Genomic DNA, 54971 nt, shown 5'->3' on the forward strand with positions numbered 1-54971 from the left:
GTAGTGTTTCGGTGGTTTTAGCGTCAGGGAAACGCCCGGTCCCATTCCGAACCCGGAAGCTAAGCCTGACAGCGCCGATGGTACTGCAACCGAAGGGTTGTGGGAGAGTAGGACACCGCCGAACTTAACGATGGGAAAGGCCCCGGTCGAGAACTTCACGGTTCTCCCGGGGCCTTTTCTCATGCCCAGCCACGCGAGCCGACCCTCCAGGCACGCGAGCCGACCCTTCAATCACGTGTGATGCCCTTCCAGTCACAGGTGATGCCCCTCTGGTCACACGTGATGCCCGCTGAATCACGGGTGGTGCCCCGCTTGCACCGGCCGGCCGTGCGGCAACGCGGCACTGGTGTGATTGAAGCCGGAACTCGCGTGATCGAAGCCCGCACTCGCGTGATTGAAGGCGGATCTCGCGTGATTGGCCGGGCATCGCGTGTGATCAGAGGGGCATCACTCGTGATTGGAGGGGCTTCGCTTGGGGTTGGAGGGGGCACGGGTATGAAAAGGGGCCAGGCGCGAAGCGCCTGGCCCCTTGGGGTACAGAGAAGGGTTACTTCAGGGCGGAGCCGGCTTGCCAGTCGGCCCAGGACTTGGACCAGTCGCCGTACAGGTCCCAGACCGGGAGCTGGGGGCCGCCCGAGTTGGTCACCTCCACGACGTCACCCAAGCCCATGTTCTGGAAGAACCACTGGGCGTTCGCGCCGTTCAGGTTGATGCACCCGTGCGACACGTTCGAGCTGCCCTGCTGCCCGACGCTGTTCGGGTTCTCGTGGACGAACTCGCCGTCGTTCGAAATGCGCTCGGAGAACTTCTCGTTCGACCGGTATGCCTTCGGGTCCGGCGGGCAGACGCCGTACGTGCAGGAGTCCATCGTGTAGTTGGCCTGCTTGTCCGAAATGACGTGCGCACCCAAATGCGTCGGGGTCGCGTCCTTGCCCATCGAGATCGGCATCGACTTCACCATCGCGCCGTTGTGGAAGATCTGCATCTGCTCGGTGTTCCCGTCCGCCTTCGCGATCCAGGAATCGTGCACCTTGTACGTTTCCGTGCGGTCTTCCGCGCCGAACACGCCACCGCCGAAGTCGACGCCGTAGATCTTGGCCGTCACCTTCAGCGTGGTGCCGGCCTTCCAGTACTCCTTCGGCCGGTAGTGGACGTTCGAGTCGTCGATCCAGTACCAGCTGCCCTCCTGCTTCGGCGTCGACTCCACCGTGAGGGCCTTCTCCACCGCCGCCTTGTTCTTGACGGCGATCTTGCCGAAGCTGAACACGATCGGCTGGCCGACGCCGACGCCCGAGCTCGCCACCGCGGACGGCGCCGGGATCAGGTTGGCGTTCGCCTGCTTCTTCGGCGCCATCGTGGAGATCTGGTTGTCCTGCTCGATCGGCTTCCCGTCGGCGCCCTGGGCGTGCGCGACGATCTTGTACGTCGAGCCGTAGCCGAGGACCTCGGTCGAGGTCCAGCTCGAGCCGTCGTCGGCCAGCTTGCCGGCGACCGTCTTCCCCTTGGCGGTGTTGGTCACCGTCACGTCGAGGAGCTTCCCGTTGGCCGCCTTGACGACGATCGGTGTCGCGGGGTTGACGCCGGTGCCGTTCGCGGGCTCGAACGTCACCGCGACCGGCGTCGCGGACGCCGACGCCGAACCGGACGTGGGCGCCCCACCGGCGGGCGAACCGCCGTCGTCACCGGACGAGCAGGCGGAAAGCAGCAGTGCTCCGGCGAGGATTCCGGCCACCGAAAGTAAAATCTTCTTGGGGAGCATATTGTCTCTTTTTGAGGAATTGGGATCGGCGGGCATTCGTCATCAAAACTACGCGATAGCGATGACGTTCTTCCCGGCGGTTCGGTGCATCGGCGTGACGCGGATCACGTGACGACGAGCCCCGGAGCCCCGTAGAGTCCCGGCCCCCGCACGGAGATCCCCTCCAGGAACTCCCGCGCGGCCGTGTACGCCTCTTCCGCCAGTGCTTCGGTGTGCCCGAAATCGAGCGGGTTCACACGCACCGGCGCCGGCCCGGGCAGGTACACCACGGGCACGGAACCGGCTGCCAGCGGCGCTTCCAGCACCGCCTGGTTCCGCATGCTGATCATCGCGGTGAACATCATCACCTCGGCGAACGTCCGCGGCGCGCCCGGCAGCTTCCCGGGGAACGCGCAGTCCAGCACCACCAGCGACTTCGCGCCCATGGTCAGCGCCTGCCGCATCGGCACGTTCGCGACGAGCCCACCGTCGTAGAGCAGCTGCCCGTCGTGCTCCACCGGCGGGAAGATCCCGGGGATCGCGCAGCTCGCCAGCAGCGGCTCGAGCAGCCGGCCGGACCGGATCAGCAACGGCTCGGCCGTCTCGACCTGCGTCGTGACGACGCCGAGCGGCAGCGCCAGCTCCTCGAACCGCGTCGAACCGCCGAGGTGGTCGGCGATGATCCCCGCCAGCCCGGAGTTGGGGAACAGGTGCGTCTTGCTCTGCGTCAGCGTCCGGACGCGGCTCAGCACGCCGCCAGGGAAGGCCTCGGCCCGCGTCATGTGCGCCCAGATGCCGCGCAGCCGCTCGAGCACGTCGTCGGGGGCGGCGGTGGCGGCCAGGACCGCCGCGTTGAGCGAGCCGACCGACGTGCCGACGACGAGGTCCGGCGCGACACCCCGCTCGGTCAGCGCGCGCAACATGCCGACCTGCATCGCGCCGAGGCTGCCGCCACCGCCGAGGACGAAGCCGACCGGCCGGGGAAGATCCGCGAGACTCATACCGCCGAATGTAGTAAGCCCGACTTTCGCAGGTCGTGCCGGCCGTGAAGCCGGCGTTAACCTGCTGGGCGTGGCCGAGCTGGAGCTGCGCCATCTCAGGGCCGTCCGCGCCGTCGCGGACGGCGGCAGCGTGAGCCGCGCGGCCACCGTCCTCGGCGTCAGCCAGCCCGCGCTCACCGCGCAGCTCAAGCGCATCGAGCGGATCCTCGGCGGCGAGCTGTTCGTCCGCGGCCCCAGCGGCGTCCGCCCGACCGAGCTCGGCCGGTTCGTGCTCGCCCGCGCCGACGCGCTGCTGTCGGACATGCAGGCCCTCGTCGCCTCCGCCCGGCGGCACGGCGAGAGCGGGCCCGAGTCGCTGCGGATCGGGTACGTGCCGCTGCTCATCATCGGCCGCTTCATCGAGGAGCTGGGGGAGCGCGACCTCGACGTCCAGACCTACGCCGAGCCCGCGTCGCTGATGCTGCTCAAGCTGCTGTCCACCGGCCGCGTCGACGTCGCGCTGCTCGAACGCTTCGACGGCACCGAAACGCACCACTTCACCGGGCTGGCCGTGCGGACGCTCGCCACCGAACCCATCTTCGTCGGCATCGCCGAGGGGCACCCGGCGATCCGCGACGGCGTCGTCGACCTGGCGGACCTGGCCGGCTGCGACTGGATTCTCCCGCCACCACACGAAAACTGCGTGCGCGTGCGGTTCCTGCAGGCCTGCGCGGCCGCCGGGTTCACGCCGCGCGTGCGGCACTTCACGTCCGAGGCCGGCACCGCGGGGACGCTCATCGCCCAGGGCGCGGTCTGCCTCGCGCAGGCGGCTTCCGCGCCGCCGCCGGGTCTCGTCGCGCTGCCCCTGGCCGGCGACCCGCTGTGGACGACGTTGCTGTTCGCGACCCGCGAGGACGACGCCCGCACGTCGACGACGGACGAGGTGTTCCGGTGCGCGGAAGTCGCCTACACGGCGTCGCGGCAACGGAATCCGCACTTCGCGCGCTGGTGCGGGCTCACGCCCGCTCGATAGGCGGCATAACGCCGGTGTTATCCCCGCTGGGATTACTGCCCGGCGCGGCAACGGGAGAAGCTCACGAAGTCCCCACCTGTTGCCGACAAGGAGCAACGAATGCACCTCAGACGAGCAATGGCGCTCGGCGCGCTGTGCGTGGGCCTCACCGGCCTGCTCTCCCCGCCCGCGAGTGCGACGACCGAGGCGACCACGCTGTCGATCAGCCAGCTGGTCCAGGAGCAGAACCAGTGGTGCTGGGCCGCGAGCGGCCTGACCATCGCCCGGTTCCTCGGCTACGGAACGAACGTCAGCCAGAACACCTTCTGCGACTACTCGCGCGGCTACCCGGCCGGTTCGCAGTGCCCCAACCAGGCCGGCGAGCTGACCTACGTCCAGCGCGGCTACCAGGCGCTGGGGCTGCGGCCCGGCACGGTGACCGGCGCGCTGAGCCTGGCGTCGGTGCAGAGCGAGATCGGCGCGCGGCGCCCGATCGAGACCGGCATCTACTGGACGGCCGGCGGCGGGCACGCCCAGGTCATCTACGGCTACGACGCCAGCGGGCTGATCTACTACGGCGACCCGTGGCCGACCAGCCAGCGCTACAGCGCGATGGCGCACTCGAGCTATGTCCGCAATGGACAGTTCCAGTGGGCGCAGTCCCTCTACCGGATCGGGGCGTGAGATGAACCTCTTCCGTGGACTCGTGGTCCTGGTCGCGGGTGCGGCCCTCGTGCTCGGCTTCGGCGAGACGGCTTCCGCCGCGTCCCCCGACGACGTCGTGGCCGCGGTGAAGTCGGCCGACAAGCAGCTTTCGGCGTTCTACGGCCAGCTCGACCGGCGGGCCGGCGTCGCGCGTCTGGACGCCGTGCAGGCGCCGCGCGTGGACGGCGCGCCGGCTCAGGTGTTCTCGCTCGATCCCGCGTTCGTGGCCGGGACGCCGGGCGCGGCGCCGGCGTCGTTCGCCTACTACGCGGTGCGCACGACGGCGTCGACCGGCCGCCAGGCGACCGTGTGGGTGACCCGTGCGGCCGACGGCTGGGAAGCGACCAACTTCACCACCGGCACCGAGGAGCTGACGTACCCGGCGCAGGCCGGCAGCGACCTGGTGTTCACCGAGCCGCAGGTCAACGCGTGGTACCGGGTGCGCGACGGCCGCGTGCTGGCGTTGAACGACCCGGCCCGGCAGCGCGTCGGCGACGGCGTGACGCTGGCGGCGTACCAGCAGCTGGTGCACCGGCTGTACGGCGACAAGCTGCCCGGCTCGGCGTACCGCGCGCAGGGCAAGCTCGGTGGTTACGACCTCGCCGCGGCGCCGGCTCCGGCGCCGGGCACCGGATCCTGGCCGTTCGTCGCCGGTGGGGCGCTGTTGGCGCTCGGCTTGATCGGCTGGGCCACCGGCAAGGCGGCGCGCGCCCGCCGCTGACGCCGGGGGGTGCGGTCCGGGAGACCGGGCCGCACCCCGGGTTTCAAGCGCCCCAATGTGGCGTTCGGTGCGTCCAACGCACCGAACGCCACATTGGGTGCGTTGGACGCACCCAATGCCACATTGGGGCGCTTTGTCAGGGGACGCGCTCGGGCTCGGGCTCCGGGGGAGTGAGGGTCTTGCGCTTCTTCAGGCGGAGCAGGAAGAAGACTCCGGCCGCGGCCAGGATCGCGACCACGATCAGGCCGCCCGTGTTCAACGCGCCTTCGATGCGCTTCGCGGCCTCGCCCAGGGCCGCGCCGATGCTGATGTGGACCAGGGACCAGCAGAACGCGCCCGCCGCGGCCGCCGGGAGGAACTTGCGGAACGGCAGGCCCGACGTGCCCGCCGCGGCCGGGGTCAGGGTGCGGATCACCGGGAGGAAGCGGGCGAAGAACACCGCCCACGCGCCGCGGCGTTCCAGGACCGACGTCGCCTTGTCCCACGCCTCGAGGCCGTACTTGCGGATCAGCTTCGTCTCGCGCAGGCGGGGTCCGAAGCGGCGGCCGATCACGTAGCCGAGGGCGTCGCCCGCGGTGGCGCAGACCGTGACCACCAGCCACAGGACCACGAACCGCGCGACGGTGTTCGCGGTCGTCGCGGCGATCAGCAGGCCGGATTCGCCCGGGGCGAGGAACCCGAGCCCGATCGTGCACTCGGCGAACACCAGGCCGCCGGTGGCCGCGACGAGCCCCGGTTCCGGGAGTCCTTGCAACCAGCTGAGGAGGTCCGAAACCAGGGCCATGCCCGCCACTTTACCGATCCTTTAAGGACCGTGGGGTGACGTGCGTCACCGCGCCAGCAGCGACGCGGCTTCCTGCGCGGCGGGGCCTTCGGCGGCGAGGTGGGCCAGGTTCTCCGGCAGGTCCTCGCCGCGGTGGGCCTTCGTCTGGGCATAGAGGCGTCCGGCGCGGTACGACGACCGCACCAGCGGTCCGGCCATCACGCCGGCGAAGCCCATCGCTTCCGCCGCGTGAGAGTGCTCGACGAACTCCTCCGGCTTCACCCACCGGTCCACCGGGTGGTGCCGCGGGGAGGGGCGCAGGTACTGGGTGATCGTCAGGATCTCGCAACCCGCGTCGACCAGGTCCTGCATCGCCGGCGCGACCTCGTCGGGCGTCTCGCCCATGCCGAGGATCAGGTTCGACTTCGTCACCAGACCGGCTTCGCGCGCGGCGGTGATGACTTCCAGGGACCGGGCGTACCGGAAACCGGGCCGGATCCGCTTGAAGATGCGCGGCACCGTCTCCACGTTGTGGGCCAGCACCTCGGGCCGCGACCCGAACACCTCGGCCAGCTGCGCAGGGTCGGCGTTGAAGTCCGGGATCAGCAACTCCACACCCGTACCCGGATTCAAAGCATGAATCTGACGCACGGTCTCCGCGTACAGCCAAGCGCCACCATCGGGAAGATCATCCCGAGCCACACCAGTCACAGTGGAGTACCGCAAGCCCATCGCCTGCACCGACTCCGCAACCTTCCGCGGCTCGGTGCGATCGAGAGCAGCGGGCTTACCGGTGTCGATCTGACAGAAGTCACATCGGCGGGTGCATTGGTCACCGCCGATGAGGAACGTGGCCTCACGGTCTTCCCAGCACTCGTAGATGTTGGGACAACCGGCCTCTTCGCACACCGTGTGCAGACCCTCGCGACGCACGAGACCCTTGAGTTCGGTGAACTCCGGCCCCATCCGCACCCGCGTCTTGATCCACGGCGGCTTCTTCTCGATCGGCGTCTCACTGTTGCGGACTTCCAGACGCAGCAGCTTCCGGCCTTCAGGCGCAGCACTCACGCCTCAACCGTACGCCCGTCCGGGCTACGCGGGATCGGGGGTGATCCCCGTCAACTCGGCCGTGAGCTCCCACAACGCGGACCCCAGCTGCTCGATCCGCGCGGTGGCGAGCGTGGGCACTCGCACGGGGTAGCCGCGGAGGTTGCCGAGGCCGCGCGGAGCGAAATACGAACCCCCGGAGACGCCGTCCGCGGTGGCCGCGTAGAGCTGGGGGAGCGCGCCGAGGCGGGGGCCCTGGGCGAACAGGACCTCGCCGATGCGGTGGCCGCCGGCGATGACCGAGCGGACCACCGGGTTCGAATACGACCGGGCCATGCCGCTGCCGAGGCCGGTCGCGGTGTAGCCGGGGTGGGCGGCGACGCTGAGGATCTCCGAGCCGGCCGCACGCAGCCGGCGGTCCAGTTCGACGGCGAAGACCTGGTCGGCGAGCTTCGACTGCCCGTACGCCGCGCCCGGGTTGTAGCGGCGGTGCTCGTAGTTCGGGTCGTCGAGGTGGATGCGGGCGCCGGTGGCGGCCAGGCTCGACAGCGTGACGACCCGCGCGTGGGCACCGCCGCGCAGGGCCGGCATCAGCAGCCAGGTCAGCGCCGCGTGGCCGAGGTAGTTCGTGCCGAACTGCAGCTCGAAGCCGTCGGCCGTGCGGCCGCGGGCGGTCGCCATCACGCCGGCGTTGTTGACCAGGACGTCGAGGGTGTCGCCGGAGCGTTCCCGGGCCGACGCGGCGGCCGCGCGCACCGAGGCGAGCTCGCTCAGGTCCAGTGGGATGAGCTCGGGCTCGGCGCCCGCGGCGGCCGCTTTGACGACGTCGAGTGCCTTCGCCCCGCGTTCGGCGGAGCGGCAGGCGAGGAACACGCGGGCCCCCTTGGCCGCGAGCACCTCGGCGGTGCGCAGGCCGAGCCCCGAGTTCGCCCCGGTGACCAGCGCGGTGCGGCCGGTCTGGTCGGGGATGTCGGCGTCGGTCCAGCGCTCCGTCATGCGCTTACTTAACCCCGTTTACGCGCTGGGCGCGAGCAGGCGCCGCAGGTGTCCCATGACGGGACGGCGGCGGGCGGGCTGCGCGTGGCTCGTGCGCAGCAGCGCCTCGAGTGCGTGACCCACCTTGACGATCTCCTCGGCGGGCTCACGCGGGTCGGCCAGCCCGGCCGTGACGGCGAGCATGCGCAGCTCGCCCTCGTGCATCGTGCGCAGCGACGCGTGCCGCTCGTACGCGCCGTCGAGCACCGCGCGCAGCGTCTCGTGCTCTTCGACGGCCGAACGCCACGCGCGGGCGACGGCGTCGACGTGGTCGCCGAGGCCGTCGGCGTCGTCCGGGTCGGTGACCTCGGCGCGCAGGCGGCCGCTCAACGAGCGCGTCCACTGGTACTGCAGGGCGGTCAGGATGTTCTCTTCGGTCCCGAAGTGCGCTTCGGCGCCCGGGACCTCGGCCAGCGGCAGCGGCGCGGCCGGGTTCCGGCCCGCCAGGCGCACCGCGGCTTCGAGGATTTCCTGACGTCGGTAGAAGTCTGTCCAGCTCATCGTGTGGCTCCCCTTCCGTGGCCCGGGTCATACCGCGGGTCTGCGGCATACTCCCGGTACGGACCTGACACGGCGAACATACCATGAGTATGGAGAGATCCTCCGGGCGTAAAGTTGTGAAGGTGGCGACAATGAGGTCCAGACGACTCGACTACTCCGAGTCGACGCGGTCGGCGTTGGTCGACAGCGCGGTGGAACTGTTCACCAAACGCGGTTACGCGGGTACCTCGCTCGACGAGATCGCCAAACGCGCCCGCGTCACCAAGGGTGCGCTCTACCACCACTTCAGCGGCAAGCAGGCGTTGTTCGAGGCCGCGTTCGACCAGGTCGAGAGCCTGGTCTACGACCGGCTCGACAAGATCATGCACGGTGAGGGCACGCCGTGGGAGCGCGCGCTCGGCGGGCTCAACGCGTTCATCAAGGCCTGCCTGGACCCGTCCTACCAGCGCATCGCCATCCACGAAGCGCCGGTCGTGATGGGCTGGGAACGCTGGCGCGAAGCCGAGGAGCGGTGCAGCTTCGGGCTGGTGCGCACCGGCCTGCAGTCGCTGATCGACGCCGGTGAGGTCGAGCCGGTGCCGGTCGAGGTCACCGCGCGGCTGCTGTTCGGCGCGCTGTCCAGCGCGGCGACCGAAATCGCCAGCTCACCCGATCCGAAGAAGGTCGGCGCCGAGATCGAGGACGTCATCGTCCGCATGCTGGTACGGCTGCGGCGCACCGAACCGGACGTCTCTATAGGCTGACTTTCGTGGACTTGAGGATCTTCACCGAGCCCCAGCAAGGGGCCAGCTACGACGACCTGCTGCGCGTGGCCAAGGCGACCGAAGACGCCGGATACGACGCCTTCTTCCGCAGCGACCACTACCTGAAGATGGGCTCGGCCGACGGCCTGCCCGGCCCGACCGACGCGTGGATCACCCTCGCCGGCCTGGCCAGGGAGACCAGCCGGATCCGGCTCGGCACGCTCGTCACCGCGGCGACGTTCCGACACCCGGGCCCGCTGGCCATCTCGGTCGCCCAGGTCGACCAGATGTCCGGCGGCCGGGTCGAGTTCGGCCTCGGCTCCGGCTGGTACGACGCCGAGCACGAGGCGTACGGCCTGACGCTGCCGCCGCTGAAGGAGCGCTTCGACCGCTACGCTGAGCAGCTCGAGATCGTCACCGGCCTGTGGAAGACGCCGGTGGGTTCGACCTACTCCTTCAAGGGCGAGTACTACACGCTGTCGGAGTCGCCGGCCCTGCCGAAGCCGGCGCAGTCCCCGGCGCCGCCGGTGATCGTCGGCGGCCAGGGCAAGAAGCGCACCCCGGCACTGGCCGCGCGGTTCGCCGACGAGTTCAACCTGCCGTTCGTGGACGCCGAGAGCGCGGCCGCGCAGTTCGCCCGCGTCGACGCCGCCGCGCGGGAGATCGGCCGCGACCCCAAGGAGATCCTGCGGTCGGTCGCGCTGGTCATCGGTGTCGGCCGCGACGACGCCGAGGTGGCGACGCGGGCCGCGGCGATCGGCCGGGACGTCACGGAACTGAAGGCCGGTGGCCTGGCCGGCACGCCCGCCGAGGTCGTCGACCGGATCGGGCAGTGGCGGGAGAAGACCGGGATCACCCGCGTCTACCTGCAGCTGCTGGACCTGGCGGACCTGGACCAGGTCGAGCTGATCGCGGCCGAGGTCGCGCCGCAGCTGGACTGACCGGCGCGGGGCAGCGGGTCCGCCCGCTGCCCCGTGGCAGGATCGCCCCATGGAACGCGTGCTCGGCATCGGTGGTTACTTCCTCCGCGCGGCGGACCCGGCGGCGCTCGGCGCCTGGTACCGGGACTGCCTGGGCCTCGACCCCAGCGCGAACGACGTCTGGCAGCAGGAAGCCGGGCCGACCGTCTTCGCGCCGTTCGAGGCCGACACCGACTACTTCGGCGCCCGGACCCAGCAGACCATGCTCAACTTCCGGGTCCGCGACCTCGACGCCATGCTCGCGCAGCTGCGCGAGCAAGGCGCCGACGTGGCCGACGACGTCCAGGAGATGGCCGGCATCGGCCGCTTCGGCTGGGTCACCGATCCGGAGGGCAACCGGATCGAGCTCTGGCAGGCCGGCTAGGTCCGGCTAGTTCTGCAGGGCGAAGGTGACGCCCGCGGCCTTCGGGGCCTCGGGGCGCGGCAGCCAGCGGTCCTCGCTCACCGGCAGCTCGCCTTCCAGCGCGGCCAGGACGGCGTCGCGCGCCAGCGGCAGCACTGCTTCGACGCCGACGTCGCGCTGCAGCTCGTAGGACAGCGACGTCACACCGGCGTCGCGGATGCCGCACGGGACGATGTTGTCGAACGCCCCGAGGTCGGCGTTGCAGTTGAGCTCGAAGCCGTGCATCGTGACGCCGCGCTGGACGCGGATGCCGATCGCGGCGATCTTGCGCTCGATGCCGCGGTCGTCGGCGGGGATCCAGACGCCGCTGCGGCCCTCGACGCGGCCGCTGTGCACGCCCAGCTGGTCGCACACGTAGATCAGCGCCTCTTCCAGCCGCCGCACGTAGTGCACGACGTCGATCGGGTCGCCGAGCTTGATGATCGGGTACCCGACCAGCTGGCCGGGGCCGTGCCAGGTGATCTTGCCGCCGCGGTCGACGTCGATCACCGGCGTGCCGTCGGTGGGGCGGTCGGCTTCCTCGGTGCGCTTGCCCGCGGTGTACACCGACGGGTGCTGCAGCAGGAGCATCGTGTCCGGCCCGGCGCCGTCGGCCCGCGCGGTGAGGGTGCTCCGCTGGAGCTCCCAGGCCTCGGTGTAGTCGATCGTGCCGAGCTCCCGGACGTCGACGGGGTCGGTGCTGGCGCGGCAGGAAGTGCGGGAAGAACTCACTCGTCGAGGCTACGCCCGTCACCCGGGGGAAGCAGCCGCAAGGCGCAGGCTGAGAGCAGCCCGACACCGGTCACGGCCAGCACTGCGCCGATCGTGTCGGTGACCCAGTGCACGCCGAGCACGACCCGGCACGCGGCGCACAGCACGGTGGCCACGACGACCGCCACCGCGACGCGCTTCACCAGCCGCGGCCACAGCCACGCACACAGCAGGAGCAGCACGAACCCGGTGCTCGCCACTGACACGACGTGCCCGCTCGGGTAGCTCAGGTCGGGGTAGTCGCGCGGCCGTTCACGCAGGAAGACCGGCTTGAACACCAGGCTGGTGAGCCGGCACAGCACCAGCACGACCGCGAGCCGCACGCACAGGCCGAGGTGTGCGCGGCGGCGCAGCGCCAAGGCGAGCAACGCCGCGCCGAGGACGTAGGGGAGCACCGGGCCGAGGACGTCGCTGCCGGCCTGCGCCACCCGGCCGAGTGGTTCCGCGTACACGCCGTGCAGCGCGTTCGCGACTCCGACGTCGAGGGCCAGCGGCTGCCGCGCCACGCTCAGCCCGAGCACGACGAACGCGGCGGTCAGCGCCACGCCGACGACGAGCCAGCGCTGCAGCGGAACGCTCATGCCGCGGCGAGCGCGCTGTTCAGCGTCCGGTGCCGGAACTCGTAGCCGGAGCGCTGCAGCGCGGCGGGGACGGCCCGCTGCCCGAACAACGCCATCTCCTCGCCGGCCTGGCCGAGCACGGTCTTGAGCGCGATGCCGGGCACCCACCACGGCGCCGGCCGGTGCAACGCGCGCCCGACCGCGCGGGTGAACTCGGCGTTGGTCACCGGGGCCGGGCCGCTCAGGTTCACCGGGCCGGACAGGTCGTCGTGGGTGAGCACGTGGACGATCGCGCCGACCTCGTCTTCGAGGGCGATCCACGGCATGAACTGGCGCCCGTCGCCGAGCTTTCCGCCCAGGGCCAGCTGGAAGAGCGGGCGCAGCGTCTTGTAGAGACCGCCCTTCGTGGACAGCACCAGCCCGGTCCGGATGTTCACGACGCGCGCGTCACCCGCGCCCACCGTCGCCGCCTCCCAGGCTTCGCAGAGCTCGGCCAGGAACCCGGCGCCACGCGGCCCGGACTCGTCCACAGTGGACTCGTGCGTGTGGCCGTAGTACCCGACGGCGGAGGCGTTGACCAGGACGCCGACACCGTGTTCGGCGACGGCTTCGGCGAGCACCTCGGTGGGTTCGACCCGGCTGTCGGTGAGCTCCTGCTTGCGCATCGCGCTCCACCGACCGGGGAACAGCGGCTTCCCGCCCAGGTTCACGACGGCGTCCACGCCGTCGAAGGCGCCGTCGGTGATCGTGCCCGACGGTGGGTCCCAGCGGAACTCGGTGGTGGCGCGGGCTTCCCGGCGCACCAGGGTGCGGACTTCGTGCCCTTCGCGTCGCAGCGCCTCGCCCAGCGCCGACCCGATCAAGCCGCTCGCTCCGGCGATCAGTACTCGCATACCTCGATCGTTGCGCATCCGCTGCGTGCCCGCACGCCCGGCCCGGGAACGGCGAAGGCCGCCACGGGAGTTCCGTGGCGGCCTTCGTCAGGGGTGTCTCAGAGGCCGAGCTCGTCCTCGAAGTTGCCCTCTTCCAGGCGCTGCTTGACCGTCGTCAGGAAGCGGCCCGCGTCGGCCCCGTCCACCAGGCGGTGGTCGTAGGTCAGCGGCAGGTACACCATCGAGCGGACGGCGATCGTGTCGTTGCCGTCGGCGTCGGCGACGACCACCGGGCGCTTGACGACCGCGCCGGTGCCGAGCATGCCCGACTGCGGCTGCACGATGATCGGCGTGTCGAACAGCGCGCCGTTCGAGCCGATGTTCGTGATCGTGAACGTGCCGCCGGACAGCTCGTCGGGCTTGATCTGGTTGGCCCGCGCGCGGCCCGCCAGGTCGGCGATCCGGTGCGCGAGACCGGCCAGGCTCAGCTCACCCGCGTCGTGGATCACGACCGAGAGCAGGCCGCGCTCGGTGTCCACCGCGATGCCCAGGTGCACGGCGCCGTGGTAGGTGATCTCCTTCGTGTCCTCGTTGTAGGACGCGTTGACGTTCGGGTGCTGCTTGAGCGCCTCGACCGTGGCCTTCGCGAAGAACGGCAGGAACGTCAGGTTGACGCCCTCGCGCTCCTTGAAGGCCGCCTTCGCCCGCTGGCGCAGCTTGGCGATCTTCGTGACGTCGACCTCGTGGACCTGCGTGAGCTGCGCGGACTCCTGCAGCGACTCGCGGGTCTTGGTGGCCGTGATCTGGCGGATCCGGCTGGCCTTCTGCACGGTGCCGCGCAGGGCCTGGACCTCCGGGGAGACCGAAGCGGCACGCGGGGCCGGGGCCGACGGAGCGGCCGCGGCGGCGGGAGCCGACGGGGCGGCGGCCGGGGCCGGGGCCTGCTGCTTCTGCTTCTCCTCGGCCGCGGCCAGGACGTCCTGCTTGCGGATCCGGCCGCCGACGCCGCTGCCGGTCAGCGACGCGAGGTCGATGCCGTGCTCGGACGCGAGCTTGCGGACCAGCGGCGTGACGTACGGGCCGTCCGCCGAGCTCTCCTTCGCCGCGGCCGGCTCGGCCTTGGGCTCGGGCTTCGGTTCCGGCTTGGGCTCGGGCTTGGCCTGCTGGACCGGCTCGGGCTTCGGCTCCGGCTTGGGTTCCGGCTTCGGCTCGGGCTTGGGCTCCGGCTTGCTCTCGGCCTTCGGCGCCGCGTTCGCGTCACCGATCACGGCCAGGACGCCGCCGACCTCGACGGTCTCGTCCTCGCCCGCGCGGATCTCCAGCACCGTGCCGGCGACCGGCGACGGCACCTCGGTGTCGACCTTGTCGGTGGAGATCTCGAGCAGCGGCTCGTCGACCTCGACCGAGTCGCCGACCGCCTTCAGCCAGCGCGTGACGGTGCCTTCGGTGACGCTTTCGCCCAGCTCGGGCAGCTTCACCTCGGTGCCTTCACCACCGGCGGCCGGCGCGGTGTCCGGCTTGCTCGGCGCGCTGTCCTGGGCCTGCGGCTCGGGCTCGGACGACTGCTCCGGCTCGGGTGCGGACTCTTCCTGCGCGGGCTCTTCCTTCGCCGGGGCGGAGGCCTCGGGCGCGCCGCCGGACCCGTCGTCGATGACGGCGAGCTCGGCGCCGACCTCGACGGTCTCGTCTTCGGTGGCGCTGATCTTCACGACCGTGCCCGCGACCGGGGACGGCACCTCGGTGTCGACCTTGTCGGTCGAGATCTCGAGCAACGGCTCGTCGACCTCGACGGTGTCGCCCTCCTGCTTAAGCCACCGGGTGACGGTGCCTTCGGTGACGCTCTCCCCGAGCTCCGGCAGTGTGACGGAGTAGGCCATCGTTCGCTGACTCCTCTTTCAAGATTCTGCGTGGTCTGGATTCTGCTGGTGGGACGTCAGCTGTGCACGTGCAGCGGCTTGCCGGCCAGGGCAAGGAACGCTTCACCGAGGGCCTCGGTCTGGGTGGGGTGGGCGTGGATGAGCGGCGCGACGTCTTCGGGGAAAGCTTCCCAGCTGTAGATCAGCTGCGCTTCACCGATCAGCTCGCCGACGCGGTCGCCGACCATGTGGACCCCGACGACCGGGCCGTCCGGGGCCTTGACCAGCTTCACCCCGCCGGAGGTCTTGAGGATCTGGCTCTTGCCGTTGCCGCCGAGGTCGTAGGTGAACGTCGTGACGTCGGCGCCGTACTTGTCCTTCGCCTGCGACTCGGTCAGCCCGACCGACGCGACCTCCGGGTGCGAGTAGGTGACCCGCGGGATGCCGCTCTCGTCGATGACGCGCGGGCTCTGCCCGGCGATCTCTTCGGCGACGAAGATGCCCTGCTGGAAGCCGCGGTGCGCGAGCTGCAGGCCGGGGACGATGTCGCCGACGGCGTAGACGTTCGGCAGGTTCGTGCGCAGCCGCTCGTCGGTGAGGACGAAGCCGCGCTCGATCTTGACGCCGGCCTCCTCGTAGCCGTGGCCGGCCGAGTTCGGGCCGCGGCCGACGGCGACCAGCAGCAGGTCGGCGTCGATGGTCTCGCCGGACTCCAGCGAAACGCTCACGCCGTTGTCGTCCTGCTTCGCGCCGGTGAACTTCACGCCGGTCTTGAAGGCGATCTTGCGGCGGCGGAAAGCGCGCTCGAGCTGCTTGGACGCGAACTCGTCCTCGTTCGGGACCAGCCGCGGCAGCGCTTCCACGATGGTGACGTCGACGCCGAAGGAGGCCCAGACGCTGGCGAACTCGACACCGATGACACCGCCACCGAGGACGACGACCTTCTTGGGGACGTAGTCGAGGGCGAGGGCCTGCTCGCTGGCGATGATGCGGCCGCCGAGCTCCAGGCCGGGCAGCGTGCGCGAGTACGAGCCGGTGGCGAGGATGACGTTCTTGCCGGTGTAGCGGGTGCCGTCCACCTCGACGGTCGTGCCGCCGACGAACGTGCCGCTGCCCTCGACGAGGTTCACCTTGTGCGCCTTGGCCAGGCCCTGCAGGCCCTTGTACAGGCGGGCGACGATGCCGTCCTTGTACTTGTTGACGCCGGCGATGTCGATGCCCTCGAAGACGGCCTTCACGCCGACCGCCTCGGCTTCACGGGTCTCGTCGGCGACCTCGGCGGCGTGCAGCAGGGCCTTGGTCGGGATGCAGCCCCGGTGGAGGCACGTCCCGCCCAGCTTGTCCTTCTCGATCAACGTGACGGAAAGGCCCAGCTCGGCCGCGCGGAACGCCGCGGCGTAGCCGCCCGATCCGCCTCCCAGGATCACGAGGTCGGCGGAGGTGTCGGTCACTTGTATAACTCCTCGGCAAGCAGTGGGGTGATGCTCTGTCGTCGCCCTCGCGCGGTATAACCGCGCGCGCGACACCCGCCATCTTGTCACTACGCCGGACGGGGCTGCGACCTAGCCGGGTGTGCGACGCCGACCACACGCGGACATCGGGATAATGAGTGGCGAACGTCTCGGGAGGGAAGGTGGTCGTGGTGGGGCTGTTCGACTCGCTGCGCAGGCGCGCCAAAGGTGGTCAGCGGGCCGGCACGCTGCGGAAAGCCAGTTCCGAAGACACCCGGCACCTCGAGGAGTGGGCGGCCTCGCGCCGGGGTGTCGAGGCCTACGTGGAGCCGAAGACGAACGTCACGGAGACCACTGTGGTGTTGATCGCCCACGACGGTGAGTGGACCCGCCGCCGCATCGGCAGCCTCGACGCCGCCCAGCAGTTCGGCCACCGGCGTTCGATCCCCGTGTACGAGGTCGCGCGGGTCGGCTACCCGAAGCGCATGCGCGAGTACACCGAGCGCAAGAAGCGCGGCCAGGCCTAGAGCTCCAGCCGGCCGACGACCTCGCCGTTGAAGGTCTGGCCGGTCGGGCGGAAGCCCAGCTTGAGGTAGAAGTCCTCCGGGCCGCCCTCGGCCGGGATCCACAGCACGGTCGCGGTGGTGTTGCCGCGTCTTCGGGCCTCCTCGAGGACGGTTTCGACGGCGAACCGGCCGTGGCCGCGGCCCTGGACGCCGGCGCCGACGTTGAGCCGCCAGATCCCGCAGCGGAAGAAGTCGAGCTCCGCGTGCGGGTCGAAGCCGCCCATCACGAAGGCGACCGGTTCACCGTCGTCGAGGATCAGCCTCGGCCAGGCGACGTCCGGTTGCGTGTAGGCCTCGGCGAGCGAGACGGCGACCGGCGCGACGAAGTCCTTCTGGTGCGGTTCGACGGCCAGCTGGCACGCGGCGGCGACGTTTTCGCGGGTGATCTTCTCGACGGTGAGGGTGGTCACCGGCTTCAACCTAGCTGGCTTGGGCGAGCAGCGTGGCGTGCTTGACGAGCGCGGCGCGGAACGACGAGTGCACGCTCGTGCCGAGCACCGGGTCGACCTCGACCACGTGCCCCGCCGAGAGCAGCAGCACGGCCGGGTCGGCGAGGACGACCACGCCGTTCTCGGCCCGCAGGTCCGCCGTGCCGAGCAGGCGCGGGAAGACGACGTCGGCGGGCAGGCCGTCGCAGGTGCGCAGGAAGTCCCGGTGGTCCTCGGGGAGTTCGACGCCCAGGCGCAGTTCGGCCGAACGGATCGACGCCTCGGACGCCGGGGGCGGGAGGGCGCCGGTGCCGCGCAGCCGCAGGATGTGCCCGACCAGGTCGGGCCAGCTGCCCAGGTCCGCCGGGTAACGCTCGTGCAGCGCCGCGACCAGCGCGCCCGCGCAGGCCGGCGCCCAGTCGCGCAGGCCGAGCGGGTCCGCGCCCGCCACCAGCGCGGGAGCCAGCGCGCGGGTCGCGGCCAGCGTCGCGACGTCCGGGTGCGGCCCGGTCAGCGAGGCCCACGACTCGAGGTCGCCGTCGGCGAGGGCCGTGCGGACCCGGTCCGGGCGCGACGGCGCGACGTGCTGGACGACCTGGGCGATCGGCCCGGGCGGGAGCACCCCGTCGAGGTCGGAGACCGGCTTCCGCAACGACGCCGTGTGTGCGCGTTCCTCGGCGTCGAGGTCCAGCGGGGACAACCCCGACGCCCACTCCGGGCGGCCGCCGCGGGCTTCGAAGAGCATCGCCCACGCGCGGGCCCGGACCGGGTCGGGTGCCAGCGCCGTCACCGGCCGTTCCGTGCGCGACTGCCACTGCGTGACCAGCCGGTCGGCCTCCTCGAGCGCCCCGGTGACCGCGAGCAGCAGAGCCGCGTACCCGATCCGGTCGTCGAGCCGGGCCTCCGGCGCGGTCAGGACGTCGCGGACCGCCGTCTCCAGGTACTCGCCGGCGTCCACACCCCGACCCTAGCCGAGGGCTTGCTTCGCCCCCGGGTGCAGCGGGACCGGGTCGGTCTGCGTCGCCAGCTGCTTCGAGATCTCCTTCGCCGCCGGGTGGACCTTCGCCAGCTCGGCCTGCTTGTCGAAGATCAGCTTCGTGATCGCGCACGCGTTGCCCGCCGGGAAGTCCTCGCGCACCAGCAGCAAGTTGGGCACCACGATCGTCGGCACGTCCGAGGGCTGCGCGTACGTCTTCGCCGGGATCACGGCCTGGTCGTAGACCGGGTTGACCGCCTTCAGCTTCGGCAGCAGCGGCGTGATGTCGAGGAACTTGACCTTGTCCTTCAACGCCGTGGTGATATCGGTGATCTGCGCGGTCGGCAGGCCGCCGGACCAGACGAGCCCGTCGAGCGTGCCCGCCTTCATCCCGTCGGCGGTCTTGGCCAGGTCGAGGCGCTGCGCCTGGACGTCGGACTCCGGCTTGAGGCCCGCCGCCTGCAACAGCCGGTTCGCGATCACCTCGGTGCCCGACTTCGGCGATCCCGTCGAGATCCGCTTGCCCTTCATGTCGGCGACGGAGTTGATGCCCGAGTCGGTGCGGACCAGCACCTGTGTCGAGTTCGGGTAGATCCGGGACAGCGCCTGGACCTTCTGCGGCTTGCCGTCGAAGGAGCCCTTGCCGTTCACCGCGTCCGCCGCGGTGTCCGCGAGCGAGAACGCGACGTCGTAGTTGCCGGCGACCAGCTGCTGGATGTTCTGCACCGACGCGCCGGTCTCCGCGGCCGTCGCGCGCAGCTTGGTGTTGTTGCTGATCAGCTGGGCCAGGCCGCCGCCGAGCACGTAGTAGACGCCGCCGCTGTTGCCGGTGGCGATGGTGATCCGGCCTTCGCCGGCTTCGCAGGACTGGGTCCCGCTCGCGGCGGGGGAGTCCGTCTGCTGTTTCCCGCCGCAGCCCGTGACGGCCAGAGCGAGTACCGCGGCAGCGGCCAGTGCGCGTTTCATGCTGTCCTCCTCTTGAGCACGGCGTGGGCGAACATGGCGACGACACAGAACGCGGCGCCGACCGCGATCGGCACCGGTTCCAGGTAGAGCAGGCACAGGGCGGCCGGGACGAACAACAGCCGCACGCCGACGCTGACCGGCCCGAACAGCCAGCCGCCGGTGACCACCGCCAGCGCGGCCACCGCCACCGCGGAGACCGCCGCCACCCACAGCACGGTGAGCACGTCGGACTCCAGCAGCAGCGCGGCACCGTTGTCGGTGAGCACGAACGCGATCGGCACGAGGAACGCGGGCAGCGTGTACTTCCAGCACTGCCACATGGTTCCCAGCACCGACCCACCGGTGATGGCCGCGGACGCCACCGCGGCCAGCGCGGTCGGCGGCGTCACTTCCGAGAGCACCGCGTAGTAGAAGATGAACATCGCGCGCTCGGCGTCGGCGACCCCGAGCGTCTCGAGAGCCGGCCCGATCACCACCCACGCGATGATGAAGCTCGCGGTGACCGGCACCGCGAGCCCGAGCACGCCGACGGCGACCGCCGAGAGCAGCACGGTCAGGATCAGGATCACCGTGCCGTTGTCGGTCAGCGCGCCGGCCAGCTCGACCAGCGCGTCGGCGAGTTCGAGGCCGAGGCCGGTCTTGGTGATGGTCGAGGTGATCACGCCGGCCGCCGCGCACACCGCGATCACCGGCAGCGCCCCGCGCACCCCGGCCGAAAGCGCGTCGACCATGTCCTTGGCCCAGCCCCGTACGTCGCGGCGGCGGGCGATGAGCGCGAACAGCGCCGCGACGCCGGTGGCGTAGACGACCGCGGCGAACGGCGGGATGTCCAGCGCCAGGAACACGACGATGATCGCCAGCGACAGGAAGTGGTAACCACCGCGCAGCAACAGCTTCCACGGTTCGCCGTGCGGGACGTCGACCGCTTCGGCCTTGAAGCGGCGGGCGTCGGCCTCCATCGCGAACACGATGCCGAGGTAGTAGAGCAGTGTCGGCACGGTCGCCCAGATCAGCACCTTCAGGTACGACGTCTGCAGGTACTCGGCGATGATGAACGCGGCGGCGCCCAGCGTCGGCGGGGAGAGGATCGCGCCGATGCCGGACGCGGCGAGCAGCCCGCCAGCGTTTTCCTTGGGGTAGTTGGCTTTCTTCAGGATCGGCCAGGTGATCGAGCCGAGGCTGACCGCGGTCGCCGTGCCCGAACCCGAGACCGTGCCGAGCAGGAAGCCCGACAGCACGGTGGTCCGGCCCGGCGCGGTCCGCGACTTCCGGAACGCGGCGAAGGAGATGTCCACGAAGAACCGGCCGGCGCCGGAGGCGTTGAGCACGGCGCCGTAGAGGGTGAACAGCACGATGTAGCTGCCCGCGACGTCGAGCGGGGTGCCGTAGAACCCGCTCGCGTCGTTGTAGAGCGCGTTGATGATCTGGCTGAAGTCGATGCCCGCGTGCGCGATGCCCCACTTCTGCGGGAGGAAGCCGCCGTAATAGGCGTAGGCCAGGAAGAGCAGGCAGACGATCGGCAGCACCAGGCCGGTGGTGCGGCGGGTGGCTTCGAGGATCAGGACGAGCAGCAGCGCGCCGGCCACGATGTCCAGCGGGGACAGGATGCCTTGGCGGTCCAGGAAGTCGTCGTACCCGATGAGCACGGGGTAGAGGCCGACCGCCAGCGCGACGATCGCGAGGGCCCAGTCGGTCCAGCCGGGGTCGTCACGGCCGCGCAGCCGCGGGCGGTAGCAGAGGAACACCAGCGGGAGCGTGCCGCCGAGGAAGAGCACGAGGTAGAACTGGTTCCCCTTGGCGAAGGGGAAGAACACCTGCTTGAGCACGAGCACGGCGACGACGAGGGCGACGAAGTAGACGACCCGGTCCGGCACCCGGGAGAGCGTGCGCGCGGGCCGTTCCTCGTCGTGCTCGGCGGCGATGGCGGCAGTCGTGTCCTCTTCGACCGGTTGGGTCATCACTGCCCCCTTCGCGATGGTGACACGTTACGGTGTCGCGGATCACATCGAAAGGGATCTTCCGGTCGCAAAACGGCGAAGGGGGCTCCCGCCGTGGCGGAAGCCCCCTTCGGGACGCGGGTCAGCCGTTGGCGGCGATGTCCGCCAGGACCGCGGCGATGGTCCGGACCGGGACGCCGGTGCCGCCCTTGCCGGTGTAGCCCCACGGCGAGCCGGTGTTGAACGACGGGCCCGCGATGTCGATGTGGACCCAGTCGAGGCCGTCGGCGACGAACTCGCGCAGGAAGATCCCGGCCGCGAGCATGCCGCCCCAGCGGTGGCCGGTGACGTTGGCCAGGTCGGCCAGGCGCGAGTCGAGGTCGGCGCGCAGCTCCTCCGGCAGCGGCATGGCCCAGCCGTTCTCGCCGGTGGCCTGCATGATCGCCGCGACGCGGTCGCGGAAGTCGTCCGAGCCCATCACACCGGCGGTGCGGTTGCCGAGCGCGACGACCTGGGCGCCGGTCAGCGTCGAGGTCTCGATCAGGTAGTCCGGGTTCTCCTCGGCCGCGCGCACCATCGCGTCGACCAGGACCAGCCGGCCCTCGGCGTCGGTGTTGAGGACCTCGACGGTCTTGCCGCCGTACATCGTCAGCACGTCACCGGGCCGGTACGACGTCCCGGACGGCAGGTTCTCCGCCAGCGGGATGTGCGCGACGACCTCCAGCGGGTACTTGAGCTTCGCGGCGAGCACCACGGCCGCGAGCACGCCGGCCGCGCCGGACATGTCCGAGGTCATGTGGTCCATGTTCGCGGCGGGCTTGAGCGAGATGCCGCCCGAGTCGAACGTGATGCCCTTGCCGACCAGCGCGACCTTCTTGGCGGCCTTGGCCGGCTTGTAACCGATGCGGACCAGGCGCGGCTGGCGGGCCGAGCCGCCGCCGACGCCGAGGATGCCGCCGAAGCCCTTGCGCTTGAGCGCCTTCTCGTCGAGGACCTCGAACTCGAGGCCGTTGTCCTCGGCCAGCTTCCGCGCGCGGTCGGCGAAGGAAGCCGGGAACAGGTCGTTCGGCGGGGTGTTGATCAGGTCGCGAGCGGTGAGGACGGCCTCGGCGATGCTGGTCGCGGCCTTCAGCGTCGCCTTGTGCTCGCGCGCGGTGCCCTCGGCCGGGCTCGCGAAGTCGACCTTCGCGACCGGCGCGTCACCCTTCTCCGAGCGGTAGGCGGTGAAGACGTAGGAGCCGAGGACGGTGCCCTCGACGGCGGCCTGCAGGTCGAGCTCCGACAGCGTGACGAACGCGCGGTCGGTGCCGGCCAGCGCGCGGCCGGCGGCGCCCGCGGCGCGGCGGACCTGCTCGGGGGTGATGCCGTCACCCTCCTTGCCCAGGCCGACGGCGAGCACGACACCGGCCGGGAGCTTGCCGAGCGTCGGCACCTTGACGACTTCTTCGGCCTTGCCGCTCGCGCCGAGGGTGGCCAGCAGGCCGGCGAGCCGGCCGTCGAAGGCCGCGTCGACGGCGGCGGCGCCCGCGGCGAGCAGCGGGCCGTCCTCGCCGGCCACGGTGCCGATGACGACCACGTCGGCGCGCGTCTTGGCCAGTGCCTCCCCGGTGTTGTCGGACAGGGCGAGCTTAGGCACGGTCACTTCTGGCTCCTCGCGCGTTCTCGGTGGCACCGGGCGCCCGCCCGGTCAGGATCGTGAGCCATGCTAATGACGACCGGACCACAGGTGAACGGCGGGCGAAGGAGGACGCGTGCGGCTGGGCGGTGGGCTGCTGGTGGCGCTGGCGGCGGCAGCGGCGGGTGCGGGCTGGTGGCTGCTCGCCGGGCTGGTGCTCGCGGCGATCGCCGCCGGGGTGACGGCGCGGGTCCCGGAACCCGGAGATGCCCTGGTCGACCGGGTTGTGGTGGTGTTCGCGCGGCTCGCCGAAGTGACCGTCTACGCGCTCGCGTTCGGTGCCTACGTCCTCCCCGCGCACCGCGAACTCGCGGCCGCCGCGTTCGTCGTCGTGGTGGCCGGCGCGGGGTTCGCCGGGCTGAAGATCCCGACGATCGTCGTACGGACCGCGGCCGGGCTGCTGCTCCTCGCGGGGCTCTTGCTCGTCGTGGTGTGCGTGGCGGTGACGCCGGTGTCGACCGTCGGCGGCGGGCTGCAGCCGCCGGACTTCGCCGGTGTGCTCGTCGCCGCGGTGGTCTTCCTGCCGTTCCTGCGCCCCGGCGGCCGGGAGCACGCCGGCTGGCGGGTCCTCCTGCTCGGCGCGGTCACGGCGTTCGCCGCTTTCGCCGCGCTCTACCAGCTCGGCGCGGTCCGGCTCGGACTGTCCCTGACCTCCCTGCGCGACCTGCTTTCGGCCGCCGACGCGGACTCGCTGCAGCCGCTGCTCACGGCCGTCGCCGTGGTCGCGACCGTGGTGCCCGCCCTCGCCGCCGGCGCCGAGGTCCGCGAGCGGGCCGGCGTGCCCGGGGTGGCCGGGCTCGCCGTCGCCGCGGTGGCCGCGTTCTTCCTGCCGGTGCTGCCCGTGCTGGTCGTCGCCGGGCTGGCGACCGTGATCGAGCTGCTACTGGGTGTACGCGCGCGCAAGTACAGTGGGGTGCGTGAGTGATCGACGCTGGCGGCCGGGGGAGACCGTGCTCGAGCGGTTCCACCGCCCGGACGGCTCGATCGGCCAGGTCCACCCGCTGCGCGTGCTGGAAGACGACGGCCGCGTCCTGCGCGGCTGGCTCCCGGCGGGCACCGCGATCGTCGGCAGCAGGCTCGCCGACGGCCGCCTGATGCGCGAAGCCCCGTTGGAGCAGCGCTTCCGCGTCCCGCGGGTGGCGGTCGCGGACTCGTGGCACGGCGCGTCCACGCTGCGCCGGATCGCCGAGGACGAGTGGTCGTCGGTCTGGTGGTTCTTCGACCTCGAAGGCCGGTTCAAGAACTGGTACGTGAACCTGGAGATCCCGCTGGGCCGCTCGCCGGGCGCGGTCGACCGGATCGACGGCGTGCTCGACGTCGTCGTCGAGCGCGACGGCAGCTGGCGCTGGGACGACGAGGACGAGGCCGAGGCGGCCATCGAGGTCGGCCGGCTGACCCTCGAACAGTTCGACCGGCTGCGGGTGGAAGGCGAGCGGATCGGCGCGCTGGCCGACCGCGGCGCCTACCCGTTCGACGGAACGGACACCGACTTCCGGCCCGGCCCGGGCTGGCCGGCGCCGGAGCTGCCCGCGGGGCTGCTCAGCCCGCGGTCAGGAGAAGGACCAGCGCCAGCACGACGTTGATGACGGCGAGGATGACGACCGACTTCGTCGGCACCACCTTCGGGAAGACCACCTTGCCGTGGATGCTCCGCCACCAGAAGATGCCGAAGACCCCGGCGACGAGCCCGAGGAAGCCGCCGAAGCCGCTGCTGAGCACGGCCCAGCCGACCATGCCGAGCAGACCGACGCCGAAGGTCAGCAGCACCGCGGTGGCGAACGTCTTGACGTCGGCCCCGCCGGTCTTGGGCCGGGGCACCGGCTCCGTGGAGTGGTAGGTCACGCCGCCATACTAGAGCGGTCACGCCGCGGGCGCGGGCCACCCGGAACAGTGGGACATCCGACTAACGCGCTTCCGACCAAGCGGTATCCTCCAGCCATGACCACGTCGACGCAGTTCGCCCATGTCCCGCACCCGAGTCCTGCGAGCGCGGACCGTGTCGCGGAGGTACTCGAAACACCCGGGTTCGGGTTGTACTTCACCGACCACATGGTGACCGTCAAGTGGTCGAAGACCGAAGGCTGGCACGACGCCCAGGTCGGCCCGTACGCCCCGTTCACCCTCGACCCGGCGACGTCGGTGCTGCACTACGGCCAGGCCATCTTCGAGGGCCTCAAGGCCTACCGCCAGCCGGACGGCACGATCGCGTCGTTCCGCCCGGACGCCAACGCCGCGCGCTTCCGCCAGTCGGCCGAGCGGCTCGCCATGCCGCAGCTGCCCGAAGACGTCTTCGTCGAGTCGCTGCGGGAGCTCATCGCCGTCGACAGCCGCTGGGTGCCCACCCGCCAGGGTGACTCCCTCTACCTGCGGCCGTTCATGATCTCGACGTCCACCGGGCTCGGCGTCAACAGCCCGGCGGCCGACTACGTGTACACCGTCATCGCGTCCCCGGCGGGCTCGTACTTCTCCGGCGGTGTGAAGCCGGTGAGCGTCTGGCTGTCGACGGAGTACGTGCGCGCGGCGCCCGGCGGCACCGGCGCGGCGAAGTGCGCCGGCAACTACGCGGCGTCGTTCGTGGCGCAGGCGCAGGCCGTGGAGAAGGGCTGCGACCAGGTCGTCTGGCTCGACGCGGTGGAGCGGCGCTGGGTCGAGGAGATGGGCGGGATGAACCTGTTCTTCGTCTTCGGCTCCGGCGAGAACGCCCGGCTGGTGACGCCGGAGCTGACCGGCTCGCTGCTGCCCGGCGTGACGCGCAAGTCGTTGCTGCAGCTGGCTTCCCGGCTCGGGTACAAGGTCGAAGAGCGCCGGATCTCCACCGAGGAGTGGGAGAAGGCCGCGGCTTCGGGTGAGCTGACCGAGACGTTCGCCTGCGGCACCGCGGCGGTGATCACCCCGGTCGGGCACGTCAAGCACGCGAACGGCGAGTTCACCATCGCCGACGGGCAGCCCGGCTCGCTGACCATGAAGCTGCGTGAAGAGCTGACCGGCATCCAGGAAGGCACCCACCCGGACGCCGACCACTGGATGGTCCCGCTCGGCTGAGCGGCTCGACGAAAAAGGCCCCCGCGTTCCCGCGGGGGCCTTTTTCGTCGGCTCAGGTGGCGGTGGCCGGGATGAGCGGGCCGGAGACGCCGGCCTGCTCGTGGGTCGCGGTCTCGGCCAGCACGCGCGCGGCCATCATCAGCAGCGGCAACGCCGTCACCGCGCCGGTGCCCTCGCCGAGCCGGACGTCCAGCTCCAGCAGCGGGCCGAGGTCGAGGTGCTCCAGGGCGAGCGCGTGGGCCGGCTCGGCCGTCCGCTGGCCGGCCACCCACCAGCGGCGCGCGCCCGGGGCGAGGTCTTCGGCGACGAGGGCCGCGGCGCACGCGACGAGCCCGTCGAGCACGACCGGCGTCCGGCGGGTCGCCGCCTGGGCCAGGAACCCGGCGATCGCCGCGATGTCCGCGCCGGCCGTGGTGCGCAGCAGGTCCAGCGGGGTGGCCAGGACCGGGCGGGCCCGGCGCAGCGCGTCGCGCACCGCCGCGGCCTTGCGCATCCAGGCGTCGTCGTCGATGCCCGAGCCGCGGCCGACCACGGCGACCGGCTCGCTGCCGGTCAGCGCCGCGACCAGCACCGACGCGGGCGTGCTGTTGCCGATCCCGAGGTCACCCGGGATGAGCAGGTCGGCCCCGCCGTCGACCTCCGCGTCGGCGATCGCCATCCCGGCGCGGACGGCCTTGCGCACCTCGGCGTCGGTGAGGGCGTCTTCGACGTCGATGGAGCCGGAGCCGCGGCGGACCTTGAACTCGCCGATCGAGCGGGTCGCGGGGGCTTCGGTGTCCACGGCCATGTCGACCACGCGGACGCTCGCGCCCGCGGCGGCGGCCAGGACGTTGATCGCCGCGCCGCCGGTGAGCATGGTGCCGAGCAGCTGCGCGGTGACCTCGGCGGGATAGGCCGAGACCCCCTTCGCGGCGATCCCGTGGTCCCCGGCGAAGACGATGACGCGGGGCCGCGTGAACGGCCGCGGCGGCGCCTGCCCCTGGCAGGCCGCGATCCAGACGCCCAGCTCTTCGAGCCTGCCCAGCGAGCCGGCCGGCTTGACCAGCTTGGCGTGCAACGCGATGGCGTCGGACCGGGCGTGGTCGTCGGGCGGGGTGATCTCGGGGAACTCGATGTTGTCCGGCTCCACACCAGGCCCTTTCTCTTCCGCGGCAGCGCTCATGACCACGCCGTGGCCAACCTACCGGGGAAGGGCGCCCGGTAGTCTCGCGGCTCGTGGAGACGACGGCGGCCGCGGTGGTGCTGGCCAGTGGCGCGGGCACCCGCGTCGGCGCGAAGCTGAACAAGGTCTACCTGCCGCTGGCCGGCCGGCGGGTGGTCGCCTGGTCCCTGGACGCCTTCAAGCGCGTCCCCGGCATCGGCGTGCTCGTGCTCGTCATCCGGCCGCAGGACCGCGAACTGGCCGACGAGGTCGCCGGCGAAGACGTCGAAATCGTGCACGGCGGCGACACCCGCCAAGCGTCCGAGCTGAACGCGCTGCGCCACCTCGCCCCGCGGATAACAGGCGGCCGGGTCGACGCCGTGCTGCTGCACGACGCGGCCCGGCCGCTGGTCCACCCCGAACTGGTCGGTGCGGTGCTGGCCCGGACACGCGAGGACGGGGGGGCTGTGCCGGGCCTGGCCGCGGACGACGTCGTCGAGGTGGATGCCGGGCACCTGGTGGCCCAGGTGCCCGGCGCGATCCGCGTCCAGACGCCTCAGGGCTTCCGGGCCGGACCGCTGCTCGAGGCCTACGAACAGGCCGAGCGCGAAGGTTTCCTGGGGACGGACACATCGTCGTGCATGGAGCGGTTCTCCTCCCTGCCGATCCGCTGGGTCCCGGGGGCGCCCGAGAACCTCAAGATCACCTACCCGCACGACCTCGTGGTCGCCGAGCGGTTGCTGGCCCGTTAGGCGCACGCGGGTGGGCCGCCACCGTCGTCCCCCTCCGCCTGCGTGCTGCTCGTCGGCCGGATCGTGACGTCGTGGCGCGCCTCCGGCGGGATGTGGCACTCCGGCTGGGGCCGCAGCGCCTGCAGTGGCGCGCCCGGCGTGCCGGGCTCGGCCAGGGTGAGCACCGCTCGCAGCGTCCACACCGGGGTGGCGTGGTACTGCCAGGTGACCACCCGCGGGCTGAACACGTCGGTGCCCGGGAACGTCGGCACGCGGTAGGCGCTCGCGCGGTGTTCGTCGCGCAGGACGATGACATCCGCGCAGGTCGGCCACGTGTGCACCGCGGCGTAGATCTCCGGGGCCTCGCGGCCGCCGAACAGGTGCAGCACCCACTTGCGGCGCCGGAGCTCTTCGAGGAGTTCCTCGAGGACCGGGCCGTTCGAGCCGCTGTGCGCTGTGGGCGGGGACACACTTTCGAGGGTAACTTGCGCACTAGAGCGCAGTCCAGCCCGTGTACTAGTACACCTGGGTGGTTCTGAACAGGGCTTTGTCGGAGACACTCCGGCGTGCTAGAACACTTGTGCGTGAAGTCCGGCGTGAGGAGCCGCCTTGCCCACCCTCGACCGTCCTGAGCCGCCGTACCTGCAGATCGCCGGCCGCATCCGGGAAGACATCCTGTCCGGCCGGCTGCAGGAAGGCGACGCGGTGCCCTCGGCCCGCGAGATCGCACGCACGTGGGCCGTCGCCATGGCGACGGCCACCAAGGTCCTGGCGACCCTTCGCTCGCAGGGGCTCGTGCGCCCGGTGCGCGGCGTCGGCACGGTCGTCGACCGCGGCGGCCTGCACCGCACGGCCCGCGACCGCAACGCCGCTTCGGCGCGCACCGGCCGCATCTACCCGCCCGGCCACTACGCGGTGATCCGCTCGGCGGGCCTCGAGCCCGCGCCCGAGCGCGCCGCGGCCGCGCTGGGTCTGGAGGAAGGCGCCCCGGCCATCCGACGGCGGCGCACCACCTACGGGCCGGACTCGCGGCCGCTTTCGACGTCGACGTCGTGGTTCGACGGCGTGCTGTCGGCCAAGGCGCCGGCGCTGCTGGTGCCGGAGCGGATCGTGGAGGGCACCTCGGCCCACGCGGCCGCGCGCCTGGGCACGAAGATCGCGACGACGCAGGAACGGCACGCGGCCGGGCGCGCGGGCGAGGAGGAGGCGGCCGAGCTGGGGCTGCCCGCCGGATCGCCGGTGCTGCTGGGCCGGAGCACCTTCCTGGCGGCCGACGGCACGGTCGTCGAGTACGGTGAGTCCGCCGCCTTGCCCGACCACTGGGTTTTCTACGAGTACACGACTGAGGACGGCGAATGAAGCACATCCACGCGGGCAAGGTCCGTGACCTGTACGAGCTCGACGGCGGGGACATCCTGCTCGTCGCGTCCGACCGGGTTTCGGTCTACGACGTCTCGCTGCCGACGCCGATCCCGGACAAGGGCGCGCTGCTCAACCAGCTCTCGGCGTGGTGGTTCGAGCGGATGGCCGAAGTCGTGCCGAACCACGTCGTCTCGACGACCGACGTCCCGGCGGAGTTCGCCGGGCGCGCGACGCGCTGCAAGCCGCTGAAGATGGTCCAGGTCGAGTGCATCGCCCGCGGCCACCTCGCGGGCCTGGGCCTGCGCGAATACCAGCGCGACGGCAAGATCTCCGGCGTCGCGCTGCCGCCGGGCCTGGTCGAGGGCGACAAGCTGCCGGAGCCGATCTTCACGCCGACCACGAAGATCTCCGACACCGGCCACGACGAGTTCATGACGTTCGACGAAGTGCTCAACGAGATCGGCGAGGACACCGCGAAGCGGCTTCGCGAGCTGACGCTGGAGATCTACACCAGGGGCGCCGAGCACGCGGCGGAACAGGGCGTGATCATCGCCGACACGAAGCTGGAGTTCGGCTTCGACGTCGACGGCACGCTGACCCTGGGCGACGAGGTCCTGACGTCCGATTCGTCGCGCTTCTGGCCCGCCGACGAGTGGGAGCCGGGCCGCCCGCAGCACGCGTTCGACAAGCAGTTCGTCCGCGACTGGTCACTGACGACGGGCTGGGACAAGACCCCGCCGGGGCCGGAGATCCCCGCGGAGATCGTCGAGCAGACGCGGCAGCGCTACACCGAGGTCTACGAGCGGATCACGGGGAAGACCTGGGTCCGTGGGTGAGTACGACCCGTACCAGCTGATCGACGAGGTCGAGACGCTGCTGACCGCGCGGGGGCTCACCCCGGAGCGGGTGCCCGGGCGCGGCGGGGACCGGCTGGCCGGCGCCGGCCGCCTCCTGCGCGGGTTCGGGCTGGAGCCCCGGATGGCCCCCGAGGACGCGTTCGACCTCGGGGTGCCGTTCCAGGGCCGGATCAACCAGGACTAGGGGCTCTTGGTCAGGCTCGCGTCACGCTCGACGACGTCGCCGAGGACGTCGTCGATCGCCTTGAGCAGGTCGGCGTCGAGCTTCTGGCCGGCGGCCTTGACGTTTTCGTGCACCTGCTCCGGGCGCGAAGCCCCGATGATCGCGGAGGCGACGTTCGGGTTCTGCAGCACCCAGGCGACGGCCAGCTGAGCGAGGGAGAGGCCGGCCTGCTCGGCCAGCGGCTCCAGCTCGGCGACGCGCTTGAGGACGTCCTCGCCGAGGAAGCGGGCGACCATGTTGGCGCCGCCCTTCTCGTCGGTGGCCCGCGAGCCGGCGGGGTAGTCCTGGCCGGGCTTGTACTTGCCGGTGAGCACGCCCTGCGCGATCGGCGACCAGACGATCTGGCTGAGGCCTTCGCGCTCGGAAGCGGGGATGACCTGGTCCTCGATGACGCGCCAGAGCATGTTGTACTGCGGCTGGTTCGAGACGAAGGGGATCTTCAGCTCGCGCGCGAGGGCGGCGCCGCGGGAGATCTGCTCGGCGGTCCACTCGGAGACGCCGACGTAGAGGACCTTGCCCTGGCGCACGAGGTCGGCGAAGGCGAGCATGGTCTCTTCGAGCGGCACGGTCCGGTCGAACCGGTGCGCCTGGTAGAGGTCGACGTAGTCGGTGCCGAGCCTGCTCAGGCTGGCGTTGGCCGACTCCAGGATGTGCTTGCGGGAGAGGCCCTTGTCGTTGGGGCCCTTGGGACCGGTGGGCCAGAAGACCTTCGTGAAGATCTCGAGGCTCTCGCGGCGCTGCCCCTTGAGGCCGCGGCCGAGCACGGACTCGGCGGCGGTGTTGGCGTAGACGTCGGCGGTGTCGAAGGTGGTGATGCCGGCGTCGAGCGCGGCCTTGATGCAGGCGTGGGCCTGCTCTTCCTCGACTTGGGAACCGTGGGTGAGCCAGTTCCCGTACGAGATCTCACTGACGTTGAGGCCACTGCGGCCGAGACGACGAAACTCCATGGCCTCAGCCTAGGCGGTAATCGTTTGCTTTGCTAACGACCCTGGAGTGACTCCGGCCTCGGACAGCGAAAAGCCGGGCAGACCGCGTGGTCCGCCCGGCTCTCGAGGCCAAGCTCAGTTCGGGATCGGGTCGCCCGGCTTGTACCGCGGCTTGGGCACCCGCAGCCGCCGGATCTGGGACGCCCGCACGAACGCGTACCAGCCGATCGACCGGCCGTTGATCGTCTCCTTCGGGAACTTCTCCCGGGCCAGCTTCGCGATCTTGCGGCCGTTCACGAAGCCCTCGATCGCCATCACCAGCAGCATCGCCGTGCACAGCAGCGTGATGTACGACTGCACCTGGGGCAGCGGCACCAGCAGCGCCAGGAACACGATGATCGCCAGCGGCATGAACAGGCCGAGGAGGTTGCGGCGCGTGTCGACCAGGTCGCGGACGTACGCCTTCACCGGGCCGCGGTCGCGGGGCAGCAGCGCCTTGTCGTCGCCGCGCATCATCGCGTCCCGGCGGGCCTTGGCCGCCGCGCGGCGGTCTTCCTTGGTCTGGGGGTTCGCCTTGCGCAGTTCCTTGTTGCGCTTCATCGCCTCGCGCATGGAGGTGGGCGGCGGCGCCACCGGGCCGCGCTTCTTCGCCTCCGCGTCACGGCGTTTCGGCGTAGCCTTGCCCTTACCGGGCGTGTACGCCTTGCCGCCGACGTCGACGGCTTCGGTCGTCTCCGGCTCTTCGGCGGCGGTGTCTGTGGTGCTTCGGCGCAGGAACCTCACCTCACCAGGGTATTGCAGGCGTCACGCCGCCGTTCACCAGGTCGATCGATGTGCGACCATGGTGGGGGAACAGATCGGACGCCCCTGGTGTTGAAGACGTCAGCACGAGGAGTATCCGCAGCGAGTTCGAACTTAGAGGGAGTGCCATGACGACCGCTGAGCACGCCGGCGCGACGCAGGCCGAGACCGCCGAGGAGACCCACGGCGTCACGTTGACCGACGCCGCGGCTTCCAAGGCGAAGGCCCTGCTCGAGCAGGAGGGCCGCGACGACATGCACCTGCGCATCGCCGTGCAGCCCGGTGGCTGCGCGGGCCTGCGCTACCAGCTGTTCTTCGACGAGCGTGCGCTCGACGGCGACCTGTACCGCGACTTCGACGGCCTCAAGGTCGCGGTCGACCGGATGAGCGCGCCGTACGTGACCGACGCCGTCATCGACTTCGTGGACACGATCGAGAAGCAGGGCTTCACGATCGACAACCCGAACGCCACCGGTTCCTGCGCCTGCGGCGACTCGTTCCACTGAGTCCTGGACACAGCAGAAGGGCCCCGCACCGAGTGCGGGGCCCTTCTGCTGTGTCCGGGGGTCACACGTAGGCGTCGAGCTCCGCGACCTGCGCGTGGCACGCCTCGTCGACCTCCCACGGCTGGGCCGCCGAGCGGGGCCGCGGCAGGCTCTCGGCCTTGAGGGTCGCCGGGATGAGCGCACAGTCGGCGATCAGCTCGGACAGGGTCTCGGGTTCGGTGACGGCGTTCACGATTCGTAACGCTATTGATCCGCGACCGACTGGAGAAGCGGTACCAGCCGGTAGTGTCGGTTGGGCGTGCGCGAACTACCCGGACGGGTCATGACCCGGGGGTAACTTCGCGCCTTTTGCCGTGAGGTCGAGCACAAAGGAGCAGCCGGTGGCAGACAGGGCCAGGATCGCGGTATCCGGCAGTATCGCAACCGACCACCTCATGCATTTCCCGGGCAGGTTCGCGGAGCAGCTCGTCGCCGAGCAGCTGCACCGGGTGTCCCTGAGCTTCCTCGCCGACGACCTCGTCGTGCGGCGGGGCGGCATCGGCGCGAACATCGCCTTCGGCCTCGGCGTGCTCGGTGTGCGGCCGGTGCTCGTGGGCGCCGTCGGCGCCGACTTCGCCGACTACCGCTCCTGGCTGGAGCGGCACGGTGTCGACACCTCCGGGGTGCACGTGTCCGAGGTCGCGCACACCGCGCGGTTCGTCTGCACCACCGACGAGGACCTCTGCCAGATCGCGACGTTCTACGCGGGTGCGATGGCCGAGTCCCGCAACATCGAGCTGCTGCCGATCGCCGAGCGCGTCGGCGACCTGAGCCTGGTGCTGATCAGCCCGGACGACCCGGAGGGCATGGTCCGCCACGCCGACGAGTGCCGCCAGCGCGGGTACGCCTTCGCGGTCGACCCGTCGCAGCAGCTGGCCCGGATGACCGGCGAGCAGGCACGCGCGTTCGTCGCCGGCGCGAAGTACCTGTTCAGCAACGACTACGAGTGGGAGCTGCTGCTCCAGAAGACCGGCTGGACCGAGGCCGACGTGCTCGCCCAGGTCGGCATGCGGATCACGACGCTGGGGGAGAAGGGCGTCGAGATCGTCGGCAAGGACGGCGTGGCCCTGCAGATCGGCGCGGTCCCGGAGCGCGCGAAGGCCGACCCGACGGGCGTCGGCGACGGCTTCCGCGCGGGCTTCCTGGCCGGTCTCGACGGCGGCCTGAACGTGGAGCGCGCGGCCCAGCTCGGCTCGCTGATCGCGGTGCTGGTGCTGGAGACCGTGGGCACCCAGGAGTGGACGTTCGACCGCGCGGACGCCCTGGCCCGCATCGGCGAGGCCTTCGGCCCGGAGGCGGCCGACGAGATCGCGGTGGTCCTGCCCGCCTGACACTCCTCGACGGAGGTCCGTTCCCGGGGCAAGATGGCGGTCGAGACGCCGCTTGGGGGCGGATCTCCACGAGGGGGAGTCGGGGGTGTCGTCCCTTCGTGCCGTCAGCACACGGAGGGGATTCCATGAACATCGCCAAGAGACTGGCCGCGGCCGTCGCCGTCGCGGCCGGCCTGCTCACGCTGGTCGTCGCGCCGCAGGCGAGTGCCGCGGAGCAGCCGATCCCGGGGATCACGCTGCAGCCCTACGACGGGCCGGCGGCCGACCCGGACCACCCGGCCTGGGTGCTCCGCAGCGGGTGGACCGGCCGCTGCCTCGAACCGGACCTCGACCGGCTCTTCCAGAACGGCGGCGCGGTGCACCTGTCGACGTGCGGGAACACCGCCGCCCAGGCGTGGTACGTCACGAAGAACCCGGAGGGCTACTACCGGTTCCAGAACACCGTCGACGGCAAGTACATCGAGGCCTCGAAGTCCATCCCGGGCGGCGGGGTCAACGGCACGCAGGTCCAGCTGTGGGGCTTCCTCGCCGGCGCGCAGAATCAGTGGTGGAAGGCGAGCGTGAATCCCGAAGGCTTCCTGCGGCTGCAGAACGCCCAGTTCGGCCGCTACCTGCAGGCTTCGAAGACCGTCCCGGGCGGTGGCGTGGACGGCACGAAGGTGGAGATCTGGGACTACACCGCCGGCGCCACCAACCAGTTCTGGAAGTGACGTCCTGACGCGGAAGGCCCCGCACCGGCTCGGTGCGGGGCCTTCCGCGGTCCGGTCGGCCGACGCGCGGGATCAGTCGGGCGAACCACTCGGCAACGACTTGCGCTCCGGTTGCGGAAGACCTTTGAGCACCCCCCGGATCTCAACCACGGCGCGCCAAGCCTGCTTCAGCGTGGTGCCGGCGAGCCGTCGCTCGAGGTCGTTCACCAGCACATCGATCTCGACCACCAAGCTGAGCAGCGTTTGGGACGTCGTCGAGTAGCCCGGTTGATCACGGATGTGCACCAGCGTGATCCGCTGTCGTTCGAGCACGCGCGCTATCTCGCGATGGTTCTTCGGCCGGTCGAGCGGTTTCAGCTTGCGGGACAGCTGGTCCAGCTCGTTCCACACCTGGAGCAGCTCCTTGACGATCCATGGTGTGGGAATCGAATGGCGGCACTTTCCGCAGACGACCCTGCGGTTGCCGGCGTGTCCGGGAATCCGGTTCGTCGTTCCGCAGGCACGACAGTCGTAGGTCAACTGAGGGGTCACGAAACCTCGATTCGCCGATCGTTGTGCGAACTTGCAGTCGGTGAGGCTCGTCCGGGCATTACACGACGAAGGCCCCGCACCGAGCCGGTGCGGGGCCTTCGTCGTCGACACGTCAGAGCTTGACCGGGTACACCGGCTCCGGGACCTCGGGCTTGATCCGGTGCTCGACGAAGATGCCGTGCCACAGCATGAACACGATCAGCGCCCACAGCTGGCGGCTGCGGTCCAGCTGGCCTGCCTTGTGCTCCTCCAGCAGCGCCAGGATCGCCTTCTTGTCCAGCAGCTCCTCGGTGCGCGAATCACTGATGATCCCGCGAGCCCAGTCGTACATCTCGTTGCGCAGCCACAGGCGGATCGGCACCGGGAAGCCCAGCTTGCGGCGGTTGAGCACGTGTGCCGGGATGATCTTCGCCAGTGCCTGGCGCAGCGCGTACTTCGTCGTGCCGTGGGCCAGCTTCTGGTCCAGCGGGATCGACGCCGCGACCTTGAACACCTCGGCGTCCAGGAACGGCACCCGCAGCTCCAGCGAGTTCGCCATGGTCACCTTGTCGGCCTTGACCAGGATGTCGCCGCGCAGCCACGTGTAGAGGTCGACGTGCTGCATGCGGGCCACCGGGTCCCAGCCGCGCGAGACGTCGTACCAAGGCGCCGTGACGTCCTTGAAGCCGACGCCCTCCTGGTAGGTCTTCAGCACGTTGCGCAGCTGGTCGTCGCGGAAGTTGCGGGCGTTGCCGTAGTAGCGGTCCTCCAGCGGGAGCGCGCCGCGGCGGAGCAGGTCCTTGCCGCGGGTGCCCTCCGGGATCTTCGTCGACACCTTGCCGATCAGCTTCCGCATGCCGCCCGGGATCTTCTCGAACGGCGCCAGCGAGATCGGCTCGTTGTAGATCGTGTAGCCGCCGAACAGCTCGTCCGCGCCCTCGCCGGACAGCACCGCCTTGACGTGCTTGCGGGCCTCGCGGGCGATGAACCACAGCGGGACCAGCGCCGGGTCGGCCACCGGGTCGTCGAGGTACCAGACGATGAGCGGCAGGACCTCCATCATCTCGTCCGCCGACACCGTCCGGACCACGTGCTTCACGCCGATCGCGGCGGCCGACTCGGCGGCGACGTCGACCTCGGAGTAGCCCTCGCGCTCGAACCCGGTGGTGAACGCGATCAGGTTCGGGTTGTGCTCCTTGGCCAGCGTCGCGGTGGCCGTCGAGTCGATCCCGCCCGACAGGAACGCGCCGACCGTGACGTCCGGGTCCGAAATCATGTGCTTGCCGACCGAGTCGCGCATCACATCGGCGATGCGCTGGTGCAGTTCCTCGGCCTCGGCCGGCGTGTTCACCGGCTTCGCGCTGAACTGTGGGTGGAAGTAGCGGGTGAACTTCACCTCACCGCCGGGCGCCACCTCGAACGACGTGCCGGACTCGACGCGGCGGATCGCGGTGTGCAGCGACTCGGGCTCGGGCACGTACTGCAGCACCAGGTAGTGCTGCAGCGCCTTGCGGTCCAGCTCCTGGGCGACGCCGAGGGTGTCCGACAGCTCCAGCAGGCTCTTCTTCTCGCTGGAGAACGCCACGCCACCGGGGCCGGCCGAGTAGAACAGCGGCTTGATCCCGAACGGGTCGCGCGCGCCGAACACGCGCTTCTCCTGGGAGTCCCAGATCATGAAGGCGAACATGCCGCGCAGGCGCTTCACCCAGTCGGCGCCGAGGTAGTGGAAGCCGGCCACGATGGCCTCGCCGTCGCCCTCGGTCTCGAACTTCGCCCCGTGCTTCTCGGCGAGCTCGGCCCGCAGCTCCAGGTAGTTGTAGATCTCGCCATTGAAGTTCATCGTGTAGCGCCCCGGCGCCTCCGGCGGCCCCCAGACCAGCGGCTGGTGGGCGTGCTCGACGTCGATGAACGCCAGCCGGTTGAAGCCGTAGACGACCTCGGCGTCGGCCCAGGTGTCCTGCTCGTCGGGGCCGCGGTGGCGCTGGCAGCGCATGGCCGCGCCGACGGCGTCACGCGCGTTCGCCGCGCCGGTCTCGGTCGCGCAGATCAGTCCAAGCAGGCCGCACACGGGTACTCACACACCTTCGGAGCTCACACGGGGCTGGGGAAGGGCCCAGTATGCCGGGCAGGCCGTGGCGAGTAACACGCGCGTCGACGGTTACCCCTTAGTCAGCGGGACGGGCCAACTCGGCTAGAGTCCGGCTGTCACAAAGATCGGTCGTAGGAGGCTCTGGGTGAAAGGGCGAGGCGCAGTGGGAACACCCCAGCGCACCCTGGGTAAGCGGACCGCGCGCGTCGCCGCGCTGGCCGTGCTGGTCGCGCTGACGGCGACGGGCTGCTCCGGCGACGAGATCCTGCGGTTCGGCTGGCCGGTGGGTGTCACCGAGCAGGCGAACCAGATGCGCACGCTGTGGACTTGGACCGTGGTGGCCGCGCTGGTCGTCGGCGTCATCGTGTGGGCGCTGATCTTCTGGACCGCGACGTTCCACCGCAAGAAGAAGACCGTCGACGGCGAGCCGGAGGAGCTGCCCCGGCAGTTCCAGTACAACATCCCGCTCGAGCTGTTCACGGTCATCGTCCCGACGATCATGGTCTGCGTGCTGTTCGTCTTCACCTCGACCACCGAGGACAAGGTCCTGCACAAGGACCCGAACCCGGACGTCAAGGTCCAGGTCGTGGCGTTCCAGTGGAACTGGGAGTTCAAGTACGAGGACGCCGGCAAGCGCGACGCGCAGAACCGGCCGGTCCCGGTCAAGACCCCCGACGGCGGTGTGGTCAGCACGGTCGGCTCGTCCGGCGAGATCCCGCTGCTGGTGCTCCCGGTCGGCAAGACGATCCAGTACGACCTGCTTTCCACCGACGTCATCCACTCCTTCTGGGTGCCGGAGTTCCACTTCAAGCGGGACGTCTTCCCCAACCCGGACAAGAACAACCAGGACAGCAGCTTCCAGAACAAGATCGACCGCGAGGGTTCCTTCGTCGGCCGGTGCGCGGAGCTGTGCGGCACGTACCACTCGGTGATGAACTTCGAGGTCCGGGCGCTGTCGCCGGACAAGTTCGACCAGTACATCCAGCTGCGCACGCAGGTGAACCCGGCCACCGGCCAGACGTTCACCGCGTCCGAAGCGCTGACGAAGATGAACTGCGGCGAGCTGTGCACCCCGCATGCGGTGACCACCCAGCCGTTCAACACCGACCGCACCGCGCGGACCGCGTCCAACTGACGCCCAGCCAGCACAGGGAGTAGGAAGAGACCCATGAAGGTCGAAGCGCGCATCTTCTTCATCGTGGCGGTCTTCGCCGTGTTCATGGCGGGTGTCTACTGGGTGTGGGCCGTGCTGAGCCCCTCCTTCGGTGGCAAGCCCGAGCCGGTGGGCATCGTGGCGCTGTTCCTGACCGGCGGTCTCGCGTTCCTCGCGGGCAGCTACATGCAGTTCGTCGCCCGCCGCATCGAACCGCGCCCGGAGGACCGCGAGGACGCCGAGATCAGTGACGGCGCCGGTGAGCTGGGCTTCTTCAGCCCGGGCAGCTACTGGCCGGTCGCCATGGCGGCCACCGCGGCGCTCGCCGCGCTGGCCCTGGCGTTCTTCCACATCTGGCTGCTCGTGATCGCGCTGGTCGCGCTGCTGATCACGATCGGCGGGCTGGTGTTCGAGTACCACACGGGTCCGTCGCACGACTGATTTTCGCGTTTCCCTTGGACTGGCCGCCCCGCTGAGGACTCAGCGCGGCGGCCAGTACTGCGAGCATGCCCAGTGCCTCCGGCCAGGTCGGGCGGTGGCCGTAGAAGGCGATGTCCACCAGCACCGCGACCACCGGGTAGAGGTAGGACAGCAACGCGACCGTCGTGGTCGGCAGCTTGCCGATGCTCGCGTACATCAGGACGTACATCAGCGCGGTGTGCACGGTGCCCAGCAGCACCAGCCAGAGCAACCCCTGTGGGTTCGTCGGCAGCGGCGTGACCAGCAGCAGCGGCGCGAGCACGAGTGCGCCGACGGTGGTCTGGACGGCCGCGAGCAGGTGCGGGCGGATGTGCTTCAGCTGCTTCGCGACGAACGACGCGCCGGCGTAGAGCAGGGCCGCGCCGAGCGCCAGCCCGATCCCGGCGAGCTGCACGGGCTTGCCGTCCTCGCCGTGCGCGGACAGTGAGATCAAGGCCACACCGCCGAACGCGACCGCGGCCCGGGCCAAGTGGCTCTTCGCGACCTTCTCGCCGAGGAACGCCGCGGCCAGGCCGACCAGGATCAGCGGCTGGGTGTGGTAGACGACGGTGCTGACCGAGATCGACGACAGCGCGTACGAGGCGAACAGCAGCACCCAGTTGCCGACCAGGAACAGCCCGCCGAGCACGGCCAGGCCGAGGTCGCGCTTGGACGGCCGCCACGACGGCAGCCAGCCGCGCGCGAAGCACCAGATCACCAGCAGCGCCCCGCCGACGAAGCAGCGGGCGAAGGCCACCGCGGGCGCGGCCGCGCCGCTTTCGAGGACGACCGCGCCGATCGTGCCGGACATCGCCATCGCCGCGGACCACTGGAGCAGGGGGCGGGTTTCGGAGTTCGTCATGGGACTCAGGTTCGTCCGGTTTCCGCCGGGCAACCAGTGTCAGAGATGACAATGGCCGCAAAACTTGTGACATGCTGACGCGCATGGACGTCAACCGGGTCGCGGTGGTGCTCGCCGACCACGTTTCGCCGTTCGAGCTGGGGGTCGCGTGCGAGGTGTTCGGCACCGACCGCAGCGCCGACGGCATCGAGGGCTGGGAGTTCGGGGTCTGCTCGCCCGCGGGTTCGGCGGTGTCGAGCTGGTCGGGCTTCGGACTGACCGGCCTGCGCGACTTGGACTTCGCGGCATCGGCGGACCTGCTGATCGTGCCGACGTGCGCGCCCCGGACGGCGCCGCCGCCCGCGGAGCTGCTGGACGTCCTGCGGGACGCGGCGGCGCGGGGCGCGTGGGTGGCGGGGTTCTGCGCCGGCGTGTTCACGCTGGGGTACGCGGGCCTGCTGGACGGCCGCCGCTGCACGGTCCACTGGGTGTACGAGGCGGAGTTCCGCGCCCGGTTCCCGTCGGCGGTGGTGGACACGCAGGCGCTGTACGCGGACGACGGCGGGGTCCTGACGAGCGCGGGCACGGTCGCGGCGGTGGACCTGTGCCTGCACCTGGTCCGCCGCCTGCGCGGGGTGACGGCGGCGACGACCCTGGCCCGCCGGATGGTGGCGGCGCCGTTCCGGGCGGGCGGCCAGGCCCAGTTCGTCCAGGCGCCGGTCCCTTCGGTGCCGGACGACTCCGTGGTGGCGGAGGCCCTCGAGTGGGTCGAGCGTCGGCTGGACCGGCCGTTCACGGTGGCGGAGCTGGCGCGCCGGAGCGGGCTGGGGGAGCGGACGTTCCTGCGCCGCTTCTCGGCGGCGACGGGGACCACGCCGCACCGCTGGCTCACCGAGCGCAGGCTGGACCGGGCCCAGGCCCTGCTGGAGGAGGGTCGGCTGTCGGTGGAGGACATCGCGGTCGCCTGCGGCTACGCCTCGGCGGCCGCTTTGCGCCACCAGTTCACCCGCCTGCGCGGGACGAGCCCGTCCTCCTACCGGACGGCCTTCCGCGGCTAGAAGCGCCCCAATGTGGCATTGGGTGCGTTGGGCGCACCGAACGCCACATTGGGTGCGTTGGGCGCACCGAACGCCACATTGGGTGCGTTGGGCGCACCCAACGCCACATTGGGTGCGTTGGACGCACCCAACGCCACATTGGGGCGCTCGGGGCCGGAGTCAGGAGAAGGCGATCCAGCGGTCCAGGAGCGCCGCTGCCGCGCCGGAATCGATGGCCTCGGCCGCCCGGGCCAAGCCCGACCGCAGGTCGTCTTCGAGGGAGCCCGAGAAGCCCGTGAACGCCGCCAGGGCCGCGGCCGCGTTGATCAGCACCGCGTCGCGCACCGGGCCCGGCTTACCGCCCACCAGGTCGCGGACCACCGCCGCGTTCGACGCCGCGTCGCCGCCGCGGAGGTCGTCGGCCGTGGCGCGGGGGACGCCGAGGGCCGCCGGGTCCAGCGTGCGCGGGGTGACCGTGCCGTCCGAGACCACCCACACCGACGAAGTCGTCGTCGTGGTGATCTCGTCCAGGCCGTCGTCGCCGCGGACGACCAGGGCCCGCATCCCGCGGCGGGCGAACACCTCCGCCAGCACGTGCGTCTTGTCCTCGTACGCGCAGCCGATCAGCGCGCTGCCCGGCTGGGCCGGGTTCGTCAGCGGGCCGAGCAGGTTGAACGTCGTCGGGATGCCGAGCTCGCTGCGCACCGGGCCCGCGTGCCGCAGCGCCGGGTGGAACGCCGACGCCAGGAAGAACCCGATGCCGACCTCGGCCAGGCTCCGCCGGACGTCGTCGGGCGGCAGGCTGATCGTGACGCCCAGGGCCTCCAGCACGTCGGCCGCGCCGGACTTCGACGACGCGCTGCGGTTGCCGTGCTTGGCCACCGGGGCGCCGGCCGCCGCCGTGACGATCGTCGCCATCGTCGAGATGTTCACCGAGTTCGAGCCGTCGCCGCCGGTGCCGACGATGTCGACCGCCGGGCGGTCCAGCTCGACGCGGCGGGCGTGCGCCAGCATCGTGGCCGCCATCCCGGCGATCTCCGACGGCGTCTCGCCCTTGGCACGCAACGCCACCGCGAACCCGGCGATCCGGGCCGGGCTCGCCGCACCGCTCATGATCTGGTCCATTGCCCACGCCGTGTCCTCCTCGGACAGGTCGACGCGTGCGACGAGCTGCTTGAGCAGCGGCGGCCAGGTGCGGGGGACCGGGGTGGTCACCGGGCTCAGCCGTTCACGGCGGGGACCCGTCGCGCGCGCAGCACGTCGGCGACGGTCTCCGCGGCGGTGAGCGGGTCCAGCGGGTGCACCAGCACGGCGTCCGCCTGCGACCAGGTGGCCAGCCACCGGTCGTCCTTGCGCCGCACCGAAACCACGATCGGCGGGCAGTCGGTGATCTCGGCCTTCAGCTGGCGGCAGAGGCCGATGCCGCCGGTGGGCTGCGCTTCGCCGTCGAGGATCGCCAGGTCCACAGTGCCCGCGTCCACCTCGGACAGCACGTCCGCGATCCCGGCCGCCTCGACGTAGTCCACGCGGTCGAGGTCGGCGGCGGGCCGCCGGCCGATCGCGTTGACGATCGCCTCGCGCACGTCCGCCTTGTGGCTGAACACCAGGATCCGCATCGACCGCTCGCCCATCAGGCACGCCTCCATCTCGTCACCGCACGTCTCGCGCCCCGATCGTATCGGCCGAGACCGACATCACGCGGTCGGCTCCGGCTGTTGCGCGTCCCACCCCGGCGCGTCGCCGCCCAATCGTTGCGCGAGACCCGCCATCCGGGACCGTTCCTGGGCGCAGTGCAGGGCGTCGAGGACCTGGACGCGCACCGCGAGCACCCGCGTCCGCTCGCCCTCGGGACGAGGTTCCCGCAGCTCATAGCCGTCCTGGGCGAGGATCGACGCCGCCTCCTCGACCCGGTCGGCCGGCAGGAGCAGGTGGTGCCGCAGGACGGCCGGTGCCGTGCTGACCCATGCGGGTGAACCGGCGAGGACGGCCGAATCCGCGACGGCGGGGTCGAAGGCTTCGGCGACGATCTCCAAACCGGGCGTATCGGCCGTCAGACCGGCGGTTTCGCGCTTCCTGACCAGGTCAAGCAGCCGGTCGAGTAAACCCATGAGTAGCTCTCACCTTCGGTGGCATCCGGTGTGATCGGTTACGCAGACGACCCGCCGTGGACCCACCCGGCGGGGCGGTGGTGCGAGAGGACATAATGCGATCCGTGACAACGGCAGCTCCCACCATCAGTCAGCGGGTCCACTCGCTGAACCGGCCGAACATGGTCAGTGTCGGCACCATCGTGTGGCTGTCCAGCGAGCTGATGTTCTTCGCCGGACTGTTCGCGATGTTCTTCACCGTCAAGGCGCAGAACTCGTCCGGCCAGTGGCCGCCGCCGCTGCACGGCGAGGAGTTCCACCTCAACGTGGGGTACGCGATCCCGTTCACGGTGATCCTCGTGCTGTCCTCGCTGACCTGCCAGTTCGGCGTGTTCGCGGCCGAACGCGGCGACGTCTACGGCCTGCGCCGCTGGTACATCATCACGTTGATCATGGGCGCCATCTTCGTCGGCGGCCAGGCCAACGAGTACCACAACCTGGTCGAAGAGGGGATGACGATCCCGTCCGGCCCGTTCGGCACGGTCTTCTACCTCGCCACCGGGTTCCACGGCCTGCACGTCATCGGCGGGCTCATCGCCTTCGTGTACCTGCTCATCCGCACGAAACTGAGCAAGTTCACGCCCGCCCAGGCCACGTCGGCGATCGTCGTGTCCTACTACTGGCACTTCGTCGACATCGTGTGGGTCGGCCTCTTCGGTGTGATCTACCTCCTTCCGTAGGTCCACCAGCCGCCACCACCTTCACCATCGGCCTGAACTGACAGCAAGGGTTGCCGCAAGATGACCACCAGCACGAAATCCTCGGAGCGCCGCTACCGCGCGCGGTCGAAGCTGCGGAGGCGGTTCGCCGGCCTGCTCGCGCTCGGTATCGCGCTGGTGGGCGCCGGCGCCCTGTACGCCGTGTTCGCCCCCGAGCCGCAGACCGCGCAGGCCCAGGGCACGCCGGCGCAGCTGCGCCTCGGCGAGCAGGTCTACAACAACACCTGCATCGCCTGTCACGGCGCGAACCTCGAAGGCGTGCAGGACCGCGGGCCGAGCCTGATCGGCATCGGCGACGCCGCGGTGTACTTCCAGACCTCTTCGGGCCGCATGCCCGCCTCCCGTCAGGAGGCGCAGGTCGAGCGGAAGCCGCCGAAGCTGAACGAGGCCGAGATCGACGCGGTCGGCGCCTACATCCAGGCGCACGGCGGCGGTGTGCAGCGTCCCGCCGAGAAGGGCGAGGCCCTGCGCGGCTCCGACCCGGCCCGCGGTGGCGAGCTGTTCCGCCTCAACTGCGCTTCGTGCCACAACTTCACCGGCCGCGGCGGCGCGCTGTCCGCCGGCAAGTTCGCGCCGAACCTGGACCCGGCCAGCGAAGAGCAGATCTACACGGCCATGCTCACCGGCCCCCAGAACATGCCGAAGTTCTCCGACCGGCAGCTGTCGCCGGAGGAGAAGAAGGACATCGTCGCCTACGTGAAGTCGGTGTCGGACGGCAACAACAACCCGGGTGGGAACGGCCTCGGCGGGGTCGGCCCCGCTTCGGAGGGCGTGATCGCCTTTATCGTCGGTATCGCCGCGCTGATCGGCGTGACGTTGTGGATTGGATCGAAGGCATGAGTGCCGAGGGGCCGAAGCCGCCCACGGAGGCGGAGCTGGCTGAGATGGACCGGGACCAGCTGCTGAAGCTGGGCGGGCAGCTCGACGGCGTCGAGATCGTCGAGTACCCGACCCCGTGGCCCGTGGAGGGCACCCGCGCGGAGAAGCGGGCCGAACGCCTGGTGGCGTTCTGGTTCGGGCTGTCCGCGCTGGCCGGGATCGGGTTCGTCGTTTCGCTCATCTGGTGGCCGTGGCAGTACGAGGCGCCGGACAACGAGAGCGGCCACTTCTGGTACAGCCTGTACACGCCCATGCTGGGCATCACGCTCGGCCTGGCCATCCTCGGCCTGGGCATCGGCGTGATCCTGTACACGAAGAAGTTCGTGCCCGCCGAGGTCTCGGTGCAGGAGCGCCACGACGGCGAGGGCACCGGGTCGGCCGAAGTCGACCGCCAGACGATCCTGGCGCACCTGGCCGACGCCGGGAACCGCAGCACCATCGCCCGCCGGTCGCTGATCAAGCGCTCGGCCATCGCCGGGGCCGGCACGCTGGGCCTCGCGGCCGCGGCGCTGCCGCTCGCGTCCTTCATCAAGAACCCGTGGAAGGACACCGAGAACCGGGCGTCGCTCTGGCACACCGGCTGGCAGCCGAACTTCCCGGGCGAGAAGGTCTACCTGCGCCGCAACACCGGCAAGCCGCTGGAAGAGGGCGAGCAGGTCAGCCTGGTCAAGGCCGAGGACCTCGACGCCGGCGCGATGGAGACGGTCTTCCCGTACCGCGACTCCGAGAAGGACAAGCCGGAGCTGCTGGCCGCCGCGCTGACCCGGATCGACAACCCGGTCATGCTGATCCGCCTGCGCCCGACCGACGCCGCCAAGGTGGTCAAGCGGGCCGGCCAGGAGGACTTCAACTTCGGCGACCTCTACGCGTACACGAAGATCTGCAGCCACGTCGGCTGCCCGACCTCCCTGTACGAGCAGCGGACCAACCGCATCCTGTGCCCCTGCCACCAGTCGCAGTTCGACGCGCTGCACTACGCCAAGCCGATTTTCGGCCCGGCGACGCGTCCGCTGGCCCAGCTACCGATCACGGTGGACGAAGAGGGATACTTGATCGCGCGAGGCGACTTCATCGAGGCCATCGGTCCGGCCTTTTGGGAGCGTAAGTCATGAGTTCACTCACCACGCCGACCAAGGGGTCGAGCCCGGTCGAGAAGGCGTTGGGCGACGCCGCGAACAACGCCGACCAGCGGTACCACATGGCCAAGGGCCTGCGGCACCAGCTGAACAAGGTGTTCCCGACCCACTGGTCGTTCCTGCTGGGCGAGATCGCGCTCTACAGCTTCATCATCCTGCTGCTCACCGGCGTCTACCTGACGTTGTTCTTCGACCCCTCCATGCAGGAGGTCGTCTACCACGGCAGCTTCAAGAACCTGCAGGGCCTGGAGATGTCGCAGGCCTTCCGCACCACCCTGGACCTCTCCTTCGACGTCCGCGGCGGGCTGTTCATGCGGCAGCTGCACCACTGGGCCGCGCTGATCTTCGTGGCGTCGATGGCCGTGCACATGCTGCGGATCTTCTTCACCGGCGCGTTCCGGCGCCCGCGCGAGGCGAACTGGGTGATCGGCGGGCTGCTGCTGATCCTGGGCTGCTTCGAAGGCTTCTTCGGCTACTCCCTGCCCGATGACCTGCTCTCCGGTACCGGTATCCGCGCGACCCTGTCGGGGATCGTGTTGTCGGTGCCGGTGATCGGGACCTGGATCCACTGGGCGCTGTTCGGTGGGGAGTTCCCGGGTGATCAGATCATCCCGCGGCTGTACACGCTGCACATCCTGCTGCTGCCGGGCATCATGCTGGCGCTGGTCGGGGTGCACCTGGCGCTGGTGTGGTACCAGAAGCACACCCAGTTCCCGGGCGTGCGGCGCAAGGAGACCAACGTCGTCGGCGTCCGGATCATGCCGTACTTCGCGCTCAAGGGCGGGGCGTTCTTCACCCTGGTCATCGGGGTGCTGGCGTTGATGTCGGGGTTGTTCCAGATCAACCCGGTGTGGAACTTCGGCCCGTACAACCCGGCGCAGGTGTCGGCGGGCTCGCAGCCCGACTGGTACATGGCCTGGGCCGACGGCATGCTCCGGATCTGGCCGGCCTGGGAGGTCTACCTCGGGAACTACACGATCCCGGCGGTGTTCTTCCCCGGCGCGATCGGCATGCCGGTCCTGATCGGCCTGCTGCTGGCCTACCCGTTCCTCGAGCGGAAGCTGTCCAAGGACACCGGGCACCACAACCTGCTCCAGCGGCCCCGGGACGCCCCGGTCCGCACGGCGCTGGGCGCGATGGCGCTGGGCTTCTTCATGGTCATCGAGCTGTCGGGCTTCAACGACATCATCGCCGACCAGTTCGACATCTCGCTGAACGCGACGACGTGGGCGGGCCGCATCGGCGTCCTGCTCGTGCCGCCGGTCGCCTACTACCTGACCTACCGGCTCTGCCTGGGTCTGCAGCGGGCCGACCGCGAGGTGCTGGAGCACGGCGTCGAGACGGGCATCATCAAGCGGCTGCCGCACGGTGAGTTCATCGAGATCCACCAGCCGCTGGCCGGGGTGGACAGCCACGGCCACGCGATCCCGCTCGAGTACCAGGGCTCGTCCGTGCCGAAGAAGATGAACAAGCTGGGCTCGGCCGGTCAGGCCGTCCCGGGCACGTTCTGGTCGCCGGACCCGGCCGAGGAGACCGCCGCGCTGCAGCGGGCCCACGGCAACGGTCATGGCAACGGTCATGGCAACGGGCACGGCAACGGCCACGCGATCACCCAGGGCGAGCCCGGCGAGTTCGAGAGCGCCGAGTCCGCCAAGGGCGCGGACCACTAGGTTCCTCAAACGTCGAAGGCCCCCTCCGGTTCGCCGGAGGGGGCCTTCGCTGTGTTCGAGCCAGTTGTGTTCGAGCCCGGTGTCGTCAGTCCTCGACGCCGATCGCGAAGGCCGACTCGGTGTCGGCGCGGGAGTAGGACCGGAACGCGATGTGCGTGACGGTGTCCAGCACGCCCGGCACCTTCCCGATCCGGCCCGGGATCAGGTCGGCCAGCTCCTCGTGCGCGGACACCTTCACCGTGGCGATGAGGTCGACGTCCCCGGCGCACGAGTAGACCTCGCCGACGCCCTCGATGTCGGCGATCGCCTGCGCCGCGTCCGGGATCGCGTCCGCCTCTACCTGGATCAACACGATCGCGGTGATCACTCGGGTCCTCCAAGACTCGTCTGCGGGTGTCGCTCGCGATCCTAAGCCGAAGTGCGGGCCAGCCAGTGTTCGGCCAACGCGCGGTCCCCGGTGACGGCGATCCGGTCCAGGGGCAGGCGGCGGGTGAACACCAGGAGCAGGTCGCGCGGCGGGCCGGCGAGGGTGACGTCGGCCGTCCTCTGCCCGCGGGTCCAGGCGACACCCTCGGGAGTGCGGATGATCAGCCAGCCCGGTCCGGCGCCGGGGTCGAGCCGGAGGGTCTGGCCGGTGCCGCGCAGCTCGGCGAAGGCCGGCTTGAGGCTCGCCGTGACGGGGTTGGCCAGCATCTCCAGCCACTCGGTGACCGCGTCGGCCGCCAGGTCGGAGGCCACGTCGAAGGCGGTGTTCGTGGCGAAGGCGGCGTCGGCGTGGTGGATCGTCGTGTCGTGGAGCATCCGGCGCAGCCAGAACTTCGCGGGCTGCTCGCCGAAGAAGGTCCACACCGGGGTGTCGCCGGCGTCCAGGACGGCCTTGGTGAGGTCAGCGGCGCCTTCGTGCAGCCAGCCGGGCCAGTCCGCCGGGGCGCCGGGGTCGGCCTCGAGCGGGTCGGGCACCGGCGTCGGGCCGGACCGGACGATGCTCGCGGACCAGCGGTGGGCCTGGCCGATGTGGCCGACCAGCACCCGCAGCGGCCAGTCCGGGCACGTGGGGACCGGGGCGTCCGGGTCGGCGCCGGCCACGGTGGCGGCGAAGCCGGCGGTGCGTTCGGGGAGTGCCTCGGCGAGTCTCGCGGTGTCCATGGCCGTACCGTAGGAACTCCACCCGGCTGGAGGTTCGACCGAAGGTGACCGGCGACACACTCGGGATCGGGGACCTGGCGCGGCGGACCGGCGTCCCGGTCCGCACGATCCGCTTCTACTGCGACGAAGGGCTCCTGGAGCCCGCCCGCAGCGTCGGCGGCCACCGCCGCTTCGACCCGGCGGCGGTCGACCGGCTGAGCCTGGTCCGCCGGCTGCGCGGGCTCGGGCTGGGGCTGCGCTCGATCACCGACGTCCTGGCCGGGCAGCAGTCGCTCGTGGACGCCGTGGCGGCCGAGCGGGCCGCGCTCGACCGCGAGGTGTCGACGCTGGCGTGGCGGCGCTCGGTGCTGCGCGCGGTCGAGGAGGCGGCGCCCGCCGACCGGACGTCACGGCTCGAGCTGCTGTCGGTGGTGGAGGACGGGTACGCGGCGCGCGAGACGCTGGTGTGCCTCTGGCGGCCGATGACGGCCGCTCCGATCCCGCGGGACACCGTGGCCATGTTCCTCGCCATCGGGGCGCCAGAGCCCCCGGAACGGCCCACGACGGCGCAGGTGGTCGCGTACGCCTCGCTGGTGCTGCTGGCGGCCGACCCCGCGCTGGCGGTGGGGCTGCGGGAAAGCACGTTGGTCAACCACGACCGCGTGGCCGACCTCGGCGTCCTGCACGCCGAGGTGGCCGAGGCGTGCGCCCTGGCGTTCCCGCAGGTGGCGGCCGGGGCGACGCCTTCTCCGGGAAAGGCGCTGGACCGGTTCGTGGCGGCGCACGCGACCGCGCTGGGAGCCGGCGACAGCCGTGAGTTCCGGCGGGCGCTGAACCGGCGCACGGCGGCGGACCGGGAGCCGCGGCTGCGCCGGTACTGGCACCTGGCGGGGGAGGTCACCGGCGAGGCCGCGCCGGTCGGCGTCACGCACACCTGGCTGCTCGACGCGCTGGACCAGTCGGTGGGCTGAGGAGCCGGGCCAAAACTGTCGGTGGTGGCCTCTAGGGTCCCGCACATGCGTTCGATCCAGGCTCAGCTCGCGTTCGACGAGCTCGGAACCCCCTTGCGGGACACGACTTTCGTGGTGTTCGACCTCGAGACGACCGGGGCGGCGCCCGGTCCGTCGGGCATCACGGAGATCGGCGCGGTCAAGGTGCGCGGCGGCGAGGTCCTGGGTGAGTTCGCGACGCTGGTGAACCCGGGGATGCCCATCCCGCCGCAGATCATCTCGCTGACGGGCATCACGCAGGCGATGGTCTACGACGCGCCGCCGATCCAGGAGGTGCTGCCGGCGTTCCTGGAGTTCATCGGCGGCTCGGTGCTGGTGGCGCACAACTCCGGGTTCGACACCTCGCACATGCGGGCGGCCTGCGAGGGCCACGGGTACGTGTGGCCGAAGCTCACGGTGGTGTGCACGGTCCGGCTGGCGCGGCGCGTAGTGCCGCGCGACGAGGTGGGCCGCTACAACCTGACCGCGCTGGCGTTGCTGTTCGGCGCCCGGACCCGGCCGACGCACCGGGCGCTGGACGACGCCCGGGCCACGGTCGACGTCCTGCACGGGCTGCTGGAGCGCGTCGGCAACCTGGGCGTCCATTCGCTCGAGGAGCTGATGGGGTACCTGCCGGAGGTGACGGTCGCCCAGCGGGCGAAGCGGCACCTGGCGGCGGATCTGCCGTCGGCGCCGGGGGTCTACCTGTTCAGGGGGCCGAAGGAGGAGGTCCTGTACGTCGGCACGGCGAAGGACCTGCGGCGGCGGGTGCGCACGTACTTCACCGGGTCGGAGGGGCGCAGCCGGATCCGGGAGATGGTCGCGCTGGCCGAGCGCGTCGACCACGTCGTGTGCGCGCACGCGCTGGAGGCGGAGGTCCGCGAGCTCCGGCTGATCGGGGCGCACCGCCCGGCGTACAACCGGCGGTCGAAGAACCGCCACCAGGGCTGGTGGATCGGGCTCACGGAGGAGGCGTTCCCGCGGCTGTCGGTGGTCCGCCTGCCGCGGCCGGGGGTGCTGGGCCCGTTCCGCAACCAGGCCGACGCCCGCGCGACGGCGGACACCCTCGCCGGGGCGTCGGGGCTGCGCACGTGCACGCAGCGGATCTCCCCGCGCTCGGCGAACGGCACCCCGTGCGTGCTGGCGGAGCTGGGCCGCTGCGGGGCGCCGTGCGCGGGGCGGCAGAGCGTCGAGGCGTACGTCCCGGCGGTGGAGTCGGTGTCGGGCCTGATCGCGGGCCTGGACGGCGGGCCTCTGCACGTGGCGGCGGCCCAGGTGGAGCGCTTGGCGGAGGGCAGGCACTACGAGCAGGCGGCCCGCCACCGCGACGAGCTGGCCGGGCTGATCCGCGCCCTGGGCCGGGCCCATCGGCAGGCGTCGCTGGCCTCGATCGCGGAGCTGATCGCGGCGAGCCCGGACGGCACGGGAGGCTGGGAGCTGGCGGTGATCCGTTACGGCCGCCTGGCGTCGGCGGGGGTGGCGCGGCGGGGCGTGCCGCCGATGCCGGTGGTGGAGCAGCTGGTCGCCGCGGCGGAGACGGTGCTGCCGGACCCGGGGCCACTGCACGGCGCACCGCCGGAGGAGGTGGGGGTGCTGCTGCGCTGGCTGGCCCGCCCGGGGGTCCGGCTGGTCCGAACGACCCGCCCCTGGGCCGAGCCGGCGGCGGTGGCCGGCTGGCGAGGGTGGCTGGACCTGGTCACGGAGGCGCATTCGCTGGAGCGGGTCGGGTGAGCCGGCCGGTTCGGTGAGCGGGGGTGGTGGCCTGCTCGGGTGGGCTGGCGGTTTGGTGAGCGGGGGTGTGCGGTCTGCTTGGGCGGGTCGGCCGGTTTGGTGAGCGGGGGTGGTGGCCTGCTCGGGTGGGCTGGCGGTTTGGTGAGCGGGGGTGTGCGGTCCGCTTGGGCGGGTCGGGCGGGGTGCGCGGGGTGCGCGGCCTGCTCACGTGAGCCGGCCGGTTGGGCGCGCGGCTTGCTCGGGTGGGCCGGCGGCTTGACCGAAGCCCGGCCGCGCCCGGCCGCGGCCGAGCGCGAGTGCCGCGCCGCAAGGGGCAGAGCCGGCCGGCCCTGCCGCGGGTTCCGGAGGCTCTCCGGCCTGGCCGGGGTCAGGTTCGCCGGCGCGTGTGGACTCCGTGCGGCGCAAGTCCCCCGACCGGCCCCAGCGTGGATTCCGGAGCCGGCCGCCCCGGTCACGGCCGGGTTCGCACCCGGGTACGAGTGGCGCGCGGCGCGGGATGAGGGGGCGGGGCCTACCCTGGACCAATGCAGCCGCAGCCGCTCGTGCCGGAGCAGCCCGAGGACCACACCGGTCCGTCGGGTGTCGCGCCGCGTCCCGAGGCGGCTCCGGCCGGTGAGGGCGGTGCGGGTGCCGAGGACGGCGCCCGGCCCGAGCCCGCCACCTGGCCCGGGCTGCCCGAGCCGGTGCGGGACCGGATCGCCGAGCTGGCCGCGGCCGCCGTCGCCAAGCTGCCCGGCACCGATGTCCCACGCCAGCTGCGGCCCGTCGCCAAGTTCGCGCCCGCGAAGCGCGCCAAGCTCGGCGGGGCCGCGCTGCTTGCCGCGCTCGGGGAGTCCTCGCAGTTCCGGACCGCCGTCATCGAATGGCTGCGGGAACACCGCACCGACGCCCTCGACCCCAACGTCACCGATTCCGTCGCCGCGGCGGCCGCCGCCGTGCTGCTCGGGGAGTCCGGCGCCGCCGGGCGGGTGCGGCTCGTCGCCAAGAACGCCGAGGAAAACGCCCTGCGTGCCGAACGCGATGCCGCGCTCGCCCGCGCCCAGCGCCTCGACGCCGAGCTGGCGCAAGTTCGCGTCGAGCTCGCCGAAGCCCGGCAAGCCGCCGAAAACGCCCGCGGTGAGCGCGAGGGCGAAGTCGAGAAGCTGCTGAAGCGCCTTCGCGAACAAGGCGTCCAGCTCCGCCAGGCCAAGGACGCGGCCCAGACGGCCTCCACCGAGGCCGAACGCGGCTCCGCGGCCCGCGCCGACGAGATCGCCGCCCTGACCGCCCAGCTCGACCGGGAACGCCAGCGCGTCGCCACCGAACGCGCCCGCGCCGAACGCGCCGCCGCGGACGCCGACATCGCGCGTCAGTCCGCCCGCGAAGCCCGCGAAGCGGACGAAGTGCGGCTCGCACTGCTCATCGACACCATCGACGGCGCGGTCACCGGCCTGCGGCGTGAGCTCGCCCTCGGCGCCCGCGGCGCGCGCCCGGCCGACATGGTCCGCGGCGCCAGCACCGGCACCGGCCAGGGCGGCAAGATCGCCGACGTGTCCACCTTGGACCGCTACCTCGCGCTGCCCAACGTGCACTTGATCGTCGACGGCTACAACGTGACCAAGACCGGCTACCCCGAGCTGGCCCTGGCCGACCAGCGCGACCGGCTGATCCACCAGCTCTCCGCGCTGGCCGCGCGCACCTCCGCCGAGGTCACCGTCGTCTTCGACGGCGCGGGGGTGCTCTCCGTCCCGGCTTCCGTGCCGCGTGGGGTGCGGGTGCTGTTCTCCGACCGCGGTGTCCTGGCCGACGACGTCATCCGCAACCTCGTGGCCGCCGAGCCCGCGGGCCGGCCCATGGTCGTGGCGACCTCCGACCGCGCGGTCGCGGACTCGGTGCGCGGCGGCGGCGCCCACCCGACGCCGTCCGCGGTGCTGGTCAGCCGCCTCTCGCGGGTCTGAGCCGCCCGAAACTGTCGGTGGTGGCGGTTACCGTCCTCCTCAGTCGAACTTCCGGCGTGAGGAGGAACCCATGAACGACCGAACCGACCTGTCCGAAGTGGACGTCTCGCACATTTCGGTTTCCGACATCGAGAACGTGGTGGTCGACTGCGACCGGTGCGTGGTGCGCGGCATCTCCTGCCACGACTGCGTGGTGACCGTGCTGCTGGGCGCGCCACCCGCCGTCGAATGGGACGCCGACGAGCGGCGCGCCATCGACGCGCTCGCCGAAGCGGGGATGGTGCCGCGGCTGCGTCTGGTCGAGGGACCGGTGCGGCGCACGGCCTGACGCGCCCGTTTCGTGTCGGCGCGCCGAGTGGTCGATCGGATCAGGTGAACGGTCGGTAGCCGAAATGGTCCGGGAAGAAACCCCAGCGTGTAATGCCCGTCACAGCTTTTCTTCGATGCTGGTCCGATGGTGTTTCGGGGCGCTACGGAGAGTTTTTGCCCCGGTGGTGGTGGACGTGGTGGCGGTCTTTTCGTAACCTGTCCGAGATCTCGTGGCCCCTGGCCGTCGATAAGGGCGGCGACACGGGATCGCCGCCGGACGCAGCTTTGTCGGGAAGCTGGGAACCGGAACCACCACCGCGTGCCTTTCCTGTTGCAGGAGACCACGGCTTGCGGTGGGGGACAGCGGCGAAGAGGAACCCCCGACCTCTTCGTGCCCCGGGTCCCCGTCGGCGGCCGAGACGCAAAGGAGACCCGCGCGACCGTGCAGTCGCATCCAGTCAGGCGCGTGGTGTCAGGTGCCCTCGCCGCGGCTTCGGTGATCACCCTCGTCACCCTCGCCCAACCCACGGCCACCGCCGCCCCAGTCCCCGTCCTCCAGGCCCCGCCCACCGGTTCGGACGCCCTCGCCCAGTACCGCGACCTCGCGGCCCAGGCCGAAAAGCTCAACGAAGACCTGCTCAAGGCCCAGGACGACCTGAAGGCCAAGCAGGGTGAGCTCGACAAGGCCACCGGCGATGTCAACGCGGCGAAGGACTCGGCCGCGCAGGCGACCGAGAACCAGAAGAAGTACCAGACCGAGGTCGACAAGTTCGCCGGCGCGTCGTTCACCAGCGGCGTCCAGCTGAACAAGCTGTCCGCGCTGCTGGCCGGCACGTCCACGCAGGACTTCCTGGACCGCTCGTCGGCGCTCGAGGTCATCGCGACCGAGAAGAACGGCGCGATGGGCAACCTCACCGGCGCCGTCCAGCAGGCCACCGATGCCACGAACAAGGCGGCCGACGCGGCGAAGCGCGCGACGGACGCGCGTGACGCGGCGGCGAAGCTGACCGACGACATCAAGGCCAAGCAGAAGACGCTGAACGACCAGATCGACCAGCTCAAGGCGGCCAACAAGAGCCTGAGCGCGTTGGACAAGGCCGCCCAGAAGGACACCGGCGGCTCGCCCACCGGCCTCAAGGCCCCCACCGCGGCCGCCCAGACCGCGCTGGACGCGGCGCTGAGCAAGCTCGGCCGCCCGTACGGCTGGGGCGACACCGGGCCGAACTCGTTCGACTGCTCGGGCCTGATGCTGTGGGCCTACAAGCAGGCCGGCATCACGCTGCCCCGGTCGAGCCGCGAGCAGTCCACCTTCGGCGCCGCGGTGCCGCGGGACCAGCTGCAGCCGGGCGACCTCGTGTTCTACTACTCGCCCGTTTCGCACGTCGGCATGTACATCGGTGACGGCAAGATGGTCCACGCGCCCGACACGGGCGACGTGGTGAAGATCTCGCCGCTGCAGAGCCAGTACGCGGGCGCCCGCCGCCCCACGTCCTGACCTGAGCACCGAGAAGGGGCGGCACCGCACACGCGGTGCCGCCCCTTCGCCGTACACGTGTCATCCGAGGCTCCGCCTCGGGCCGGGGGCTTCGCCACCCGGACCCCCGAACGAAGAGGGGTGGGTGCCGCTAGCCTCTGGGGCGTGCTCAAGACCCTCCTCGTGACCAACGACTTCCCGCCGCGGCCCGGGGGGATCCAGAACTACCTGAACTCCCTCGCCACCCGGCTGCCGGCCGACGACCTGGTCGTCTACGCGCCGTCGTGGGAGTCGCGGACGGGGTCGCACGAGGAGTTCGACGCCGAGGCGCCGTTCGAGGTCGTCCGGCACCCGACGTCGCTGATGCTGCCCACACCGGACGTGCTCCGCCGCGCGAAGCAGATCATGCGCGCGAGGGACTGCGAAGCCGTC

At 71.2% G+C, this 54971-nt stretch carries 60 protein-coding genes and 1 rRNA gene (1 of these 61 running past the window's edge); 31 read left to right on the forward strand and 30 right to left on the reverse strand.

Features of this window, described 5'->3' with window-relative positions:
* The first annotated feature begins 7 nt into the window (after window positions 1-7).
* A 5S ribosomal RNA gene (gene rrf, locus M8542_RS45430) occupies window positions 8-124 on the forward strand.
* A 423-nt stretch (window positions 125-547) separates the two neighbouring features.
* On the opposite strand, the gene M8542_RS45435 is transcribed toward rrf, so the two are convergent.
* Both M8542_RS45435 and M8542_RS45440 read right to left on the reverse strand, forming a co-directional pair.
* Window positions 548-1759, reverse strand: coding sequence for a L,D-transpeptidase (locus tag M8542_RS45435; protein WP_257926633.1), 1212 nt, complete (start codon window positions 1757-1759; stop codon window positions 548-550).
* A gap of 104 nt (window positions 1760-1863) precedes the next feature.
* Complete coding sequence (locus tag M8542_RS45440) at window positions 1864-2739, reverse strand: patatin-like phospholipase family protein (protein WP_257926634.1); 876 nt, start codon at window positions 2737-2739, stop codon at window positions 1864-1866.
* 70 nt (window positions 2740-2809) lie between these two features.
* On the opposite strand from M8542_RS45440, the gene M8542_RS45445 reads away from it, so the two are divergent.
* The 3 genes from M8542_RS45445 (at window position 2810) to M8542_RS45455 (ending at window position 5156) form a co-directional block, all read left to right on the forward strand.
* Window positions 2810-3751, forward strand: a complete 942-nt coding sequence (locus M8542_RS45445; RefSeq protein ID WP_257926635.1) for a LysR family transcriptional regulator — start codon at window positions 2810-2812, stop codon at window positions 3749-3751.
* A 99-nt stretch (window positions 3752-3850) separates the two neighbouring features.
* Entirely contained in the window at window positions 3851-4414 is a 564-nt protein-coding gene (locus tag M8542_RS45450; RefSeq protein ID WP_257926636.1) for a papain-like cysteine protease family protein, read from the forward strand.
* A 1-nt stretch (window position 4415) separates the two neighbouring features.
* Window positions 4416-5156 carry a hypothetical protein gene (locus tag M8542_RS45455; protein WP_257926637.1) on the forward strand — a complete coding sequence of 247 codons (741 nt, stop codon included), beginning with the start codon at window positions 4416-4418 and terminating at the stop codon, window positions 5154-5156.
* A gap of 136 nt (window positions 5157-5292) precedes the next feature.
* Here the strand turns inward: M8542_RS45455 and M8542_RS45460 are convergent, their stop codons facing one another.
* From M8542_RS45460 to M8542_RS45475, 4 genes are read right to left on the reverse strand one after another with little or no spacing between them, the layout of a single operon-like run.
* The gene (locus M8542_RS45460; protein WP_257926638.1) at window positions 5293-5940 is read right to left on the reverse strand and encodes a DedA family protein; all 648 of its coding nucleotides are present in this window, start codon (window positions 5938-5940) and stop codon (window positions 5293-5295) included.
* Between the two features lie 45 nt (window positions 5941-5985).
* Window positions 5986-6987, reverse strand: a complete 1002-nt coding sequence (gene lipA / locus M8542_RS45465; RefSeq protein ID WP_257926639.1) for a lipoyl synthase — start codon at window positions 6985-6987, stop codon at window positions 5986-5988.
* 24 nt (window positions 6988-7011) lie between these two features.
* Window positions 7012-7962: an oxidoreductase gene (locus M8542_RS45470; protein ID WP_257926640.1), complete on the reverse strand. Its 951-nt coding sequence runs from the start codon at window positions 7960-7962 to the stop codon at window positions 7012-7014.
* An 18-nt stretch (window positions 7963-7980) separates the two neighbouring features.
* On the reverse strand, window positions 7981-8502 hold the full coding sequence (locus M8542_RS45475) for a hypothetical protein (protein WP_257926641.1): 522 nt from the start codon (window positions 8500-8502) through the stop codon (window positions 7981-7983).
* 131 nt (window positions 8503-8633) lie between these two features.
* On the opposite strand from M8542_RS45475, the gene M8542_RS45480 reads away from it, so the two are divergent.
* The 3 genes from M8542_RS45480 to M8542_RS45490 are packed head-to-tail and all read left to right on the forward strand — an operon-like array spanning window position 8634 to window position 10589.
* On the forward strand, window positions 8634-9245 hold the full coding sequence (locus tag M8542_RS45480) for a TetR/AcrR family transcriptional regulator (RefSeq protein WP_257926642.1): 612 nt from the start codon (window positions 8634-8636) through the stop codon (window positions 9243-9245).
* Between the two features lie 5 nt (window positions 9246-9250).
* On the forward strand, window positions 9251-10186 hold the full coding sequence (locus tag M8542_RS45485; protein WP_257926643.1) for an LLM class F420-dependent oxidoreductase: 936 nt from the start codon (window positions 9251-9253) through the stop codon (window positions 10184-10186).
* A 49-nt stretch (window positions 10187-10235) separates the two neighbouring features.
* Window positions 10236-10589 carry a VOC family protein gene (locus M8542_RS45490; protein WP_257926644.1) on the forward strand — a complete coding sequence of 118 codons (354 nt, stop codon included), beginning with the start codon at window positions 10236-10238 and terminating at the stop codon, window positions 10587-10589.
* A gap of 6 nt (window positions 10590-10595) precedes the next feature.
* Here the strand turns inward: M8542_RS45490 and lipB are convergent, their stop codons facing one another.
* From lipB to lpdA, 5 genes are all read right to left on the reverse strand, one after another.
* Complete coding sequence (gene lipB, locus M8542_RS45495) at window positions 10596-11339, reverse strand: lipoyl(octanoyl) transferase LipB (RefSeq protein WP_257926645.1); 744 nt, start codon at window positions 11337-11339, stop codon at window positions 10596-10598.
* Window positions 11336-11959 (reverse strand): phosphatase PAP2 family protein, encoded by a 624-nt coding sequence (locus M8542_RS45500; protein WP_257926646.1) that lies wholly within the window; start codon window positions 11957-11959, stop codon window positions 11336-11338. The genes lipB and M8542_RS45500 overlap by 4 nt, the downstream gene beginning before the upstream one ends.
* Window positions 11956-12831, reverse strand: a complete 876-nt coding sequence (locus tag M8542_RS45505; protein ID WP_257926647.1) for a TIGR01777 family oxidoreductase — start codon at window positions 12829-12831, stop codon at window positions 11956-11958. The genes M8542_RS45500 and M8542_RS45505 overlap by 4 nt, the downstream gene beginning before the upstream one ends.
* A 98-nt stretch (window positions 12832-12929) precedes the next feature.
* Entirely contained in the window at window positions 12930-14687 is a 1758-nt protein-coding gene (sucB, locus tag M8542_RS45510; RefSeq protein WP_257926648.1) for a 2-oxoglutarate dehydrogenase, E2 component, dihydrolipoamide succinyltransferase, read from the reverse strand.
* A gap of 56 nt (window positions 14688-14743) precedes the next feature.
* Window positions 14744-16117, reverse strand: coding sequence for a dihydrolipoyl dehydrogenase (gene lpdA, locus M8542_RS45515; RefSeq protein ID WP_257926649.1), 1374 nt, complete (start codon window positions 16115-16117; stop codon window positions 14744-14746).
* 182 nt (window positions 16118-16299) lie between these two features.
* On the opposite strand from lpdA, the gene M8542_RS45520 reads away from it, so the two are divergent.
* Window positions 16300-16644 carry an oxidoreductase gene (locus M8542_RS45520; protein ID WP_257926650.1) on the forward strand — a complete coding sequence of 115 codons (345 nt, stop codon included), beginning with the start codon at window positions 16300-16302 and terminating at the stop codon, window positions 16642-16644.
* On the opposite strand, the gene M8542_RS45525 is transcribed toward M8542_RS45520, so the two are convergent.
* From M8542_RS45525 to M8542_RS45545, 5 genes are all read right to left on the reverse strand, one after another.
* Window positions 16641-17093 carry a GNAT family N-acetyltransferase gene (locus tag M8542_RS45525; protein WP_257926651.1) on the reverse strand — a complete coding sequence of 151 codons (453 nt, stop codon included), beginning with the start codon at window positions 17091-17093 and terminating at the stop codon, window positions 16641-16643. The two genes, M8542_RS45520 and M8542_RS45525, sit on opposite strands and share 4 nt — an antisense overlap.
* 10 nt (window positions 17094-17103) lie before the next feature.
* Window positions 17104-18069 carry an SMI1/KNR4 family protein gene (locus M8542_RS45530; RefSeq protein ID WP_257926652.1) on the reverse strand — a complete coding sequence of 322 codons (966 nt, stop codon included), beginning with the start codon at window positions 18067-18069 and terminating at the stop codon, window positions 17104-17106.
* A 9-nt stretch (window positions 18070-18078) separates the two neighbouring features.
* On the reverse strand, window positions 18079-19053 hold the full coding sequence (locus tag M8542_RS45535; protein ID WP_257926653.1) for a TAXI family TRAP transporter solute-binding subunit: 975 nt from the start codon (window positions 19051-19053) through the stop codon (window positions 18079-18081).
* Window positions 19050-21011, reverse strand: a complete 1962-nt coding sequence (locus M8542_RS45540; protein WP_257926654.1) for a TRAP transporter permease — start codon at window positions 21009-21011, stop codon at window positions 19050-19052. The genes M8542_RS45535 and M8542_RS45540 overlap by 4 nt, the downstream gene beginning before the upstream one ends.
* A gap of 121 nt (window positions 21012-21132) precedes the next feature.
* Window positions 21133-22632: a leucyl aminopeptidase gene (locus M8542_RS45545; protein WP_257926655.1), complete on the reverse strand. Its 1500-nt coding sequence runs from the start codon at window positions 22630-22632 to the stop codon at window positions 21133-21135.
* Window positions 22633-22741: 109 nt separating this feature from the next.
* Here M8542_RS45545 and M8542_RS45550 point away from each other — a divergent pair, with 109 nt between their 5' ends.
* A complete protein-coding gene (locus M8542_RS45550; RefSeq protein ID WP_257926656.1) occupies window positions 22742-23590 on the forward strand; it encodes a hypothetical protein in 849 nt (282 codons plus the stop codon).
* Complete coding sequence (locus M8542_RS45555) at window positions 23583-24248, forward strand: ribonuclease FAU-1 family protein (RefSeq protein ID WP_257926657.1); 666 nt, start codon at window positions 23583-23585, stop codon at window positions 24246-24248. Before M8542_RS45550 ends, M8542_RS45555 begins: the two co-directional genes overlap by 8 nt.
* On the opposite strand, the gene M8542_RS45560 is transcribed toward M8542_RS45555, so the two are convergent.
* The gene (locus tag M8542_RS45560) at window positions 24205-24507 is read right to left on the reverse strand and encodes a hypothetical protein (protein ID WP_257926658.1); all 303 of its coding nucleotides are present in this window, start codon (window positions 24505-24507) and stop codon (window positions 24205-24207) included. The two genes, M8542_RS45555 and M8542_RS45560, sit on opposite strands and share 44 nt — an antisense overlap.
* A 96-nt stretch (window positions 24508-24603) precedes the next feature.
* On the opposite strand from M8542_RS45560, the gene M8542_RS45565 reads away from it, so the two are divergent.
* The gene (locus M8542_RS45565; RefSeq protein ID WP_257926659.1) at window positions 24604-25707 is read left to right on the forward strand and encodes a branched-chain amino acid aminotransferase; all 1104 of its coding nucleotides are present in this window, start codon (window positions 24604-24606) and stop codon (window positions 25705-25707) included.
* A 52-nt stretch (window positions 25708-25759) separates the two neighbouring features.
* Here the strand turns inward: M8542_RS45565 and cobT are convergent, their stop codons facing one another.
* On the reverse strand, window positions 25760-26869 hold the full coding sequence (gene cobT / locus M8542_RS45570) for a nicotinate-nucleotide--dimethylbenzimidazole phosphoribosyltransferase (RefSeq protein WP_276588016.1): 1110 nt from the start codon (window positions 26867-26869) through the stop codon (window positions 25760-25762).
* 53 nt (window positions 26870-26922) lie between these two features.
* On the opposite strand from cobT, the gene M8542_RS45575 reads away from it, so the two are divergent.
* Window positions 26923-27600, forward strand: a complete 678-nt coding sequence (locus tag M8542_RS45575) for an IspD/TarI family cytidylyltransferase (protein WP_257926660.1) — start codon at window positions 26923-26925, stop codon at window positions 27598-27600.
* Here the strand turns inward: M8542_RS45575 and M8542_RS45580 are convergent.
* Complete coding sequence (locus M8542_RS45580) at window positions 27597-28049, reverse strand: hypothetical protein (RefSeq protein WP_257926661.1); 453 nt, start codon at window positions 28047-28049, stop codon at window positions 27597-27599. The genes M8542_RS45575 and M8542_RS45580 overlap by 4 nt on opposite strands.
* Before the next feature lie 139 nt (window positions 28050-28188).
* Between M8542_RS45580 and M8542_RS45585 the strand changes: the two genes are divergently transcribed.
* The 3 genes from M8542_RS45585 to M8542_RS45595 are packed head-to-tail and all read left to right on the forward strand — an operon-like array spanning window position 28189 to window position 29982.
* Entirely contained in the window at window positions 28189-28938 is a 750-nt protein-coding gene (locus M8542_RS45585) for a GntR family transcriptional regulator (RefSeq protein ID WP_257926662.1), read from the forward strand.
* Window positions 28935-29777, forward strand: coding sequence for a phosphoribosylaminoimidazolesuccinocarboxamide synthase (locus M8542_RS45590; protein ID WP_257926663.1), 843 nt, complete (start codon window positions 28935-28937; stop codon window positions 29775-29777). Before M8542_RS45585 ends, M8542_RS45590 begins: the two co-directional genes overlap by 4 nt.
* Window positions 29770-29982: a hypothetical protein gene (locus M8542_RS45595; RefSeq protein WP_257926664.1), complete on the forward strand. Its 213-nt coding sequence runs from the start codon at window positions 29770-29772 to the stop codon at window positions 29980-29982. Before M8542_RS45590 ends, M8542_RS45595 begins: the two co-directional genes overlap by 8 nt.
* Here M8542_RS45595 and M8542_RS45600 read toward each other — a convergent pair.
* Window positions 29979-30968 (reverse strand): aldo/keto reductase family protein, encoded by a 990-nt coding sequence (locus M8542_RS45600; RefSeq protein WP_257926665.1) that lies wholly within the window; start codon window positions 30966-30968, stop codon window positions 29979-29981. The genes M8542_RS45595 and M8542_RS45600 overlap by 4 nt on opposite strands.
* Before the next feature lie 114 nt (window positions 30969-31082).
* A complete protein-coding gene (locus M8542_RS45605; protein ID WP_257926666.1) occupies window positions 31083-31730 on the reverse strand; it encodes a DUF3043 domain-containing protein in 648 nt (215 codons plus the stop codon).
* A gap of 146 nt (window positions 31731-31876) precedes the next feature.
* Between M8542_RS45605 and M8542_RS45610 the strand changes: the two genes are divergently transcribed.
* Window positions 31877-32254, forward strand: coding sequence for a HesB/IscA family protein (locus tag M8542_RS45610; protein ID WP_257926667.1), 378 nt, complete (start codon window positions 31877-31879; stop codon window positions 32252-32254).
* A 61-nt stretch (window positions 32255-32315) separates the two neighbouring features.
* On the opposite strand, the gene M8542_RS45615 is transcribed toward M8542_RS45610, so the two are convergent.
* Window positions 32316-32486: a hypothetical protein gene (locus tag M8542_RS45615; RefSeq protein ID WP_257926668.1), complete on the reverse strand. Its 171-nt coding sequence runs from the start codon at window positions 32484-32486 to the stop codon at window positions 32316-32318.
* A gap of 148 nt (window positions 32487-32634) precedes the next feature.
* Here M8542_RS45615 and M8542_RS45620 point away from each other — a divergent pair, with 148 nt between their 5' ends.
* Together M8542_RS45620 and M8542_RS45625 are read left to right on the forward strand one after the other, a co-directional pair.
* A complete protein-coding gene (locus tag M8542_RS45620; RefSeq protein WP_257926669.1) occupies window positions 32635-33624 on the forward strand; it encodes a carbohydrate kinase family protein in 990 nt (329 codons plus the stop codon).
* A 125-nt stretch (window positions 33625-33749) separates the two neighbouring features.
* Complete coding sequence (locus tag M8542_RS45625; protein ID WP_257926670.1) at window positions 33750-34334, forward strand: RICIN domain-containing protein; 585 nt, start codon at window positions 33750-33752, stop codon at window positions 34332-34334.
* 72 nt (window positions 34335-34406) lie between these two features.
* Here M8542_RS45625 and M8542_RS45630 read toward each other — a convergent pair whose 3' ends face one another.
* Together M8542_RS45630 and asnB are read right to left on the reverse strand one after the other, a co-directional pair.
* A complete protein-coding gene (locus M8542_RS45630; protein ID WP_257926671.1) occupies window positions 34407-34865 on the reverse strand; it encodes a hypothetical protein in 459 nt (152 codons plus the stop codon).
* A gap of 112 nt (window positions 34866-34977) precedes the next feature.
* A complete protein-coding gene (gene asnB / locus M8542_RS45635) occupies window positions 34978-36912 on the reverse strand; it encodes an asparagine synthase (glutamine-hydrolyzing) (protein WP_257926672.1) in 1935 nt (644 codons plus the stop codon).
* A 184-nt stretch (window positions 36913-37096) separates the two neighbouring features.
* Here asnB and ctaC point away from each other — a divergent pair, with 184 nt between their 5' ends.
* Both ctaC and M8542_RS45645 read left to right on the forward strand, forming a co-directional pair.
* Complete coding sequence (ctaC, locus tag M8542_RS45640; protein ID WP_257926673.1) at window positions 37097-38068, forward strand: aa3-type cytochrome oxidase subunit II; 972 nt, start codon at window positions 37097-37099, stop codon at window positions 38066-38068.
* Window positions 38069-38101: 33 nt separating this feature from the next.
* The gene (locus M8542_RS45645; protein ID WP_257926674.1) at window positions 38102-38527 is read left to right on the forward strand and encodes a cytochrome c oxidase subunit 4; all 426 of its coding nucleotides are present in this window, start codon (window positions 38102-38104) and stop codon (window positions 38525-38527) included.
* Here the strand turns inward: M8542_RS45645 and M8542_RS45650 are convergent.
* Complete coding sequence (locus M8542_RS45650; protein ID WP_257926675.1) at window positions 38475-39407, reverse strand: DMT family transporter; 933 nt, start codon at window positions 39405-39407, stop codon at window positions 38475-38477. The two genes, M8542_RS45645 and M8542_RS45650, sit on opposite strands and share 53 nt — an antisense overlap.
* 83 nt (window positions 39408-39490) lie before the next feature.
* Between M8542_RS45650 and M8542_RS45655 the strand changes: the two genes are divergently transcribed.
* Window positions 39491-40444: a GlxA family transcriptional regulator gene (locus M8542_RS45655; RefSeq protein WP_257926707.1), complete on the forward strand. Its 954-nt coding sequence runs from the start codon at window positions 39491-39493 to the stop codon at window positions 40442-40444.
* 159 nt (window positions 40445-40603) lie between these two features.
* Here M8542_RS45655 and trpD read toward each other — a convergent pair whose 3' ends face one another.
* The 3 genes from trpD to M8542_RS45670 form a co-directional block, all read right to left on the reverse strand.
* Complete coding sequence (gene trpD / locus M8542_RS45660) at window positions 40604-41638, reverse strand: anthranilate phosphoribosyltransferase (RefSeq protein WP_257926676.1); 1035 nt, start codon at window positions 41636-41638, stop codon at window positions 40604-40606.
* 5 nt (window positions 41639-41643) lie between these two features.
* Window positions 41644-42054 (reverse strand): response regulator, encoded by a 411-nt coding sequence (locus tag M8542_RS45665; RefSeq protein ID WP_257926677.1) that lies wholly within the window; start codon window positions 42052-42054, stop codon window positions 41644-41646.
* A 63-nt stretch (window positions 42055-42117) separates the two neighbouring features.
* Window positions 42118-42531 carry a hypothetical protein gene (locus M8542_RS45670; RefSeq protein WP_257926678.1) on the reverse strand — a complete coding sequence of 138 codons (414 nt, stop codon included), beginning with the start codon at window positions 42529-42531 and terminating at the stop codon, window positions 42118-42120.
* A gap of 95 nt (window positions 42532-42626) precedes the next feature.
* Here M8542_RS45670 and ctaE point away from each other — a divergent pair, with 95 nt between their 5' ends.
* From ctaE to qcrB, 4 genes are read left to right on the forward strand one after another with little or no spacing between them, the layout of a single operon-like run.
* On the forward strand, window positions 42627-43250 hold the full coding sequence (gene ctaE / locus M8542_RS45675) for an aa3-type cytochrome oxidase subunit III (protein ID WP_257926679.1): 624 nt from the start codon (window positions 42627-42629) through the stop codon (window positions 43248-43250).
* Window positions 43251-43310: 60 nt separating this feature from the next.
* Window positions 43311-44129 carry a cytochrome bc1 complex diheme cytochrome c subunit gene (gene qcrC / locus M8542_RS45680; protein ID WP_257926680.1) on the forward strand — a complete coding sequence of 273 codons (819 nt, stop codon included), beginning with the start codon at window positions 43311-43313 and terminating at the stop codon, window positions 44127-44129.
* Complete coding sequence (gene qcrA / locus M8542_RS45685; protein ID WP_257926681.1) at window positions 44126-45280, forward strand: cytochrome bc1 complex Rieske iron-sulfur subunit; 1155 nt, start codon at window positions 44126-44128, stop codon at window positions 45278-45280. Before qcrC ends, qcrA begins: the two co-directional genes overlap by 4 nt.
* Window positions 45277-46974 (forward strand): cytochrome bc1 complex cytochrome b subunit, encoded by a 1698-nt coding sequence (qcrB, locus tag M8542_RS45690; RefSeq protein WP_276588018.1) that lies wholly within the window; start codon window positions 45277-45279, stop codon window positions 46972-46974. The genes qcrA and qcrB overlap by 4 nt, the downstream gene beginning before the upstream one ends.
* Before the next feature lie 85 nt (window positions 46975-47059).
* On the opposite strand, the gene M8542_RS45695 is transcribed toward qcrB, so the two are convergent.
* Window positions 47060-47341 carry an Lrp/AsnC family transcriptional regulator gene (locus tag M8542_RS45695; protein ID WP_020644676.1) on the reverse strand — a complete coding sequence of 94 codons (282 nt, stop codon included), beginning with the start codon at window positions 47339-47341 and terminating at the stop codon, window positions 47060-47062.
* A gap of 41 nt (window positions 47342-47382) precedes the next feature.
* Entirely contained in the window at window positions 47383-48120 is a 738-nt protein-coding gene (locus tag M8542_RS45700; RefSeq protein WP_257926682.1) for a maleylpyruvate isomerase family mycothiol-dependent enzyme, read from the reverse strand.
* Between the two features lie 44 nt (window positions 48121-48164).
* On the opposite strand from M8542_RS45700, the gene M8542_RS45705 reads away from it, so the two are divergent.
* The 6 genes from M8542_RS45705 to M8542_RS45730 all read left to right on the forward strand — a co-directional run.
* On the forward strand, window positions 48165-49070 hold the full coding sequence (locus tag M8542_RS45705; RefSeq protein WP_257926683.1) for a MerR family transcriptional regulator: 906 nt from the start codon (window positions 48165-48167) through the stop codon (window positions 49068-49070).
* A 45-nt stretch (window positions 49071-49115) separates the two neighbouring features.
* Window positions 49116-50819 carry a DEDD exonuclease domain-containing protein gene (locus tag M8542_RS45710; RefSeq protein WP_257926684.1) on the forward strand — a complete coding sequence of 568 codons (1704 nt, stop codon included), beginning with the start codon at window positions 49116-49118 and terminating at the stop codon, window positions 50817-50819.
* Between the two features lie 524 nt (window positions 50820-51343).
* Window positions 51344-52756: an NYN domain-containing protein gene (locus tag M8542_RS45715; RefSeq protein ID WP_257926685.1), complete on the forward strand. Its 1413-nt coding sequence runs from the start codon at window positions 51344-51346 to the stop codon at window positions 52754-52756.
* Window positions 52757-52826: 70 nt separating this feature from the next.
* A complete protein-coding gene (locus M8542_RS45720; RefSeq protein ID WP_257926686.1) occupies window positions 52827-53084 on the forward strand; it encodes a hypothetical protein in 258 nt (85 codons plus the stop codon).
* Window positions 53085-53507: 423 nt separating this feature from the next.
* Window positions 53508-54560, forward strand: a complete 1053-nt coding sequence (locus M8542_RS45725; protein ID WP_257926687.1) for a C40 family peptidase — start codon at window positions 53508-53510, stop codon at window positions 54558-54560.
* 144 nt (window positions 54561-54704) lie between these two features.
* A protein-coding gene (locus M8542_RS45730) for a glycosyltransferase family 4 protein (protein WP_257926688.1) crosses the window boundary here: on the forward strand, window positions 54705-54971 show its beginning. 891 nt of this gene lie beyond the right edge of the window; only the first 267 of its 1158 coding nucleotides appear in the window; its start codon is at window positions 54705-54707; its stop codon lies beyond the right edge, outside the window.

The sequence above is a fragment of the Amycolatopsis iheyensis genome (genome assembly GCF_024703995.1).
GTDB classification, from domain to species: Bacteria; Actinomycetota; Actinomycetes; order Mycobacteriales; family Pseudonocardiaceae; genus Amycolatopsis; species Amycolatopsis iheyensis.

Bases quoted from the DNA above. Each gene is read 5' to 3' on its own strand.
- M8542_RS45650 (WP_257926675.1), bottom strand. From the start codon at position 39,407: ATGACGAACTCCGAAACCCGCCCCCTGCTCCAGTGGTCCGCGGCGATG.
- M8542_RS45715 (WP_257926685.1), top strand. From the start codon at position 51,344: ATGCAGCCGCAGCCGCTCGTGCCGGAGCAGCCCGAGGACCACACCGGT.
- ctaE (WP_257926679.1), top strand. From the start codon at position 42,627: ATGCGATCCGTGACAACGGCAGCTCCCACCATCAGTCAGCGGGTCCAC.
- M8542_RS45435 (WP_257926633.1), bottom strand. From the start codon at position 1,759: ATGCTCCCCAAGAAGATTTTACTTTCGGTGGCCGGAATCCTCGCCGGA.
- qcrB (WP_276588018.1), top strand. From the start codon at position 45,277: ATGAGTTCACTCACCACGCCGACCAAGGGGTCGAGCCCGGTCGAGAAG.
- M8542_RS45665 (WP_257926677.1), bottom strand. From the start codon at position 42,054: ATGGGCGAGCGGTCGATGCGGATCCTGGTGTTCAGCCACAAGGCGGAC.
- M8542_RS45720 (WP_257926686.1), top strand. From the start codon at position 52,827: ATGAACGACCGAACCGACCTGTCCGAAGTGGACGTCTCGCACATTTCG.
- M8542_RS45455 (WP_257926637.1), top strand. From the start codon at position 4,416: ATGAACCTCTTCCGTGGACTCGTGGTCCTGGTCGCGGGTGCGGCCCTC.
- M8542_RS45565 (WP_257926659.1), top strand. From the start codon at position 24,604: ATGACCACGTCGACGCAGTTCGCCCATGTCCCGCACCCGAGTCCTGCG.
- M8542_RS45540 (WP_257926654.1), bottom strand. From the start codon at position 21,011: ATGACCCAACCGGTCGAAGAGGACACGACTGCCGCCATCGCCGCCGAG.
- M8542_RS45535 (WP_257926653.1), bottom strand. From the start codon at position 19,053: ATGAAACGCGCACTGGCCGCTGCCGCGGTACTCGCTCTGGCCGTCACG.
- M8542_RS45590 (WP_257926663.1), top strand. From the start codon at position 28,935: ATGAAGCACATCCACGCGGGCAAGGTCCGTGACCTGTACGAGCTCGAC.
- M8542_RS45505 (WP_257926647.1), bottom strand. From the start codon at position 12,831: ATGCGAGTACTGATCGCCGGAGCGAGCGGCTTGATCGGGTCGGCGCTG.
- M8542_RS45610 (WP_257926667.1), top strand. From the start codon at position 31,877: ATGACGACCGCTGAGCACGCCGGCGCGACGCAGGCCGAGACCGCCGAG.
- M8542_RS45625 (WP_257926670.1), top strand. From the start codon at position 33,750: ATGAACATCGCCAAGAGACTGGCCGCGGCCGTCGCCGTCGCGGCCGGC.
- cobT (WP_276588016.1), bottom strand. From the start codon at position 26,869: ATGAGCGCTGCCGCGGAAGAGAAAGGGCCTGGTGTGGAGCCGGACAAC.
- qcrC (WP_257926680.1), top strand. From the start codon at position 43,311: ATGACCACCAGCACGAAATCCTCGGAGCGCCGCTACCGCGCGCGGTCG.
- M8542_RS45700 (WP_257926682.1), bottom strand. From the start codon at position 48,120: ATGGACACCGCGAGACTCGCCGAGGCACTCCCCGAACGCACCGCCGGC.
- M8542_RS45645 (WP_257926674.1), top strand. From the start codon at position 38,102: ATGAAGGTCGAAGCGCGCATCTTCTTCATCGTGGCGGTCTTCGCCGTG.
- M8542_RS45460 (WP_257926638.1), bottom strand. From the start codon at position 5,940: ATGGCCCTGGTTTCGGACCTCCTCAGCTGGTTGCAAGGACTCCCGGAA.
- M8542_RS45480 (WP_257926642.1), top strand. From the start codon at position 8,634: ATGAGGTCCAGACGACTCGACTACTCCGAGTCGACGCGGTCGGCGTTG.
- M8542_RS45440 (WP_257926634.1), bottom strand. From the start codon at position 2,739: ATGAGTCTCGCGGATCTTCCCCGGCCGGTCGGCTTCGTCCTCGGCGGT.
- M8542_RS45500 (WP_257926646.1), bottom strand. From the start codon at position 11,959: ATGAGCGTTCCGCTGCAGCGCTGGCTCGTCGTCGGCGTGGCGCTGACC.
- M8542_RS45490 (WP_257926644.1), top strand. From the start codon at position 10,236: ATGGAACGCGTGCTCGGCATCGGTGGTTACTTCCTCCGCGCGGCGGAC.
- M8542_RS45600 (WP_257926665.1), bottom strand. From the start codon at position 30,968: ATGGAGTTTCGTCGTCTCGGCCGCAGTGGCCTCAACGTCAGTGAGATC.
- qcrA (WP_257926681.1), top strand. From the start codon at position 44,126: ATGAGTGCCGAGGGGCCGAAGCCGCCCACGGAGGCGGAGCTGGCTGAG.
- M8542_RS45470 (WP_257926640.1), bottom strand. From the start codon at position 7,962: ATGACGGAGCGCTGGACCGACGCCGACATCCCCGACCAGACCGGCCGC.
- M8542_RS45450 (WP_257926636.1), top strand. From the start codon at position 3,851: ATGCACCTCAGACGAGCAATGGCGCTCGGCGCGCTGTGCGTGGGCCTC.
- M8542_RS45475 (WP_257926641.1), bottom strand. From the start codon at position 8,502: ATGAGCTGGACAGACTTCTACCGACGTCAGGAAATCCTCGAAGCCGCG.
- M8542_RS45655 (WP_257926707.1), top strand. From the start codon at position 39,491: ATGGACGTCAACCGGGTCGCGGTGGTGCTCGCCGACCACGTTTCGCCG.
- M8542_RS45710 (WP_257926684.1), top strand. From the start codon at position 49,116: ATGCGTTCGATCCAGGCTCAGCTCGCGTTCGACGAGCTCGGAACCCCC.
- sucB (WP_257926648.1), bottom strand. From the start codon at position 14,687: ATGGCCTACTCCGTCACACTGCCGGAGCTCGGGGAGAGCGTCACCGAA.
- M8542_RS45670 (WP_257926678.1), bottom strand. From the start codon at position 42,531: ATGGGTTTACTCGACCGGCTGCTTGACCTGGTCAGGAAGCGCGAAACC.